General features: G+C 74.0%; 41 protein-coding genes (1 of these 41 running past the window's edge). 24 read left to right on the forward strand and 17 right to left on the reverse strand.

Annotation, left to right across the window (positions count from 1 at the left end):
* Positions 1–209 precede the first annotated feature (209 nt).
* Entirely contained in the window at positions 210–6,647 is a 6,438-nt protein-coding gene (locus tag ABT048_RS26445) for a non-ribosomal peptide synthetase (RefSeq protein ID WP_350523992.1), read from the reverse strand.
* A 214-nt stretch (positions 6,648–6,861) separates the two neighbouring features.
* Here ABT048_RS26445 and ABT048_RS26450 point away from each other — a divergent pair, with 214 nt between their 5' ends.
* The 4 genes from ABT048_RS26450 to panD are packed head-to-tail and all read left to right on the forward strand — an operon-like array spanning position 6,862 to position 15,937.
* Entirely contained in the window at positions 6,862–7,080 is a 219-nt protein-coding gene (locus tag ABT048_RS26450) for an MbtH family protein (protein WP_350523993.1), read from the forward strand.
* Positions 7,080–8,924, forward strand: coding sequence for an amino acid adenylation domain-containing protein (locus ABT048_RS26455; protein WP_350523994.1), 1,845 nt, complete (start codon positions 7,080–7,082; stop codon positions 8,922–8,924). Before ABT048_RS26450 ends, ABT048_RS26455 begins: the two co-directional genes overlap by 1 nt.
* Positions 8,921–15,478 (forward strand): non-ribosomal peptide synthetase, encoded by a 6,558-nt coding sequence (locus ABT048_RS26460; protein WP_350523995.1) that lies wholly within the window; start codon positions 8,921–8,923, stop codon positions 15,476–15,478. The genes ABT048_RS26455 and ABT048_RS26460 overlap by 4 nt, the downstream gene beginning before the upstream one ends.
* 39 nt (positions 15,479–15,517) lie before the next feature.
* Entirely contained in the window at positions 15,518–15,937 is a 420-nt protein-coding gene (gene panD, locus ABT048_RS26465; protein ID WP_350523996.1) for an aspartate 1-decarboxylase, read from the forward strand.
* Between the two features lie 96 nt (positions 15,938–16,033).
* On the opposite strand, the gene ABT048_RS26470 is transcribed toward panD, so the two are convergent.
* The 8 genes from ABT048_RS26470 to ABT048_RS26505 all read right to left on the reverse strand — a co-directional run bounded on the left by ABT048_RS26470 (position 16,034) and on the right by ABT048_RS26505 (position 24,372).
* A complete protein-coding gene (locus tag ABT048_RS26470; RefSeq protein WP_350523997.1) occupies positions 16,034–16,885 on the reverse strand; it encodes a LysR family transcriptional regulator in 852 nt (283 codons plus the stop codon).
* A 300-nt stretch (positions 16,886–17,185) separates the two neighbouring features.
* Positions 17,186–17,560, reverse strand: a complete 375-nt coding sequence (locus ABT048_RS26475) for a (R)-mandelonitrile lyase (protein ID WP_350523998.1) — start codon at positions 17,558–17,560, stop codon at positions 17,186–17,188.
* Positions 17,561–17,652: 92 nt separating this feature from the next.
* Positions 17,653–19,116 carry an MFS transporter gene (locus ABT048_RS26480; RefSeq protein ID WP_350523999.1) on the reverse strand — a complete coding sequence of 488 codons (1,464 nt, stop codon included), beginning with the start codon at positions 19,114–19,116 and terminating at the stop codon, positions 17,653–17,655.
* Positions 19,117–19,308: 192 nt separating this feature from the next.
* Complete coding sequence (locus ABT048_RS26485; RefSeq protein ID WP_350524000.1) at positions 19,309–19,710, reverse strand: VOC family protein; 402 nt, start codon at positions 19,708–19,710, stop codon at positions 19,309–19,311.
* 85 nt (positions 19,711–19,795) lie between these two features.
* A complete protein-coding gene (locus ABT048_RS26490; RefSeq protein ID WP_350524001.1) occupies positions 19,796–20,140 on the reverse strand; it encodes a cupin domain-containing protein in 345 nt (114 codons plus the stop codon).
* 76 nt (positions 20,141–20,216) lie between these two features.
* A complete protein-coding gene (locus ABT048_RS26495) occupies positions 20,217–22,085 on the reverse strand; it encodes an FAD/NAD(P)-binding protein (RefSeq protein WP_350524002.1) in 1,869 nt (622 codons plus the stop codon).
* Entirely contained in the window at positions 22,082–23,017 is a 936-nt protein-coding gene (locus ABT048_RS26500; RefSeq protein ID WP_350524003.1) for an N-acyl homoserine lactonase family protein, read from the reverse strand. The genes ABT048_RS26495 and ABT048_RS26500 overlap by 4 nt, the downstream gene beginning before the upstream one ends.
* 5 nt (positions 23,018–23,022) lie before the next feature.
* Positions 23,023–24,372: a KamA family radical SAM protein gene (locus ABT048_RS26505; protein WP_350524004.1), complete on the reverse strand. Its 1,350-nt coding sequence runs from the start codon at positions 24,370–24,372 to the stop codon at positions 23,023–23,025.
* Positions 24,373–24,792: 420 nt separating this feature from the next.
* Here ABT048_RS26505 and ABT048_RS26510 point away from each other — a divergent pair, with 420 nt between their 5' ends.
* Positions 24,793–26,910 (forward strand): FAD/NAD(P)-binding protein, encoded by a 2,118-nt coding sequence (locus ABT048_RS26510; protein ID WP_350524005.1) that lies wholly within the window; start codon positions 24,793–24,795, stop codon positions 26,908–26,910.
* A gap of 107 nt (positions 26,911–27,017) precedes the next feature.
* A complete protein-coding gene (locus tag ABT048_RS26515) occupies positions 27,018–28,169 on the forward strand; it encodes an MFS transporter (RefSeq protein WP_350524006.1) in 1,152 nt (383 codons plus the stop codon).
* 7 nt (positions 28,170–28,176) lie between these two features.
* Here the strand turns inward: ABT048_RS26515 and ABT048_RS26520 are convergent, their stop codons facing one another.
* Positions 28,177–28,755 carry a TetR family transcriptional regulator C-terminal domain-containing protein gene (locus tag ABT048_RS26520; RefSeq protein WP_350524007.1) on the reverse strand — a complete coding sequence of 193 codons (579 nt, stop codon included), beginning with the start codon at positions 28,753–28,755 and terminating at the stop codon, positions 28,177–28,179.
* A gap of 141 nt (positions 28,756–28,896) precedes the next feature.
* A complete protein-coding gene (cas3, locus tag ABT048_RS26525; RefSeq protein ID WP_350524008.1) occupies positions 28,897–31,971 on the reverse strand; it encodes a CRISPR-associated helicase Cas3' in 3,075 nt (1,024 codons plus the stop codon).
* A gap of 127 nt (positions 31,972–32,098) precedes the next feature.
* On the opposite strand from cas3, the gene ABT048_RS26530 reads away from it, so the two are divergent.
* Genes ABT048_RS26530 through ABT048_RS26550 form a run of 5 tightly spaced genes read left to right on the forward strand, consistent with a single transcriptional unit; the run spans position 32,099 to position 37,395 of the window.
* Positions 32,099–33,715, forward strand: coding sequence for a type I-E CRISPR-associated protein Cse1/CasA (locus ABT048_RS26530; protein WP_350524009.1), 1,617 nt, complete (start codon positions 32,099–32,101; stop codon positions 33,713–33,715).
* A complete protein-coding gene (gene casB / locus ABT048_RS26535) occupies positions 33,712–34,404 on the forward strand; it encodes a type I-E CRISPR-associated protein Cse2/CasB (protein ID WP_350524010.1) in 693 nt (230 codons plus the stop codon). The genes ABT048_RS26530 and casB overlap by 4 nt, the downstream gene beginning before the upstream one ends.
* Positions 34,405–34,442: 38 nt before the next feature.
* On the forward strand, positions 34,443–35,840 hold the full coding sequence (locus ABT048_RS26540; protein ID WP_350524011.1) for a type I-E CRISPR-associated protein Cas7/Cse4/CasC: 1,398 nt from the start codon (positions 34,443–34,445) through the stop codon (positions 35,838–35,840).
* Complete coding sequence (gene cas5e, locus ABT048_RS26545; protein ID WP_350524012.1) at positions 35,837–36,685, forward strand: type I-E CRISPR-associated protein Cas5/CasD; 849 nt, start codon at positions 35,837–35,839, stop codon at positions 36,683–36,685. Before ABT048_RS26540 ends, cas5e begins: the two co-directional genes overlap by 4 nt.
* Positions 36,682–37,395 (forward strand): type I-E CRISPR-associated protein Cas6/Cse3/CasE, encoded by a 714-nt coding sequence (locus tag ABT048_RS26550; protein WP_350524013.1) that lies wholly within the window; start codon positions 36,682–36,684, stop codon positions 37,393–37,395. Before cas5e ends, ABT048_RS26550 begins: the two co-directional genes overlap by 4 nt.
* A gap of 163 nt (positions 37,396–37,558) precedes the next feature.
* On the opposite strand, the gene ABT048_RS26555 is transcribed toward ABT048_RS26550, so the two are convergent.
* Together ABT048_RS26555 and ABT048_RS26560 are read right to left on the reverse strand one after the other, a co-directional pair.
* Positions 37,559–38,125: a hypothetical protein gene (locus tag ABT048_RS26555; protein ID WP_350524014.1), complete on the reverse strand. Its 567-nt coding sequence runs from the start codon at positions 38,123–38,125 to the stop codon at positions 37,559–37,561.
* The gene (locus ABT048_RS26560; RefSeq protein ID WP_350524015.1) at positions 38,122–39,882 is read right to left on the reverse strand and encodes an alpha/beta hydrolase; all 1,761 of its coding nucleotides are present in this window, start codon (positions 39,880–39,882) and stop codon (positions 38,122–38,124) included. Before ABT048_RS26560 ends, ABT048_RS26555 begins: the two co-directional genes overlap by 4 nt.
* A 492-nt stretch (positions 39,883–40,374) precedes the next feature.
* Here ABT048_RS26560 and ABT048_RS26565 point away from each other — a divergent pair, with 492 nt between their 5' ends.
* The 7 genes from ABT048_RS26565 to ABT048_RS26595 all read left to right on the forward strand — a co-directional run bounded on the left by ABT048_RS26565 (position 40,375) and on the right by ABT048_RS26595 (position 48,496).
* On the forward strand, positions 40,375–41,193 hold the full coding sequence (locus tag ABT048_RS26565) for a DUF6424 family protein (RefSeq protein ID WP_350524016.1): 819 nt from the start codon (positions 40,375–40,377) through the stop codon (positions 41,191–41,193).
* Positions 41,194–41,197: 4 nt separating this feature from the next.
* Positions 41,198–41,524: a hypothetical protein gene (locus ABT048_RS26570; RefSeq protein ID WP_350524017.1), complete on the forward strand. Its 327-nt coding sequence runs from the start codon at positions 41,198–41,200 to the stop codon at positions 41,522–41,524.
* 78 nt (positions 41,525–41,602) lie between these two features.
* The gene (locus ABT048_RS26575; protein ID WP_350524018.1) at positions 41,603–43,090 is read left to right on the forward strand and encodes a S8 family serine peptidase; all 1,488 of its coding nucleotides are present in this window, start codon (positions 41,603–41,605) and stop codon (positions 43,088–43,090) included.
* A 400-nt stretch (positions 43,091–43,490) separates the two neighbouring features.
* A complete protein-coding gene (locus ABT048_RS26580; protein ID WP_350524019.1) occupies positions 43,491–45,626 on the forward strand; it encodes a SpoIIE family protein phosphatase in 2,136 nt (711 codons plus the stop codon).
* Between the two features lie 270 nt (positions 45,627–45,896).
* A complete protein-coding gene (locus tag ABT048_RS26585) occupies positions 45,897–46,412 on the forward strand; it encodes a hypothetical protein (RefSeq protein WP_350524020.1) in 516 nt (171 codons plus the stop codon).
* A 13-nt stretch (positions 46,413–46,425) separates the two neighbouring features.
* Positions 46,426–47,445 (forward strand): peptidase, encoded by a 1,020-nt coding sequence (locus ABT048_RS26590; protein ID WP_350524021.1) that lies wholly within the window; start codon positions 46,426–46,428, stop codon positions 47,443–47,445.
* Between the two features lie 223 nt (positions 47,446–47,668).
* Positions 47,669–48,496 carry a hypothetical protein gene (locus ABT048_RS26595; RefSeq protein ID WP_350524022.1) on the forward strand — a complete coding sequence of 276 codons (828 nt, stop codon included), beginning with the start codon at positions 47,669–47,671 and terminating at the stop codon, positions 48,494–48,496.
* Between the two features lie 162 nt (positions 48,497–48,658).
* On the opposite strand, the gene ABT048_RS26600 is transcribed toward ABT048_RS26595, so the two are convergent.
* Positions 48,659–48,796, reverse strand: a complete 138-nt coding sequence (locus tag ABT048_RS26600; RefSeq protein WP_350524023.1) for a hypothetical protein — start codon at positions 48,794–48,796, stop codon at positions 48,659–48,661.
* Positions 48,797–48,832: 36 nt separating this feature from the next.
* Here ABT048_RS26600 and ABT048_RS26605 point away from each other — a divergent pair, with 36 nt between their 5' ends.
* Positions 48,833–50,407, forward strand: a complete 1,575-nt coding sequence (locus ABT048_RS26605) for an HD domain-containing phosphohydrolase (protein ID WP_350524024.1) — start codon at positions 48,833–48,835, stop codon at positions 50,405–50,407.
* 117 nt (positions 50,408–50,524) lie between these two features.
* Positions 50,525–51,211, forward strand: a complete 687-nt coding sequence (locus ABT048_RS26610) for a class I SAM-dependent methyltransferase (protein WP_350524025.1) — start codon at positions 50,525–50,527, stop codon at positions 51,209–51,211.
* Positions 51,212–51,407: 196 nt separating this feature from the next.
* On the opposite strand, the gene ABT048_RS26615 is transcribed toward ABT048_RS26610, so the two are convergent.
* Complete coding sequence (locus ABT048_RS26615) at positions 51,408–52,313, reverse strand: LysR family transcriptional regulator (protein ID WP_350524026.1); 906 nt, start codon at positions 52,311–52,313, stop codon at positions 51,408–51,410.
* Positions 52,314–52,434: 121 nt separating this feature from the next.
* On the opposite strand from ABT048_RS26615, the gene ABT048_RS26620 reads away from it, so the two are divergent.
* From ABT048_RS26620 to ABT048_RS26635, 4 genes are read left to right on the forward strand one after another with little or no spacing between them, the layout of a single operon-like run.
* Positions 52,435–53,637 carry a CaiB/BaiF CoA transferase family protein gene (locus ABT048_RS26620; protein ID WP_350524027.1) on the forward strand — a complete coding sequence of 401 codons (1,203 nt, stop codon included), beginning with the start codon at positions 52,435–52,437 and terminating at the stop codon, positions 53,635–53,637.
* Positions 53,634–54,425, forward strand: a complete 792-nt coding sequence (locus ABT048_RS26625) for an enoyl-CoA hydratase/isomerase family protein (protein ID WP_350524028.1) — start codon at positions 53,634–53,636, stop codon at positions 54,423–54,425. The genes ABT048_RS26620 and ABT048_RS26625 overlap by 4 nt, the downstream gene beginning before the upstream one ends.
* Positions 54,426–54,452: 27 nt before the next feature.
* A complete protein-coding gene (locus ABT048_RS26630) occupies positions 54,453–55,619 on the forward strand; it encodes an acyl-CoA dehydrogenase family protein (protein ID WP_350524029.1) in 1,167 nt (388 codons plus the stop codon).
* The gene (locus tag ABT048_RS26635) at positions 55,616–56,791 is read left to right on the forward strand and encodes an acyl-CoA dehydrogenase family protein (protein ID WP_350524030.1); all 1,176 of its coding nucleotides are present in this window, start codon (positions 55,616–55,618) and stop codon (positions 56,789–56,791) included. Before ABT048_RS26630 ends, ABT048_RS26635 begins: the two co-directional genes overlap by 4 nt.
* Before the next feature lie 110 nt (positions 56,792–56,901).
* On the opposite strand, the gene ABT048_RS26640 is transcribed toward ABT048_RS26635, so the two are convergent.
* Positions 56,902–57,453 (reverse strand): flavin reductase family protein, encoded by a 552-nt coding sequence (locus tag ABT048_RS26640; RefSeq protein WP_350524031.1) that lies wholly within the window; start codon positions 57,451–57,453, stop codon positions 56,902–56,904.
* Positions 57,450–57,671: the end of a tetratricopeptide repeat protein gene (locus ABT048_RS26645; protein ID WP_350524032.1), read on the reverse strand. Its footprint extends 1,947 nt past the window's final position; only the last 222 of its 2,169 coding nucleotides appear in the window; its start codon lies beyond the right edge, outside the window — the gene reads right to left on this strand; it ends in the stop codon at positions 57,450–57,452. Before ABT048_RS26645 ends, ABT048_RS26640 begins: the two co-directional genes overlap by 4 nt.

Genomic DNA, 57,671 nt, shown 5'->3' on the forward strand with positions numbered 1-57,671 from the left:
CGGGGGGCGCGGGGGCGCGGCGCGGGTGCCCGGCGCCCCCGGGCGCGCGGGCACCGCGCTCCCCCCCGCCCCCCCCCCGCCACGGCCGGGCCCCCGAGGATGCGGGCCCCCGAGGGCGCGGGAAGCCGCGGACGGGGAGGCCGGCGGGCCGGCCGGGCTCGGGGTCCGGCCGGCCCGCCGGCCGCGTCAGGGTGGTTCCGGGCGGTGCGCTACGCCTCCTCGGCGAGCAGTGCCTCGACCTCCTCGTCGGAGAGCCCCGCGATCTCGGCCTCGACCGCCCGTTCGACGGCCTCCGCCTGGAGGGCGACGGTCGGCGCCTCGAAGAGCAGGCGCAGCGGCAGCTCGACCGCGAACGCCCGGCGCAGCTGGGCCAGCACCCTGGTGGCGAGCAGCGAGTGCCCGCCGAGGTCGAAGAACCCGTCGTGCACGCCGATCCGGTCGAGGCCCAGGACCTCGCCCCAGATCCGCGCGACGACCTCCTCCGCGGCGGTGCCGGGGGCGAGGTAGCCGTGCTCCAGCTGCGGGCGGCCCGCCTCGGGGGCCGGGAGGGCCTTGCGGTCCACCTTCTTGCTGCTGGTGAGCGGCAGTTCGGGCAGTTCCACCCAGAGCGAGGGGATCATGTACTCGGGGAGCCGGTCGCCCAGGTAGGCGCGCAGGGCCGCGATGTCCGGGGCCGTGCCGTCACCGGTGACGAGGTAGGCCACCAGTCGGCGGTCGCCGGGCCGCACGTCCCGGGCCACCACGGCGACCGCGCGGACCAGGGGGTGCCGGGCGAGCGCCGCCTCGATCTCGCCGAGCTCGATCCGGAACCCGCGGATCTTGACCTGCTGGTCGATCCGGCCGAGGAACTCGATGACCCCGTCGGCCGCGTAGCGGACCAGGTCGCCGGTGCGGTACAGGCGGCCGGGCTCGGGCGAGAACGGGTCGGGCACGAAGCGCTCGGCGGTCAGCGCGGGCCTGCGGTGGTAGCCGCGGGCGACCCGGACCCCGCCGAGGTAGAGCTCGCCCGGCACCCCGACCGGCACCGGGTTGAGGTCGGGGTCGAGGACGTACGCCGTGGTGCCGGGCACCGGGCGGCCGATCGGCAGCGTGGACTCCCCGCGGGCGCCCGGGAGTGCGCCGGCGACGGGGTGCAGCACACAGGTCACGGTGGCCTCGGTGGGGCCGTAGTTGCACAGGAAACGGGCGGGCAGGCCGGTGGCGGCCCAGTGCCGGGCGTCGTCCACCGTGACCACGTCGCTGCCGACGTTCATCAGCCGCAGCCGCTCCAGCCGTCGGTCGCCCGGCACGAGGCCGGCGGCCAGCTCGCGGTAGTAGGCCGGGGTGATCTCCATGATCGTGACCCGGTACTCGGCCAGCCGGTCCGCCAGCTCGGCCGGGCTCCAGAACAGCGGATCGCTCACCACCACGGTCGCCCCGGCCAGCAGGGTGGCCGCCATCTGGTCCATCGCCACGTCGAAGGTGAGCGCCGACAGCAGCACCACGCGGTCGTCGGCGCCGATGTCGTACGCCTCGGCGATGACCTCGCAGTGGTGGGCGTAGGAGCCGTGCTGGATCAGCACGCCCTTGGGCTGCCCGGTGGATCCCGACGTGTAGATGACGTACGCGAGTCGGTCCGGGTCGACGGTCACCGCCGGGGCCGTGGTGGGCCGTCGGGCCAAAAGGTCGGCGTCGCCGTCCAGGCTGATCACCGTCGCCCGCCCGCCGGCCAGGCGGTCGGCGAAGCGGCTGTGCGTCAGCACCGTCGAGGCCCCGGCGTCCTCCAGCATGAAGGCGAGCCGCTCGGCGGGGTGCTCGGGGTCGAACGGCACGTAGCAGCCGCCGGCCTTCAGCACGCCGAGCAGGGCGACCACGACATCCGGCCCGCGCTCCAGGCAGACCCCGACCACGCTCTCCGGGCCGACCCCGGACGCCCGCAGGTGGTGCGCCAACTGGTTGGCCCGGGCGTCGAGTTCGCCGTAGGTGAGGCGACGCTCGGGCCGGCCGGCGTAGACCACCGCGAGCGCGTCGGGCTGCGCGGCGGCCCGCGCCGCGAAGAGCTCGGGCACGCAGGCCCGGGGCTGCCCGGCCGGGGTGCCGCGCCAGTCGGTGAGCAACTGCCGCCGCTCCGTCCCGGTCAGCATCTCCAGCTCGCCGATCCGGGCGTCCGGCGCGCCGACGGCGCTGCGCACCAGCTGCAGGTAGTGCTGGGCCATCCGTTCCACGGTGGACCGGTCGAACAGCGCGGTGGAGTACTCGAAGGCGCACGAGAGCGTGCCGTCGGGCTGCTCCTCGAAGGTGACGGTGAGGTCGAACTTGGCGACCCGCCAGTCGGCCGGCAGCTCCTCGACGTCGACGTCGTCGATCTCCAGCGGGCTCTGCCGGGTGTGCAGCAGCTCGAACATCACCTGGAAGAGCGGGTTGCGGGACAGGTCGCGGTCGGGGCGCAGCTCGTCGACCAGCCGCTCGAACGGCAGGTCCTGGTGGGCGTAGGCCTGGACGGCGTCGGCCCGGACCCGGTCGAGCAGTTCGGCGAAGGTCGGCGCCCCCGAGAGGTCGGCCCGCAGGACGACGGTGTTGACGAACAGGCCGGCCAGGTCCTCTGTCTCGGCGCGGGTGCGGCCGGCCACCGGGGTGCCGACCGCGAGGTCGCTCTGACCGCTGTAGCGGGCCAGCAGCACGTGGAACGCGGCCAGCAGGACCATGAAGGAGGTCGCCGAGCGGGCCCGGCCCACGGCGGCGACCGCCGCGCCGAGGTCGGCGGGCACCTCGACGTGGAGCAGTTCGCCGCGCGGGTCGCGCACCGCGGGGCGCGGCCGGTCGGTCGGCAGCTCCAGCGGCTGGAGGCCGGTCAGGTGCTCCTTCCAGTAGTCCAGTTGGGCGGCGACCACCGGCTCGGCCAGCCGGTCGCGCTGCCAGGCGGCGAAGTCGGCGTACTGCACGGCGGGCGCGGCTTCCGGCAGCGGGAGGCCGGCCGTGAAGCTGCGGTAGAACCGCCCGATCTCGCCGGTGACCACCTCCATCGACCAGGCGTCGGTGGCGATGTGGTGGAAGGTCAGGGCGAGGATCCACTCCTCGGCGGCGGTGCGCAGCAGCGCGGCCCGCACCGGCGGCTCGCGGTCGAGCTCGAACGGCCGGCCGGTCTCCCGGGCGAGCAGCTCGTGCACGTCCCGCTCGGCCTGGCCGCGCAGGTCCTGCGCGGCCAGGCCGAGCGGGCGCGGCGGGTCGACCACCTGCACGGGCACCCCGTCCACCTCGGTGTACCGGGTGCGCAGCACCTCGTGCCGGGCCACCACCTGGTCCAGGGCCCGGGCCAGCGCCTGCTCGTCCAGCCGGCCGGTGAGCCGCAGCACGGCCGGCACCAGGTACTCGGCGCTGCCGGGCTCCAGCCGGTCGAGGAACCAGAGGCGCTGCTGCGCCGAGGAGAGCGGCAGCGGGCCGGTCCTGGGGGCGGGGGTGATCGGCGGCAGCTCGACGCCCCGGTAGCCGGTCTCGATCAGCTCGGCCAGCCGGGCGGGTGTGCGCAGGGCGAAGACCTGGGCGAGCGGCAGCTCGACGCCCAGCGCGTCGCGCAGCCGGAAGGCGACCCGGGTGGCGAGCAGCGAGTGCCCGCCGAGGGCGAAGAAGTCGTCCCGGGCGCCGACCCGTTCCAGTCCCAGGACCTCGGCGAAGACCGCGGCCAGGGTCTGCTCGACGGGGGAGCGCGGGGCGACGTACGCGCCCGCGGCCTCGGAGCGTGCGGGGTCGGGCGCGGGCAGCGCCGCGCGGTCGACCTTGCCGCTGGCGGTCAGCGGGAGCGCGTCCAGCAGGACGAAGGCGGAGGGGACCATCGCCTCCGGGAGCCGGCCCGCCAGGTGCGAGCGCAGCCGCTGCGGGTCGAGCACCGCCGCCGCCTCGGGCACGACGTGCGCGATCAGCCGGTGGTCCCCGTCGTCGCGGCGTTGCACGCCCACCACGGCCGCGGCGACGCCCGGGTGGGTGCACAGGACGCCCTCGACCTCGCCCGGTTCGATCCGCACACCGCGGACCTTGAGCTGGCCGTCGATGCGGCCCAGGTACTCCAGCCGGCCGTCGGCGTGCCACCGCGCGCGGTCCCCGGTGCGGTAGAGCCGCTCGCCCGGCTGCTGCGGGAAGGGGCTGGGGGCGAACCGTTCGGCGGTCAGCCCGGGGCGGCCCAGGTAGCCGCGGGCGAGTCCGACGCCGACGACGCACAGTTCGCCGGGGACGCCGACCGGGCAGAGGTTGTCGTCCCGGTCGAGGACCAGGATCCGCAGGTTGTCCAGCGGTCGGCCGATGGAGACGGTCCGGGCGCGGTCATCGGCCCGGTAGCGCCAGGCGGTCACGTCGATCGAGCACTCGGTGGGCCCGTAGGTGTTGTACAGCTCGACCTTCACCCGGCTGAGCAGCTTCTCGCAGAGGCGGGCCGGCAGCGGTTCGCCGGCGCAGAACACCAGGCGCAGGCTGGTGCACTCGGCGAGGCCCGGCTGGTCCACCAGGGTGCTCAGGACCGACGGCACGAGCTGCAGCACGGTGACGCCGTGCTCGGCCACCGCCCGGAGCATCGCGGCCGGGTCGCGGTGGGCGCCGTCGGGGGCCAGCACGATGGTGGCGCCGCACACCAGCGGTGCCAGGAACTCCCACATCGCCGCGTCGAAGCCGATCGTGGTCTTCTGCAGGATCCGGTCGCCGGCCGAGAGGCCGTGCCGCTCGACGGTCCACAGCACGCGGTTGCGGATCCCCTCGTGGGGCACCAGCACGCCCTTGGGCAGGCCGGTCGAACCGGAGGTGTAGACGGCGTACGCGGCGCCGGCCGGGTCGACCCGCGGCAGGTCGACGGTGTCGGAGCCGTCGGGGAAGGCCGGCTCCCCGCCGTCGAGGACGACGTCGGCCGGGAACTGCGGCAGGTCGTGCGAGGCGTCGGCGATCAGCAGGGCGGCCGCGCTGTCCCGCAGCAGGTGCTCGCGGCGGGCCGCCGGGTGCTCGGGGTCGACCGGGACGTAGACCGAGCCGGCCTTGAGGACCGCGAGCAGCGCGGTGACCAGGTCCGGGCCGCGGCGCAGGGACACCGCCACCGGCACCTCGGGGCCGGCGCCCAGCTCGACCAGCCGGCGGGCCAGGCGGTCGGCCCGCCGGTCGAGCGCGCCGTACGTCACCTCCTCGGTGCCGAAGACCACCGCGGTCGCTTCGGGAGTGGCGGCGGCCTGCTCGGCGAAGAGCTCGTGCAGGCAGCGGTCGGGACGCGGGACCACCGGGCCGAGGCCGGCCTCGTCGAGGCGGTCGCGCTCGGCGGCGTCCAGCAGGTCGAAGCGGGCGAGCGGGCGCCCGGGGTCGGCGGCGAGGCCCGCCAGCAGCCGGCCGTAGTGGTCCGCCAGCCGCTGCACGCTCTCGCGTTCGAACAGGGCGGTGGCGTACTGCAGGGAGCCGGAGAGGGTGCCGTCCTCGTGTTCCAGCACGTGCAGGGTCAGGTCGAAGGCCGCGCCCGCCCCCGGCGTGGGGACGACCCGCACCTGGAGGCCGGGCAGCGTGAACGGCCGGGCGGCGGCGTTCTGCAGCGCGAAGGAGACCTGGAAGAGGGGGTTGCGGGAGAGGTCCCGGTCCGGCGCCAGTTCGTCCACCAGGCGCTCGAACGGGACCTCCTGGTGGGTGAAGGCGTCCAGCGCCGACTCCCGCACCTGGGCCAGCAGGTCGAGGAAGGACGGGTCGCCGGACAGGTCGGCCCGCATCACCAGGGTGTTGGTGAAGAAGCCGACCAGCTCCTCCACCTCCACCAGGGACCGGCCCGCCACCGGCGTGCCCACGGCGACGTCCGTCCGGCCGGTGTGCCGGGCCAGCAGGGCCTGGAAGGCCGCGAGCAGCACCATGAACGGCGTCGCGCGGTGGGCCCGCGCCAGCCGTTCGACCGCCGCGACCAGCTCGGGGGCGAGCGCGAAGTCCACGCTGTCGCCCGCCGCGTCCCAGACCGCCGGCCGCGGCCGGTCCGTCGGCAGGTCCAGCGGCGCCAGCCCGGCGAGCCGGTCGTGCCAGTACGCCAGGTCCTCGGCCAGCCGGTCGCCGGACAGGTACTCGCGCTGCCAGTCCGCGAAGTCCGCGTACTGCACCGGGAGCGGCTCCGGAACCGGTGCCCCGCCGCCGGTGAACGCGCCGTAGAAGGCGTCCAGCTCCCGGGCCAGGACGCCCCAGGACCAGCCGTCGAAGGCGATGTGGTGCACCACCAGCAGCAGCAGGTGCTCCTCGGCGGACAGCCGGAGCAGGGTCAGGCGCAGCGGCAGCTCGGTGGCCAGGTCGAACGGACGGCGGATCCCCCGCTCGACGACCGCGCGGGCCTCGGCCTCCCGCTCCTCCGGCCGGATGTACGTCAGATCGAGCCGCGACAAGGGCACTTCGGCGTGCTCGGCGATCTCCTGTACGGGTACGCCCTGGGCCGCCGGGTACCGGGTCCGCAGCACCTCGTGCCGGTCCAGCACCGCCTGCGCCGCCCGGGTCAGTGCCCCGGTGTCCAGCGGCCCGGTGATCCGCAGCACGAGCGGCAGCAGGTAGTCCGCCGCCCCCGGTCGCAACTGGTCGATGAACCAGAGCCGTTCCTGGGCGAAGGACGTCGGGCAGTGCACCGGCTGCCCCTGCGCAGCCCCGTCCGCCACGTCGGCCTCCGGGCCGAAACCACCGTTCACCTGCCACCTCCCACAGAGCGCCACGTCGGCGTGCGGTCAGCCTGCCGAGGATCCGGCGGTGCCCGGTAGAGAGGGACCGGCAGACCTGCGCGCCGCACGACTGCGCACTCCGCCGTCGGTTCTTCTCTGTGGCCGCCGAGCCGGCCTGCGGCACGCTGTGCTGCGACAGAGCCGGACACCGAGGGCCGGTCGAGCAGTGCGGGAGGACAGCGGGATGGCTGACGAGAACACCGACGAGCGCACCTACTGCGTGGTCCGCAACGACGAGGAGCAGTACTCGATCTGGCTCGCGGACCGGGAGCTTCCGCTCGGCTGGTACCGGGAGGGCTTCGAGGGCCCCCGGCAGGCCTGCCTGGACCACATCGACGAGGTGTGGACGGACATGCGCCCGCTGAGCCTGCGCCGCCGCATGGAGCAGGCGAGCCAGGCCTGATGGGCGAGCGAAGCGAGCACGTGCCGCTGCCCGACCTCTCGTTGCACCAGCGGGTCGCGCAGCACGCGGCCGCCGCGCCGCAGGCCGTCGCGGTGGAGTGCGCCGGCGAGCGGCTGACCTACGCCGAACTGGACGCCCGGGCGAACCAGGTGGCCCACCTGCTGGGCGAGCACGGCGTCGGCCGCGGTGACCCGGTGGCGGTCTGCGCGGGGCGTGACATCGAGGTGGTGGTCGCACTGCTCGGCGTGCTCAAGGCCGGCGGCTACTACGTGCCGCTGGACCCGGAGTACCCGGCGGAGCGGCTGGCGTTCATGGCCGCCGACTCCGGGGCCCGGATCCTGCTGGTCCAGCCGGAGTCGGCGCACCGCTTCGACGCCGTCCCGGGCCTGCACGCCGTCCCGATGGCGAAGGGCCCGGTGGCGCCCGGCCGCCCGACCACCCCGCCGCCGGTCGCCACCCACCCGGACGACCTCGCGTACCTGATGTACACCTCCGGTTCGACGGGCCGGCCCAAGGGGGTCGGCATCACGCACCGGAACGTGCTGCGGCTGGTGCACGGGGTCGACTACGTCGACCTCGACGCCGGGCAGGTGGTGCTGATGCTCGCTTCGCTCTCCTTCGACGCCTCGACCTTCGAGATCTGGGGCCCGTTGGCCAACGGCGCCAGGCTGGCCGTCCTGCCGCAGGGCATCCCCACCGGCGAGACGATCGAGCGGGCCGTCCGCGACCACGGCGTGACCCTGCTGATGCTCACCAGCGGGCTGTTCCAGCACGTGGTGCGCACCCGCCCCGACGCCCTGGCCCCGGTCCGCCACGTCCTCGTGGTCGGCGACGTGGCACCGCCCGCCGAGGTGCGGGCCCTGATCGAACTCGGCGTCGAGGTCAGCAACGGCTACGGGCCCACCGAGTGCACGACGTTCAGCTGCGTCCGGCGCGGCATCACCCCGGCCGAGACGGCCGGCAGCATCCCGATCGGCGCCGCCATCACCAACACCACCGCGTACGTCGTCGACGACCGGGGCCGGCGCACCCCGCCCGGCACCGAGGGCGAACTGCTGATCGGCGGCCCGGGCGTGGGCCTCGGCTACCTCGGGCGGCCCGCCCTCACCGCCGAGCGCTTCGTACCGGACCCGTTCGGCACCACGCGGGGCGGCCGGCTGTACCGGACCGGCGACCTGGTGGTCCGTCAGGACGACGGCCTGTTCAGGTTCCTGGGCCGACGCGACCAGCAGGTGAAGATCCTCGGGCACCGGGTGGAACCCGGCGAGATCGAGGCGGCGCTGAGCAACCACCCCGAACTCGCCGCGGCGGCGGTCGCCGTGCGGCCGACCGCCGCCGGGGGCAAGCAACTGGTCGGCTACGTCGTCCCCGCCGGCGACGCGGCGCCCACCGGCGCGCAGCTGCGGGCGTACCTGGGCGAGCGGCTGCCGGACTACCTGGTGCCGACCGCCTGGGTCACGCTCGCCGCCCTGCCGCTCACACCGAACGGCAAGGTGGACCGGGCGGCCCTGCCGGACCCGGCCGCGGGCGGGCGCGGACCGGTGACGGCGGCCAGGACGCCGCTGGAGGAGTCCGTGGCCGAGATCTGGACCGAGCTGCTCGGCGTGGACCCGATCGACGTGCACGACGACTTCTTCACCCTGGGCGGCCAGTCGCTGCTGGCCACCCAGGTCGTCGCCCGACTCCAGGAGCGGTTCCCGGTCGCGCTGCCCGTGCGCGCCGTGTTCGATGCGCCCACGGTCGAGCGGCTGGCCGCCCTGGTGCACCGGGCGATCACCGAGCATGTCGAGCAACTGACGGATTCCGAGGTGGAGTTGATGTTGTCGCAGGTGCGTGAGGGATGAGCACAGTGCCGAACCGGCGTGCGCCGGGGAGTTCCGGGGACCAGCGGCAGGCGCTGCTGGACAGCCTCCTGCGCGGCGCCGCCGGCCCCGCGCGCGCCTCCGCGGCGATCGGTCCCGCACCGCGCGACCGGCAGCTGCCCCTCTCCTTCGCCCAGCAGCGGCTCTGGACCCTGGAGCAGCTGCGCCCCGGCACCGCCGAGTACGTGGTGCCCCTCGGCTGGGAGCTGCACGGGCCGCTGGACGTCCCGGCGCTGCGCCGGGCCCTGCGCGAGCTGGTCGAGCGGCACGAGGTGCTGCGCACCCGCTACCGGGAGGACGACCACCGGCCGGTCCAGGTGGTGGACCCGGCCGCCGAGCCGGACTTCGAGGAGCTGGACCTCAGCGGCCTGAGCCCCGACGAACGCCCGGCGCGGACGGCGGAGGCGATCGAGCGCGAGGCCAGGACGCCGTTCGACCTGGCCGAGCGCTGGCCACTGCGGGCCCGGCTGGTGCGGGTCGCCCCGGACCACCACGTGCTGGCCCTGGCCCTGCACCACATCGCCGTCGACGGCTGGTCGGTCGGCGTGCTCGCCCGTGAACTCGGCGCGCTGTACTCGGCGTTCGCCACCGGCTCGGCGGCCCCGTTGGAGCCGCTGCCGGTGCAGTACGCCGACTTCGCGGCCTGGCAGCGCGGCGAACAGGCCGGCCCGGCGACCGGGCAGCTGCCGTACTGGCGGTCCCGGCTCGCGGGTGCGACCGCGACCGCCCTGACCACCGACCGGCGCCGCCCCCCGGTCTTCGACCCGGCCGGCGCCACCCTGCCGTTCACCGTACCGGCCCGCACGGCGCGGGCCCTGGCGGAGCTCGGGCGCTCGCGCGGCGCGACGCCGTTCATGGTGCTGCTGGCCGCGTTCCAGGTCCTGCTGGCCCGGCACACCGGCCGGACGGACATCGTGGTGGGCACGCCGGTGGCCGGGCGCACCAGGGCCGAGGTGCAGGGCCTGGTCGGCTTCTTCGTCAACACCCTGGTGATGCGCACCGACCTGTCCGGCGACCCGTCCTTCCTGGCCGCCGTGGACCGCGTGCGGGAGACCGCGCTGGACGCCCTCGCCCACCAGGAGGTCCCGTTCGAGCGGCTGGTGGACGAGCTGGCGCCGGAGCGGGACCCCTCCCGCAACCCGCTGTTCCAGATCATGTTCGCGCTGAACAACACCGACCCCGCGGAGTTCGACGGCACGGACCTGCGGGCCACCGAACTCGCCACGCCCTGGCACGGATCCCGGTTCGACCTGACGCTGCACCTGACCGAGCAGCCCGACGGCTCGCTGCGCGGGGTCGTCGAGTACGCGACGGCGCTGTTCGGCCCGGAGCGGATGGCGGCGCTCGCGCAGCACTTCGCCACCCTGCTCGAAGGGCTGGCCGGCGACCCGAGGACGACGCTGCACGAGGCGCCGCTGGCGTCGGCCGGCGAGCTGGAGCTGCTGGCCGGGTTCAACGACACGGCGGTGGAGTACCCGCAGGACGGGCTGCTGCACGGGCTGGTCGAGGAGCAGGCGGAGCGCTCCCCGGACGCGGTGGCGGTGCGCTTCGAGGGCCGTGAGCTGACGTACGCGCAGCTGGACGCGGCGGCCGCGCGGGTGGCCCGGCGGTTGCGGGCGACGGGTGTCGGCCCGGAGTCGGTCGTCGGGGTGTGCCTGCACCGCAGCCTGGAGCTGCCGGTGGCGCTGCTGGGCGTGCTCAAGGCCGGCGGGGCGTACCTGCCCCTGGACCCGGGGTACCCGGCGCAGCGGCTGGCCCACATGCTCGCGGACTCCGGCACCCCGGTCGTGATCACCACCGCCGAGCTGGCGGCCGGCCTGCCCGGGCACGATGCCCGGACCGTGCTCGTCGACGAGGCCCAGGGCGACGAACCCCAGGCCCAGGAGGTCGAGGCCGACGAGGGCGCGGACCGGCCGTCCCCGGCCGTGCCGGTGGACCCGGACAACCCGGCCTACGTGATCTACACCTCCGGCTCCACCGGCCTGCCCAAGGGCGTGGTCGTCACCCACCGCGGCATCGTCAACCGGCTGCGCTGGATGCAGGACGCCTACCGGCTCGACCGGGACGACCGGGTCCTGCAGAAGACGCCCTACAGCTTCGACGTCTCGGTGTGGGAGTTCTTCTGGCCGCTGGCCACCGGGGCGACGCTGGTGCTCGCCCGCCCGGACGGGCACCGCGACCCCGGCTACCTCGCCGAGACCATCACCGGCGAGCGGATCACCACCACCCACTTCGTCCCCGCCATGCTGCGGCTCCTCCTCGACACCCTGCCGACCGGCAGCGCGCTCACCCCGCTGCGCCGGGTCCTGTGCAGCGGCGAGGCCCTGCCCGACGACCTCGCCGACGCCTTCCACCACCACCCGGCGATCCGGCACGCCGAACTCCACAACCTCTACGGCCCCACCGAGGCGTCCGTCGACGTCACCGCCACCCCCTGCCCGCCGGGGCAGCCGGTGACCATCGGCCGTCCCATCGCCAACACCCGCACCCACGTCCTCGACCAGGACCTCACCCCCCAACCACTCCACCTCGCCGGCCAACTCGCCCTCGCCGGCGTGCAACTCGCCCGCGGCTACCTGGGCCGCCCCGCCCTCACCGCCGAACGCTTCGTCCCCGACCCCGACCCGCGCCACCCCGGCACCCGCCTCTACCTCACCGGCGACCAGGCCCACCACAACCCCGACGGCACCCTCACCTACCACGGCCGCACCGACCACCAGGTGAAACTCCACGGCCACCGCATCGAGCTCGGCGAGATCGAGACCGCCCTGCGCAGCCACCCCGCCGTCAGCCAGGCCGTCGTCACCGTCCACCAGGACCACCTCACCGCGTACACCGTCACCGCCCCCGAGAGCGCCCCGCCCGCCCCGGCCCGGCTGCGCGACCACCTCGCCGCCACCCTGCCCGCCCACATGCTCCCCACCCACTACCGCGCCCTCGACGCCCTCCCGCTCACCCCGAGCGGCAAGATCGACCGCAACGCCCTCCCGGCACCGGACCCGACACCGGTCGACGCGGCGAACCACACCCCGCCGAGCACCCCGCTCCAGCACCTGATCGTCCGCAGCTGGGCCGAGGCCCTCGGCATCGAGCCGCACCTGATCGGCGTCCACGCCGGCTTCTTCGCGCTCGGCGGCGACTCGATCCGGGCCATCGGCGCGGTCGGCCGCCTGCGCGGCGCCGGGCTCGACATCGCCGTCCAGGACGTCTTCCGGCACCAGACGGTCGCCCGGCTCGCCGAGGCCGTCGCCCCGCGCGGCGCCGGCGCGGAGCAGGCCGGGACGGCTCCCTTCGAGCTGCTCGCCGAGGCCGACCTCGACCGCCTCCCGGCCGGGATGGCAGACGCCTACCCGCTGTCGCTCGCCCAGGCCGGCATGGTCTACGAGATGCTCGCGGGCGCAGACCGGGGCGTCTACCGGACCAACCTGAGCCACCCGGTCCGCGACGACGGCGCGTTCTCGCCGGACGCCCTGCGCGCCGCCGCGGCCCTCCTGGTGGAACGCCACGAGATCCTGCGCACCTCCGTCGACCTGTCCTCGTTCTCCGAGCCGCTGCAGCTGGTGCACCCCACCGCGACGATCCCGGTCTCCCACGTCGACCTGCGACAGCTGGGCGCGGCGGAGCAGCGGGCCGAACTCGCCGCGGCCGTCGCCCGCGACCGGCTGGCGCCGTTCGACCTGGCCGTGCCGGGCCAACTGCGGTTGGTGGCCTACCAGCTGGACGAGCGGCACTGGCAGCTGTCGGTCAGCAACGGCCACGCCCTGCTGGACGGCTGGAGCCAGAGCTCGCTGGTCGGCGAACTGCTCGGCTACTACCGGGCCCTCCGGGACGGCCGGGATCCGGCGCCGGCCGCCCCGCCCGCGGCCCGGTTCGCCGACGCGATCGCCCTGGAGAAGCGGGCCCTGGCGTCCGCGGCGGACCAGGAGTTCTGGCGTGAGCGGGTCGCCCGGTACGCCCCGCTGGCGCTCCCGCAGGCCTGGGCGAGCCCGCCCGGCGCGGCGGACGACGGGGGTTCGAAGACGGGCCCCGGGACGGACGAGGTGGCCAGGGTCGACTTCCGCGACCTGCTGCCGCAGCTGCGCGCGGTGGCGCAGGACGCCGGGGTGCCGCTGAAGAGCGTCCTGCTGGCCGCGCACCTCACGGTGCTGGGCATGATCAGGGGCGGCACCGGGAGCCCGATCGCCTTCCGGACCGGCCTGGTCTGCAACGTGCGGCCGGAGACGGTCGACGGCGACCAGGCGCGCGGCATGTTCCTCAACACCGTGCCCTTCGGGCTGACGCTGGACGCCCCGAGCTGGACCGAGCTGGCCCGCGCGGTGTTCGCCGAGGAGACCGCCCTGTGGCCGCACCGGCACTACCCGCTGCCCGCCATGCAGCGGGCCTGGGGCCAGGGGACGCCGCTGGTGGACGTCTTCTTCAACCACACGGACCTGACGGTGGTCGACGGCGAGTCCATCGGACTGGACGAGGTCGGGGAGCGCACGGCGAACGAGTTCGGCCTCTCGGTCTCCACCGTCGCGGACGGCTTCGTGCTGGAGGCCGGCGCGGAGCGGGTCGGCCGGGCCGAACTCGACCTGCTGGCCCGGACGTACCGGCACGTCCTGGTCGGCCTGGCCGCCGACCCGCAGGCCGACCCGCGCCGCACCGCGCTGCCCGAGCCGGACCGCCGCACGCTGCTGGAGCGCTGGAACACCGAGCCGCCGGCCGCTGTCGGCCGCAGCCTCGTCGCGCTGTTCGAGGAGCAGGCGGCCCGCACCCCGGACGGCGTGGCCGTGATCTCCTCCGGCGACCGGCTGACCTACCGGCAGCTGGCCGAGCAGGTCGCCCGGCTGGCCGGACACCTGCGGGAGCGCGGGCTGGGCCCGGGCGCGACGGCGGCGGTCTTCCTGGAGCGCGGTCCGGAGCTGCTGGTCGCCCTGCTGGCCGTGCTCGCCTCGGGCGCCGCCTACGTGCCGCTGGACCCGGACCACCCGGCCGAGCGGAACGCCTTCGTGCTCGCCGACACCGCCGCCTCGGTGATCGTCACCCGGACCGGCCCGGCGGAGCGGCTCTCCGCCCTGCCGCCGGCCGCCGGCGGCCCGGTCACCGTGCTGCTCGACGCGGACCGGGAGGCGATCGCCCGGCAGAGCCCGGCGTTCGCCGGGCCGCAGCTCGACCGGGACGCCCTCGCGTACGTCATCTACACCTCCGGCTCCACCGGCCGGCCCAAGGGTGTGATGATCACGCACGGCGGCCTGGCCGACTTCCTGACCGCGATGCTCGACCTGCCCGGACTGCGCCCCGGCGCGCCGGTGGCCGCGCTGACCACGGTGTCCTTCGACCCCTCCGTCCTGGAGCTCTACCTGCCGCTGCTGGTCGGCGCCCCGGTGGTGCTCGCGACCGCGGAGGAGGTCAGGGACCCGCTGCGGATGGCCGCGCTGATCACCGCCACCGCCCCCGCGATCGTCCAGTCCACCCCGGTCACCCTGCGGATGCTGCTGGACAGCGGCTGGTCGGCCCCGGCCGGGCTGGTGGTGCTGTGCGGCGGCGAGCGGCTGCCCGTCGAGCTGGCCCGCCGGCTCGCCGCCGACGGCGCCCGGGTGCTGGACCTGTACGGCCCCACCGAGACCACCGTGTGGACCACCGTGACCCGGCTGCGCGCGGACGGCACCCCGGAGCAGTGGTCGCCGGTGCCCGGCACCGTCCTGTACGTCCTGGACGGCGGGCTGGAGCCGGTGCCGGTCGGGGTCCCGGGCGAGATCTGCCTCGGCGGCGCCGGCCTGGCCAGGGGCTACCTCAACCGACCCGGTGTCACGGCGCAGGCCTTCGTGCCCGACCCGCACGGCCGGGAGCCCGGGGCCAGGCTCTACCGCACCGGCGACCTCGGCCGCCGCCACCCCGACGGCCGGGTCGAGCTGCTCGGCCGGGCCGACCACCAGGTAAAGATCCGCGGCCACCGGATCGAGCCCGGTGAGATCGAGGCGGTGCTGCTGGGCTGCCCGGAGGTGCGGGCCGCGGTCGTGCACCCGGTCGCGTCGGGCACCGGGGAGGCGGAACTGGTCGCCTACCTGGAGCCGTTCCCCGGCGCCACGCCGCCGGACAGCGGCGAGCTGCGCGACCTGGTGGGCCGGCTGGTCCCGGACTACATGATCCCGGCGGCCTTCGTCGTGCTGGACGCGCTGCCGCTCACCCCGAGCGGAAAGGTCGACCGGGGCAGGCTTCCCGCCCCGGCCCCGGCCGCCCGCACCGGCGAGTACCTGGCACCGCGGACCGAGCAGGAACGGACCGTCGCCGGCGCATGGTGCGAGGTGCTCGGCGTCGAGCGCGTCGGAGTGCACGACAACTTCTTCGACCTGGGCGGCCACTCCCTGCTGGCCACCCGCATCGCGCTGCGGCTGCGCGACGCGACCGGGCTGGACGTACCGGTCCGCGCCCTGTTCGACCGCTCCACCGTCGCCGCGCTGGCCGCCGCGCTGCCCCAGTACGCCGAGCGCCCGACCCGGGAGACGCCCCGGCTGGTCGCCGGCCGCCGGTTCCGGCGACAGTCCGCCCCCTGACATCCGGTCACCCCACCACCACGAAGACGGAGCCAAGCCGTGAACCGCACCATGCTCAAGTCCAAGATCCACCGAGCCACCGTGACCCAGGCGGACCTGCACTACGTGGGATCGCTGACGATCGACCAGGACCTGATGGACGGCGCCGACCTGCTGCCCGGCGAACTCGTCCACATCGTCGACATCGACAACGGCGCCCGCCTGGAGACCTATGTGATCGCCGGCCCGCGCGGCAGCGGGATCATCGGCATCAACGGCGCGGCCGCCCGGCTGATCCACACCGGCGACCTGGTCATCATCATCAGCTACACCACGGTCGGCGACGCCGAGGCCAAGGCCCTCGTCCCCAAGGTCCTGATGGTCGACGCGGACAACCGCCCGCTCGCCTACACCGACGACCCGGCCGAGCCGGTGCCCGGCACCCGGACCAGCCGCGGCGACGCGGTCGCCGCCCGGTAGCGCGGGGGAGCAGTAGCGGGAGCAGCTGCGGGAGGAGCAGGGGGAGGGGCGGGCCGGACCACGTTGTCCGCCCGCTCCTCCCGTTCTCCACGGGATTCAGGACGGAGCGCCGACGGCGGCCTGCGCCATGGCGATGAAGCGCGGGATGAGCGGATGGGCACCGCGCTGGGGATGGACCAGGTTCAGCGGCACCTGCGGGGCGTCCGGGATGGCGATGAACGACACGAACGAGTGCACGTGCTGGCGGCCGACGAATTCGGGGACCACGCCCACACCCCGGTTCGCGGCGACCGCTTCCAGCCATTCGTCGAAATTGCTGCAGATCGCGGAGACGCTCGGTTGGCGGTCGGCCGGCCAGTCGGTCAGGTCCGTCGTTCCGCTCACCTCGTTCAGCACGAGGCCCAGTTCGGCGATTTCGGCCCAGCTCATCTCCTCCTTTCCGGCCAGTTCGGATCGTGTGGAGACGGCGGCGATCCTCCGTTCGTGCAGCAGGGTCGTGACCTTCACGTCCGGGGCCTTGATCCGACCGCGCAGGATCGCCAGGTCGCTTTTCCCGCGGTCGACCCCGGCGAGCTTGGCGTCGTGCCGCTGCACCTGGACGGTGACGCCGGTCTCGGCCTCGAACTCGGCGATCACCTCCTGCGGCCACCCGGAAGGGAAACCCCAGGCGAATCCGAGCCTGAGCACGTCCTTCGGTTCAAAACGCAATGCGTCTTCCAACCGAGTTATGAGAAAGGAAAGTTGATCGTAAAGGCGCTCACCTTCCGGGGTGAGCGTCACCTGACGGGTGGTTCGTTCCAGTAGCTTCCGGCCGAGCAGTTCCTCCAGGCGCTTGATGTTTCTGCTGAGCGTCGGCTGGGAAACGTTCATCCGCTTGGCGGCGCGGGTGAAGTGTCTCTCTTCCGACAGGGCCAGGAACCCGCGCAGGTGGTGCAGCTCGATACTCATGGACAGCAGCATATGCAGGGAGGCATATGCGTCATCAGATGTCCCGGGCCGTCGGGAGCTGTGAGATGTCGGACGCAATGGGCCCTTCCCCGGTGCCTCGGCAGGCTTTCCGGCGGCCGGCCCCACTCCCGGGCCCGGGCTGTTTCCGCCCGTTCCACCGCACAGTTGACCGGCATTCACCTGAGTCTCCGTCACAGCGGTCGCGAACACTCCCGGACCGGAGGCCTTGTGCCGCCGGCCGCTCCCGGGCTCGTGGGTGGCGTCGAGCAGGCCGACCGGTCCGGCCCGGGAGCGGAGGGTTCAGCCCGAGTACTCCTCGTCGGTCACGTGCTCGTGCCAGTCGGTGGGCCCGTCGGTGACGGCGATGTGGGTCATGAACGTGCCCTCGCCGGCGCCGTGCCAGTGCTCCTCGCCGGGGTGGCAGACCACCGTGTCGCCGGCCCTGATCTCCTGCCGCTCGCCGCCGCGGGCCTGGACCACGCCCACGCCCTCGGTCACGTGCAGGACCTGTCCGGCCGGGTGGGTGTGCCAGTGGCTGCGGGAGCCGGGCGTGAACAGGACGTTGCGCACCTCGGCGTTGGCGGTCGCGCCGATCCGCGGCCACAGCCAGACGTCGCCGGTGAAGCGGTCCTCGGGGCCCTTGGTCGAGTCTCCGGGGTGGTGGATGACATCCATCGTGTGAACTCCTTCGTGGTCATCGGTCATTGGTCATTGGTCGTCGGCCACTGGTCGTCGGACGTCGCCGGTTGGCGACCAGTGGCGGGTGGCTATTGCTCGCTCAGCACCGGGCCGGTCGACGTGGACCGCCCGGCGAGCAGGATCAGGGCGGAGGCGGCGAGCGACATCACCGCCAGGACGGCGGTGGTGGTGGCGAACGCGTGCTGCGGCGTCCCGCTGCCGCCGACGAGATCCAGGTAGAGGGTGCCGAACACGGCCACGCCCAGGGTGCCGCCGACCTGGAGCGTGGTGTTGAACAGGCCGCTGACGTCCGGCGCGTACCGGGCCTCGACGGTCTCGGTCATGTGCGCCAGGGTGCCGCTGAACGCCGCGCCGTAGCCGACGCCGCCGATCCCCAGCAGGACGACCAGGGCGGCGGTGCCCTGGGCGCCGAGCGCGATGAGCGCGAAGCTGACGGCCATCAGCCCGCCCCCGACCGGGGCGGCCAGCCGGCGGGCGCGCGTTCCCAGCCGCCCGAGGATCGGCCCGATCAGGGCGAAGGTCGCCACCCAGGCGACCGGGACCAGGCCGGAGTAGACCGCACTCTTGCCGAGCCCCTGTTGCAGGTAGAGCGCCAGGACGAACAGCACGGCGAAGTAGCCGGCCCGGGTGGCGGCCTGCGAGGCGAGGGCGAGGGCGACATGACGGTGGGTCAGCAGCTCGACGTTCATCAGGGGGGCGCCCGAGCGTCGCACCACCCTCCGCTCGGTCCAGCCGAAGAGGGCGAACACCGGCAGCGAGGAGCCCAGGCAGAGCCAGGTCCACGGCGGCCAGCCCGCGTCGCGCCCCAGGACCAGCGGTGTCACCAGCAGGAACAGCCCGAGCGAGAGCAGCGCCACGCCGGGCAGGTCCAACGCGCCCTGCTGCGAGGGGCGGTCGTCCGGCAGGAAGGCCAGCGAGGTGAACAGCAGGACGACGCCGATCGGCACGTTGATCAGGAAGACCGGCCGCCAGCCGGTGCCCAGGATGTCAGCCGACACCAGGATGCCGCCCAGTGCCTGGCCGACGACCGAACTGACGCCGAGGATGCCGGTGTACGCGCCCAGCGCCCGGCGCCTGGCCCGGCCCTCGAACTCCACCTGGATGGTGGTCAGCACCTGGGAGATCATCAGGGCGGCGCCGAATCCCTGCACCACCCGGGCGCACACCAGGACGACGGCGTCGGGCGCGAGGCCGCATCCGAGCGAGGACAGGGTGAAGACGGTCAGCCCGGCGAGGTAGACGCGCCGCCGACCGTGGATCTCGCCCAGTCGGGCGCCGGTGATCAGCAGCATCGCGAAGGCGAGCGTGTACCCGGAGACGATGAGCTCCAGGGCGCCGCTGGAGGCGTGCAGCCGATCGCGGATCGAGGGGATCGCGACGTTGACCACCGCGATGTCGACGTTGCCCAGGAACATGCCGCCGAGCAGGGACGCCAGCATCCAGAACGGCCGTCCGCCGCGTCGGTCCCCGGGGGTGTGCGGTGCCTCGACCGGCACCGCCTCGGTTGCCGCAGAGATCTTCAAGGAATCCACATCCCGGAGTGTAACTACTAGTATGTACAGTCGCAATCCGGCGCCGGCGAAGGCCAGTCCGGGCTCGAACGGCGGACGGAAGGCAGCCGACGGGCGGCGGGACGGCGCCGGACGGACGGCGGCCGACGGGCGGCCGGGGGCGGGTGGGGCACCGACTGGACGGTCCCGCCCCCGGCCGTCACGGGCGCGGCCTCAGACCACGTCCCGCTGGACCAGCTGGAACTGGATCCCGTCGGAAGTCCCGGGCTGCGTCCAGGCATTGAGGTTCGGCCCCACCAACACAGGCTCGCTCGTGGTGAGTTCGATGCCCAGCTGCTGCACCGCCTTCATGATCTGCGGCACGTCGTCGACCTCCACGCCGATGTGCTCGATCCGGGCCTGCGCCCCGTCGCCGAGCCTGCGGCTGCGCGCCTCCGCACCGGTCGGCTCGATGAGCTCGATCCGGCCGTCCCCGCACCGGTAGAACGCGATCCGGACGTTGCGCTCGGGGATGTCCTGAGCCCGTTCCAGCTGCATGCCCAGACTCTCCAGCAGGGCTCGGGCCTCGGTGATGTCGTCCACCACCACGCCGATGTGGTCGATCCGCTTGAACATGGTCTGCCTCTCGTGACTGCTCGTGCTGCTCGTTGACTCTCGTACTGCTCGGGGTTCTCGTACGTCTCGGCGCGTGCCCTGCCGGCTACTTGGAGAAGTTGTTGTGCAGGGCGGCCAGTTGGGGAAGGTTCGACATGTTGAGGAGCAGCAGGTCGGCGTCCCCCGCCCCGTTCTCGAAGTGGTGCACGGTCCATGCCGGGATGAGCAGGATGTCGCCCTCGCTCAACCCGGTGGTGTCGCCGCTCTCGTGGAAGACCACCGTGCCCGTCCCGGAGCGCACGAAGTAGAGGTGCCACCAGGTGTGCGAGTGCGGGGTGGTGCGCTCTCCGGGCCGGACGGCCTGGAAGGTCATCGAGGTGCCGGGGACGACCTCGTGGCCGCCGTCCGGCCGGGCCAGGGTGATCGTGCCGTACTCGGTGTGCTCGGTCACCCGGAGCTCCTCGGCGAGGGCTTCCCACTGCCACAGGACCGGCTCCGGCTGCGGCCGCGCATGGCGTCGGCGGAACTCAGGGTACGGAAACTGCTGTCCGGGCTGTATCGCCACGTTCTGCCTCCGGGGTGACGTCGGTGCGCTGGTGGATGTGCGTGATCAGGTCCCGGACGGCGGTGTCCGCGTCGGCCGAGAACTGCGAGGCCATCGCGTGCCGGGGCAGCGCGTGGGTGTAGAACCGCGGCCCCTCGACCGGGTAGCCGATCGCCCAGGCGGTGGCGAGCGTCTCGCCGGTCGCGGTGACGGGCCGGCCGCACGCGTCGATCTCGATGCCGCCGGGCCGGAACGGGCCGTTGGCGTACGGGCGGACCAGCCCGCGCCCGAGCAGGTTGCCGGTCAGCGGCGAGCCGTCGAGTTCCGGGTGGAAGGCGTCGAGCCGGGCGATCACCAGGGCGTCGGCGGCCACCGACTCCGCCCCCTGCGGGTACGGGGTGCGCACCACGAACCGTCCGGCCTCCCGGTCGTGGACCACGGTGCAGCCCGGCCCGCCGGCCAGGTCCACCACTCCCGCCCGGAACAGCGCGAGCAGCTGCCGGTTGCGGACCAGCGGCGGACCGAACGAGACCCGGTTCATGATCGGGCCGTAGGTCCGGTTGAACACCCGGTGCGACCGCGGGGTGAGCCCGGAGAACTCCACCGCCTCCCGCAGGCTCGCCCGGGTGTCCCGGATGACGTCGGTGGCGGCCTTGACCGGGCTCGTCGTGTTCCCCAGTTCCGCCTGCGCCAGGTCCTCGGCGACGTGGTCGAGGAAGAACCCGGTGAAGGCCTTCTGGCTGTCGAACTCCCGCTCGTGCAACGGGTCGAGGATCGCCTCGACGGCCGCCAGCTCGGCCGGGCTCGGCTCGAACCCCTCCGGGGGGACCGGGCCGCCCTGCTGCGCGGCACGGTGGGCGTAGGCCATCTCCTGCTTCAGGAGCGGCAGCACCTCCTCCTCGAAGTCGAGCCGCGGGTCGTTGCGCCGCTCCAGCGCGCGTTCCTTGAGGAGGCGCACCGCCTCCGGGGTGAAGAACCGCGCCCGGTGCTGCCCGGTGGTGCCCTTCTGGTTCACCCCGCGGGCGGCGAACGGCAGGCACTGGCGGGAGAACAGCCGGATCGCGGGCTCCCGCCCGGAGGGCCGGTAGACGAGCTCCGCGCCGGAGTCGTCGAACCGTCCGCCGCGGCCGACCGTGAGCTCGGAGATCACGTCGTGCGCGGTCAGCCCGAAGCCCTGGACGGCGACGGTGGAACCGGGGGCGATCCCGCCGAGCCGCTGCACCGGGTACGGCGAGGCGCAGTACGCCAGCCAGGGGTTGCGGTCGGCGTGCTCCCGGGCGAACTCCGTGTGGGCCCGGTCCTCGTCGGTGGGGATCCGCTCGCAGTGCCCGGTGGTGAGGAAGACGTAGTCGCTCGGCAGGCGGTGGCCGTTCGCCAGGTGGACGGTGTAGCCGCCGCCCGGGTGCGCCTCGACGTCGCACGCCCGGTCGCGGTGGTGCACCACCCTGATCCGCTCCGGCAGCGCGCGCACCGTCCGGTCGAACACCCAGGTGAGGTACTCGCCGAGCAGCTTGCGCGGCAGGTAGGCGTGTTCACCGACCGGGCGGCCGCCCTCGCCGCCGGTGGGGTGGAACCCGGTGTCGAACTCGCGGTACCCGACGGCCGCCGCCCACTCGGTGAACGAGGGGCCCCGGCCGTCGGCGAACATCGTCACCTGGCTGGCCACGGTGTTGGTCAGCAGGTGGGCGGGCTGGCCGGCGGGGTGCGCGCCCTGGCCGGGCTCGCCGGGGTCGATCAGGTGCACCTCCAGCCGGCGGTCGGCGGGCAGCCGGTCGGCCAGTTCGCCGATCCGCTGCAGGACGCTCAGGCCACGCGGCCCGACGCCGATGATCGAGACCTGGTGGAGCGTCATCGGGCGGCCCCGATCCGCTCCGCGCGGGCCGCGGCGCCGTCGGTCCCGCTCATGGCGCTCTGGGCGCCCTGGGTGCCCTGGCTGTGCTCCGTGCCCGGGGTGCCCGGGGTGCCCGGGGTGTCGGCCAGTGGGGCCTCGTGCAGGCGCACCCAGTCGGGCGCCGCCGCCAGCGGGGGGAACCGCCGGGCCACCCGGGGGTCGTGGCCGGGGATGACGTGGTCCGGGCCGTCCGCGAGGGACTCGATCACGTCGTAGCCTTCGAGCATCGGCGTGAGCTGGTCGAGGATCGGGAACGGGCTGCGCAGCCGGATGTTGGCCCACAGGTGGGTCGCGTCGCTGGCCAGCACGACCCAGCCGCGCGCGGTGTGGACCCGGACCACCTGGGTGCCCGGCGTGTGGCCCGGCACCGGGTGCACCGTGACCCCCGGCAGGATCTCCGCCTCCCCGCGGTGCAGCACCAGCCGCTCCTCGAACAGCCCCTGCACGGCGGTCTGCACGTTGACCGGCTCGAACGGCCGGCGTACGGCCCGGTGGCGCATGGCCGGCCCGGCGCAGAACCGCAGCTCCTCCTCCTGCAGGTGGATGCGGGCCGTGGGGAAGCGGTCCAGGTTGCCCGCGTGGTCGTAGTGCATGTGGGTGATCACGACGTCCGACACCTGCTCGGCCGTGACCCCGAGGTCGGTCAGCGCGTCGACCGGGCAGCGGAACAGGGTGCGACCGCGGCGGAGGGCCATCTCCTCGGGGAAGCCGGTGTCCACCAGCAGGAAGTGCCGGTCGTCGCGGATCGCCCAGAGGTAGAAGTCCATCGGGCCGGCGCTGCCCGGGGCGAACTGGCCTTCGTCGTGCAGGAAGTTGTCCCGCGCGGGGCGGTCGGCGTGGGTGCCGAACCGGAGCGCGAGGACCTCGTAGGTCGGCAGCGGTCGACCGGCCATCCGGGTCACACCCCCACCAGGTCGAGCGGTCGGCCGATCCCGGGGCGGTCCCCGGCGGGCTCCTCCTCGAAGAAGAACGAGCGCTCCCCGAAGGCCGGGACGAGCTGGTCGAACCAGGTCGCGGCGGGGTCGAACTTCGCGTAGAAGGGGCGGCGGACGACGCCGTCCTGACGCGCCTGCAGGAACTGCAGCGCGAACACCTTCTCGCCGCGGATCGTCGGCGTGCCGTCGATGAGCACCTTGCCGGGGAAGGCGCTCATCGACGGGCCGCGCACGGTGCGGGACAGCCCGGAGACCGAGCTGTAGGCGGTCCGGAAGATGTCGTACGCCTCGGCCAGCGGCAGTTCGAAGTAGGACCGGGCACCCGTGTCGCGCTCGACGAACATGTAGTACGGCACGGCGCCGAGCTTGACCCCCAGGGTCCACAGCTCCTGCCAGGCCGCCGGGTCGTCGTTGATGTGCCGCAGCACGGGGGACTGCATCCGGACGACCGCGCCGGTGCCGGTGATGCGTCGCAGCGCCTGCTGGGCGATGGCGGGGCGCAGCTCGGCCGGGTGGTTGTAGTGGGCCATCAGGGCGAGGTGCTTGCCGGCGCCGACGATGCGCTCGAACAGGCGCAGCAGGTCGTCCGCGTCCACGTCGCTGACGAAGCGCTGCGGCCAGTAGCCGACGGCCTTGGTGCCGATCCGGATGTTCTGGATGTGCGCCAGATCGGGCGCCAGCAGCGGTTCGAGGTACCGCTCCAGCGCTCCGGTCCGCATGATCATGGGGTCGCCGCCGGTGATCAGCACGTCCGTGACCTCGGGGTGCCGCCTGAGGTAGGCGGCCAGGCCCTCGGCGTCGCGGGCCGCGAAGTGCAGGTCCTCCTCGCCGACGAACTGGGGCCAGCGGAAGCAGAACGTGCAGTAGGCGTGGCAGGTCTGGCCGGCGCTCGGGAAGAACAGCACGGTCTGGTCGTACTTGTGCTGGATCCCGGGGACGACCTGGCCGTCCAGCTCCGGCACGTTGTGGCTCAGCTGGCCGGCCGGGTGCGGGTTCATCCGGGTGCGGACCTCGAAGATCTGCTTGGCCAGCTGCTGCTTGTCACCCGAGCGGATCAGGTCGCGCAGTGCGGTGTAGTCGTCGGGTTCCAGCATCGTGCGGTGCGGGAAGTTGAGCCGGAATATCGGGTCGTCGGGAATTTTGTCCCAGTTGATGAGTTCGTCGAGTACGTACTGGTTCGTCCGGAACGGCAGGACGTGGGCCACCACCTCGACGGCTTCGCGGAGGTCCTGCGGAATCCGCTCCCATTGCGGCGACCGCGTTATCGACGACCGGTTGTACGGCTTGTACTTGGCAGGGCTGAGGTCGGCCATGTGTATTTCTCCGCTCGAATGACGGAAACGGGAGGCTGTGCGTGTCGCGCGGCGGCGGAATCGGGCGGTGTGCCGGTTTCCGGGGCCCGCGGTCCGGCCATCGGATCGGGCCGGCCGGGAACGCCCGGTGTGCGGGAAGTCCGCTGGTCGTGCCCGTCACACCGGTCGGACGGGGTCGGCCCCGGACGGCCGCCGCACGCCGTGCCGAAAAGCTAACCGGGGGGCCGGGGGGATGGGAAATAGATCGCCCCGACCATCCATTCGCCGGGTGCATGAATGGCGTTCCATGGCGCCGGTGCATGAATGATGCGCGGGCCGCATGAATGGCGGGGCGTGCTGACTAGGATCGGCGTGAGCGAACGATCGGGCGGCGCCAGACACCGGGGACGGGCTTTGAGGAATCGATTCAGTGTCGGAATCGTGGGGGTGGGCCCCCGCGGACTCATTCTGCTGGAGCGCCTGTGCGCCAATGCGGCGGCCGACCCCGACTGCGGCCCGGTGACGGTGCACGCGATCGACCCGACCCCGCCCGGGGCGGGCCGGGTCTGGCGGACGGACCAGTCCCCGCAGCTGCTGATGAACACGGTCGCGGAGCAGATCACCGTGTTCACCGATGCGAGCGTGGTCTGCGCGGGACCGGTGGTGCCCGGCCCCAACCTGTACGAGTGGGCGCGGGCGCTCGCCGGGGCGAGACCGGACGCCCCCAGACCGGACGACCTCGGTGGGGCCGACGGGCACGCCGACTGCGGCGGGGACGACTTCGGCCCGGCCGACTTCGGCCCGGCCGACTTCGGCCCGGCCGACTTCGGCCCGGACGACGCGTACCCGGACGACATCCTCCGCGAGGCGGGCGCGTTGGGCCCGAACTCGTACCCCACCCGGCCCTTCTACGGCCACTACCTGCGCTGGGCCTTCCGCCGCGCGGTGCGGACCGCGCCGCCGCACGTGACGGTGCGCGTCCACCGGGACAGCGCCGTCGCACTGGAGGACTTCGGCGAGCAGCAGCTGTTGCGCCTCGCCGGCGGCGACCGGATCCTGCTCGACGCCGTCGTCCTCGCCCAGGGCCATCTGCCCACCGCCCCCGGCCGCACCCCCGCAGCCTCCGCAGCGACGGGCCGCGCCCCCGCAGCGACCGGCCGCGGTCCTGCAGCCCCCGCAGCGACCGGCCCGGCAACGACCCACGCCACCCCGGCCCCGGCTCCGACCCCGGCCGGCGGCCGGCACCTGCCGCCGGGCAACCCGGCGGAGGTCGACACCGAGGCGATGGCCCCGGGCGAACCGGTGGCCGTGCGCGGCCTCGGGCTCGCCTTCTTCGACTACCTGACCCTGCTCACCCAGGGGCGCGGCGGCGTGTTCGAGCAGCGCGCCGACGGGCGCCTCGACTACCGCCCGTCCGGCCGGGAACCGCGGCTCTACGCGGGCTCCCGCCGCGGCCTCCCGTACCGGGCGCGCGGTGAGAACCAGAAGGAGCTGGGCGAACGGCACCGGCCGCTGCTGCTCACCGGGCCGACCATCCGCGCGCTGCGCGAGCGCGCCGCCGCCCGCGGCGACGTGCGGTTCCGCCGGGACGTCTGGCCGCTGATCGCGCGTGAGGTCGAGATCGTCTACTACCGGACGCTGCTGAGCGGGCGCGCCGCCCCGGCCGAGGCGGTGAACGGCTTCCTGCGGGCCTGCCTGTACTCGCCGGCGCACCTGCCGCTGCCGGAGCCGCTGCTGCGGCGGCACGGCATCACCGCCGACACGCAGTGGAACTGGCGGCTGGTCGAGACCCCGTACGACGAACAGGCGCTGCGCGGGCGGCGGGAGTTCGGCCGGTGGCTGGCCGAGCACCTGGACCGCGACGCCGCCGCGGCCCGGGGCGGCAACGTCGACGACCCGGTCAAGGCGGCCCTCGACGCGCTGCGCGACCTGCGCAACGAGATCCGCCAGGTCGTCGACCACGCCGGGATCACCGGCCGCTCCTACCGGGAGGAACTGACCGGCTGGTTCTCGCCGTTCAACGCCGGCCTGTCGATCGGCCCGCCCGGGCGCCGGATCGCGGAGCTGGCCGCGCTGGTCCGCGCCGGCGTGGTGACCCCGCTGGGCCCCGGGATGCGGGTGGCGCCGGCACCGCGGCACGACGGGTTCCTGGTCTCCTCGGCCACGGTGCCGGGGCCGGCGATCGCGGTCACCACCCTCATCGAGGCGCGCATCCAGGACCCGGACGTGCGCACCACCGCGGACCGGCTGCTGCGGGGGCTCCTGGAGACCGGCCAGGCGGCGCCGTACCGGATCCCCGACCCGGACGGCGGCCACCACGAGACCGGGGCGCTCGCGGTGACCGAGCGGCCGAGCCGCCTCGTGGACGCGCGCGGCCGCGTGCACCCGCGGCGGTACGCCCTCGGCGTCCCCACCGAGGGGGTGCACTGGGCCACCGCCGCGGGGGTCCGGCCCGGCGTCGACTCCGTGACGCTCGGGGACGCGGACGCGGTCGCCCGGGCCCTGCTGGACAGCGCCGCACGCCACCGCGCCGACCGGATGGAGGCGTTGGCCCGGTGAGCACCCTCGCCCGGACCGTACGGGCTGCACGGACAACACGGCCCGCACGGCCCGCACGGCCCGACCCGGCGGGCCCCGGCGCGTCGGGACTGTCCACGGCCCTGGGGGTGGCGGCGGTCACCGTCCTCACCTCGCTGCCGGTCTTCCTCCCCGGCGCCGCGAACGGCCTGATCTGCGCGGAGCTGGGCTGGAGCACGACGCGGACCGGCGCCGTCCTCGCCGTCTACTGGCTGGCCTCCCTGACGGGTGCCTTCGTCAGCAGGCGCTCCGAACTCCCCGCCGGAGTGGAACGGACCCTGGCGGTCGCCCTCGGCGCCACCTGCGTCGGGCTGCTCTGCGCGGCCGGCGCACCGGTCGCCGGCCTCTGGATCAGCTCGGCGCTCGGCGGCTTCGCCTACGGGTACACCCAGCCGCACACCAACGCCCTCCTGATGCGCCGGTGCGCCCCCCGGCTGCGGGCCTTCGCGTTCGGCCTCAAGCAGGCCGCGGTGCCGGCGGCGACCCTGCTCGCCAGCGCGGCGATGCCGCTGCTCGCCGACCCGGTCGGCTGGCGCGGCGTCCTCGCCGCCACCGCGGTCCCGTGCGGCCTCGGCGCCGCTCTGGTGGTACGGCGCAGTGCCGCGGACGGGCGGCGACCGGCGGCCGCGGGCGGCGGTGCGCCGCTGCCGGCCGACGTCCACCTGATCGCCCTCAGCTGCGCCGGATTCTTCGGCGCGATGGTCGGCAACGGGCTGGGCGGCTTCCTGGTGCTGGCACTGACCACCCGGGGCGCCTCGCTGTCGGTCGCCGGAGCGGTGGCGACCGCCGGCGCCGCACTGAACATCGCCGTCCGGCTCGCCGCGGGCTGGCTGGTCGGCCGTCTGCCCCGGCTCGCCTGGCCGGCCCTCGTCGGCCTGTTCGCGACCGGTGCGGTGGGGGCCGTGCTGCTGGCCCACCGGGGGACGGCGCCGACCGTCCTCGGCGCCCTGCTCGCGTACGGCGGCGGCTGGGGCTGGGCGGGCCTGCTGCACTACGTCATCGGTCTGCCGTACCCCGGACGGGAGCAACGGGCCACGGCCTGCAGCCAGATGGGAGTCTCGCTCGGGGCCGCGGCCGGGCCGCTGCTGTGCGGTGTGCTGTTCGGCCTGCGCCCGGACGCCCTCTGGTGGGCCCTGGCGGCGGCGGCCGCCGCCGGCGCGGTCTGTGTCCTCGCCGCCGCGGTGGCCGGTCGGGCACCGCGGCAGCCGCACGCCGTCCCGCCGCCGCCCGGGCAGATCTGACTCGGGGTCAGTCCTGGCCGGGGTGGACCCGGAGGTCGGCCAGGACCCGTCGGACCCCCTCGACCGCCCGCTGGAACGCCTCGGGCTGCTGCCAGGCCCGTGCCAGGACGTACCCGCCCTGCACCGTCGCCATGATCAGTGCGGCGATCGCCACGGGATCGGTGCCGGGCCGCAGTTCCCCCGTGCGCACCCCCTCGGCGAGGACCGCCGTCAGCCGCTCGTCGAGCCAGTCGAAGAACTCGGCCAGCGGTGCGCGCAGCCGATCGTCCGTCACGACGTCGTAGTCCTGCGTCAGACGCCCCATCCGGCAGCCCGCCAGCGGGTCACGCTCCAGATCGAGGAACGCGTCGATGCGGGCGACGGCCCCGCCTTCGCCGCCCAGCGCCCCCTCGGCCCGGGCCCGGAGCTCCTCGCTCATCTGCGTCATGGCCTCCACCGCCAGCTCCGCCTTGCCGGAGAAGTGGTGGTACATGCTGCCCTGCCCCGCGTGCGCCCGCTCCAGGACCTTGGCCGGGCTGGTGCCGGTGTACCCGCGCTCCCACAACAGCTCCGCCGCAGCCCGGGTCAGCGCCTCTTTCTTGCTCATGCGCCGAGTGTACCTACCACTCGTTACAGCCATCCGCCGACGAGGGACGGCACGCCGGTCCTGCGGCATCGCCCGTCCCGCCCGTCGCCGTTCCCGCCCCGACCTGCCGCCGACCCGCCCCGTCCCGGTGCCCGTCCCCGGCTACCGGCGGAGGCCCTCCTCCGGGGTGTAGGTGATGCCGTGCGGCCCGCTGGTGCACCGTCCGGTCGCGGGGTCGAGGAGGGCGGTGAAGCGGTGGCGCAGGGCGGGGCGGTCGGGTGGTGTGGGCCAGGTGCTGGGGCGCGGGACGCCGTGGCGCTCCGACACCCAGGTCACCGGGATGGACAGGGTGTTGAGGAGGAAGTCCTGCTGCTGCCTCCGGCGCTCGCCGCTGTCGCCCGGGTGGTAGCGGGTGTCCGCGAACAGTGTGCCGGCCTGGTCGTAGGTGAGCGCCCCGTCGGGCTGTCGGTAGAGGGCGAGGAAGTCGATCGACGGTGTGCCGAGACGGGAGAGGGCGGCGATGCCCGGGGCGCCGATGTCCCGGCCGCCGCCGTGGGCCCTGCCCGACGCGAGGTCGGGGGCGGTGGCGGGGATCCGGCCCCGCCGGCCGTACGGGCGGAGCGGGCGGGCGGTCGTCTCGCCGTACTCGTCGTCGAGCGCGGCCCGCCAGCGCTCCCCGGTGCGGGTGAGGAGCCGCCCGAGCGCGCCGGGTCGAGGGTCGGCGGGGCCGTGGTCGGCGGGGCCGTAGACCTCCTGGACGAGGTCGCCGTGCTCGCGGGCGTCCAGGGCGAACCGGCCCGCCCCGCCGCCCCGCCGGTCGAGCGCGTGCCAGGTCGCGGCCAGCGTGTACGGCGCGTAGACGGTGCCGTCGGGGTTTCCGTACGGCCTCCCGCCGGCCGGGTCCGGCGGGTCGACGACGGGCAGCCCGGCATCGTCGGGCTGCCACAGCACGGTGAGGGCGGGCTCGCGGAACCAGGGGGGCCGGGCGGTGTCGCGGTGCCGGTGGAGGCGTCCGGCGCGCTGGATGAGCAGGTCGACCGGGGCGAGGTCGGTGAGGAGCCGGTCGAAGTCGACGTCGAGGGACTGTTCGATGATCTGGGTGGCGATGACGAGGAGTCGACGGGGGCGTTTCGGGTTGGGCCCGCCGCCGTCCGGGCCGGGGCCGAGGGCGTCGACCAGCCGGGTTTCGAGGGGGAGGCGGTCGCGGCCCATCAGCCGGCCGTGCAACAGGACGATCTCGTCCGCCTGCCACCCGTTCCGCCGTCCCAGATCGCTTGCGGTGCGGTGCAGTTCGACCGCGGAGGCGACCCGGTTGCGGACCACCGCGGTGACGCCTCCGTCCGCGGTCTCGCGCAGCAGCCGGGTGGCGAGGCCGGTCGGTCCGGGCAGCGGCCGGAGGCGGACGTCCGGAGCGACGCGACGGGACGGTCCGGCGGTCACGGTGTGGTCCTCACCGGCGTGGCGTACGGTGCCGCGCTGGTCGACGACGGTGACGGGGCCGGCGCCCCCGGGATCGCGGAGGACGGTGCGGTGCCCGGTGCACCAGGCGCGGACGAGCGCCTCCCGCACCGCGGTGGGGAGCGTCGCGGAGAGGACCACCACCGACGCCCCGGCGTCCGCGAGCCATTCGACCGCCGCGCCCAGCATGCCCTGCTGGAAGAGCTGGTACGCGTGGGCCTCGTCGATGACGACCGTCTTTCCGGCGAGCCCGAGCAGGCGCAGCATCCAGTAGCGGTTGCGCTGCGGGGTGAGGACGACCTGGTCCACGGTGCCGACCCCGAACGTCGAGACCAGGCCGAGGCAACTGCGCAGGTACCAGGGGTTGAGGACGACCTGGTCGGGCTCGCCGCCGCCGGGCGTGCCGCCACCCGATCTGCCGCCGCCGGGCCTGCCGGGCTCACCGGAACCGCCCCCGCCGGAACCGCCCCCGCCGGAACCGCCCCCGCCGGGCTCGCCGCTGTCGTCCGAGGCCGCGGCGACCGCGTCGGACAGCGAGCGCAGGGCGTTCTGCTGCCGGGTGGCCGAGGCGTCGATCAGCCGGTGGACCAGCTCGGTGGCCCCGGCGGCGGCGTGGACGACGGCGAGGTTGCCGGTGGTGGCGCCGTCGGTCGAGCGCCCGATGAACTTCTCAAGCTCGCCCGCCGCCTGGTTGGTGGCGGCCCGGGTCGGCAGGGCCATGAACAGGCCCTGGTGGCCGCAGGTCCGGGCGAGGTGGTGGGCGACGGCGAACGCCAGCCGGGTCTTGCCGGAGCCGGTGCCGGACTCGATGACGACCAGGGCCGGGCCGTCGGCGGGCAGGGCGGCGAGGGCGGCGCGCTGGAACGGCCGGGGTGCGGTGCCGGGGAACAGTTCGGCCCAGGTCCGGGGTTGCGGACGCCACCGGTCGAGCGCCACGGCGGAGACCGCGTCCCGGGCCTGGCGCAGGGACGCCGCCCACCAGTCGGCCGCCGGGGTGTCGAGCCGTCGGTAGGTGAAGTGGTCCTCGTCGGAGGCGATCCAGTCGGCCAGGATGACGAGGCCGGTGAACAGCGGTAGCACGGAGGGGCGTTCGGGCCTGACGAGGGCCGGCAGCGCCGTGAGGTCGACGCCGACGAGTCCGGCCGCCTCCGTGACGAGGCCGCGGTGGACGGGCTCCCACGCCTGCATCGGGGCGGCACCGGCGGCCCGCTCGACGGTGTCCGCGTCGGGGATGTGGCCGTGGTGGCCGCCCAGCAGCAGGGCGACGGCGTGCAGGCCGGGGAACTCCTCCCCGCCCCCTCCGCAGCGCTCGCAGCCGCAGCCGAGGATCCGCGGCAGGTGCGCCGCCGTGATGTGCTCGTGCCGGGCGTCGACCTGTCCGTCGGGGTGGGCGTCGTACGGGAGTCGGGCTGCGGCCGCCCGGGCCCGCCAGGCGTCCGCCTCGCGGCCCCTGAGCAGCGGATCGTCGTATCGGCCCGTGCCGAAGGAGCGCAGGAAACAGCCGGAGGCCTTGCCCAGGTCGTGCAGGCCGGCCAGCAGCATCACCGTGCGACGCGCGGTCTCCTCCTCGCCGGCCCCGAACGCCTCCGCGAGCCGCAGCCGCACCCCGGGCGTGAGGTAGCGGTCCCACAGCTGCCCTGCGCACGCGGCCGTGTCGAGGACGTGTGCCGTCAGCGGGTTCCAGGCCGGACCGCCGGTGCCGCGGGATCGGCGCCGCCGGTCGGTCTTGCCCCAAATCGTTTGGTGCGCAGGCGTGTTGAAGAACTGACGGTCTGTCAAGCCCCACCTCCAGGTCCTGCTAGTGTCGTGCCGCGACGACGGGCCCAACGGAGTATGTGGGGCCGGTGACGTCGCCCGTGCGCCGCTTCGCCGGTGCGGTGCGACCTCGCGGAGGGGAGGAGCGGACATGCCATGGGATCCACGCCACCAAGCATGCATCCCGGTACTGACAATCCACGGCGGCCCGGTCCGGCCGGGCCCCGCGGGCGGGGGAGAGCCGCCGCCGGCCACCCCGGCGGACGAGGGCGAACAGGGCAGGCCCGGGCTCGCCAAGGTCTCCGTCGTCCGGGCGCTGCGGGACGCCGACCGGATCGCCACCGTGTACGGGAGCACACCGGGAGAGACCGTCGCACTGCTCGAATGGCTGCTCGGCGTGCTGTACGCCGCCGGGTGCCACCCGGAGTCGCACGGCGAGTGGTCGGCCTGGGTGGAGGAGCGCCGACCGCTCACCGATGCCGCGGACTGGCTTGCCGACCACCCGGGCGTGTGGGACCTGTTCGACGCCGAGCGCCCGCTGGGCCAGAACGCCGCCCTACTGCGGCACGTGGACGAGTTCGGCGTCGGGCCGGCCCAACTGGTGATCGAACACGCCGGTGACTACAACCAGCACTTCGACCACCGCCACCTCCACCACCCCGAGCCGCTCCCGGCCGATGCCGCCTGGCGCGCCATGCTGACCCAGCACGCCTTCGGCCAGGGCCGCCGGGCACGGATCCCCGCGAAGGAGATGGGCCTGCCCGCTCCGTTCACCAACCTCTCCACCTGCCGCCTGGGTTCGCGCATCCGGGTCCTCGCGCTCGGCCCCACCCTCGGCGACACGCTGCGGCTCAACCTCGCCCCCTGGGACGGTGACGATCCGGGTACCTTCAACCTGACCTGGGGCGACCGTTCCTGCCGCCGGTCGTTCCACCGCACCGGCGCCCACGAGGTCCGCCGTCCCGACGGCCCCGCCGACCTCCACACCGTCCTCGGCCGCTCGGTCGCCCTGCGCGCCGCGGCCCTGCCGAACGGCGAGCCGGGAGTCGACCGGGTCCTCGTGGGCCCGGGGGAGACGCTCGTCGAACTCCCCGACGTCTACCGCCAGGACGAGGTCGTGGTCCTGCGGGCGGGCAAGCCGGTGACGCTCAAGCCGCAGGCCTCCCGGGAGCTGTGGCGCGAGTCGCACGCGCTGTACGCCGCCGTCGCCGAACGCGTCAAGGGCAACGACCTGTACGGGCGCCTCGCCATGCTGCGCAGCGCCCGCCCGGAGCTGTGGGCGGTCGGCCTGCTGGCCGACAAGGGCAACCCGATCGCCTGGGTGGACGACCGCTTCCCGTTCGTCCCCGGCCGCGAGGCCGGCCTCCGACAGGCCTCCGAGCAGGGCTCGGCGGTCGCCGAGTACGCGGCGGCCGCACTCCGCGCCGCCGCCGCGACCGCCTGCGAGCACGTCTACCCGAACGCCAAACCCACCGACCGCTCCGCCCAGTCGGCCCGCTTCGACGGCGAGCCCGAGTTGTGGGCGGGGGCCGGCACGGAGTTCCACGCCATGCTCGACGCCGTCGCCGACGGCCACCCGGTCGGGCCCGCGCTGGACCGCTTCGGGGCCGCGATCAGGGCGCTCGCCACGGACGCCCTGAAGGCCAGGCTCGACAGCCTCCGCCTGGCCGGCCGCGAGCTGAAGGCGCACACGATGGCCCTGAAGCGCCTCCAGGACGTCCTGGACCACCCCGACGCGCCGAACCCGCTGAAGGAGACCGCCGCGTGACCGACTCCGTGACCGACTCCGTGACCGACCTCGTGACCGGCTCCGCGCCACCGCCCGAAGGCCCACCCGCAGGCCCGCCCGCCGGGACGGAGGGTCCCGCCGAGCCGTCCGTCCGGCAGCCGGCCCCTGCGGACCCGGCCCCGGGGAAACAGCTCACTTCCTGGCTCTGCGGCCTCGTCCGCGCCCGGCAGACCGGGCAGTTGGCCGACCTCCGCCGCCCGGCCGCCGTGACGCGGGCCCGCCTTGACGCCGCGGAGTTCGCGCCCTCCGAGGAGACCAGGCCGGTCTTCGAGCACGTCGCCTTCCTGTTCGCCCGCTACCACGCCGGGCGGCTGGATCCGTCCCCGGGCGCGGGCGACATCGGGGCCGCGCTCCGGCGGATCGGCTCGGGAGAGGGCCGGGGCCCGGCCAACCCGGGCGCGGTACGGCTGCTGGACCGCGTCGTGGCCTCCCGCAGGGTCCCGTGGCGCCACCTCCAGCACGTGATCGAGCGCGCCCGGTCCTGCGACACCGTCCCTCCCTCCTGGGCGGTCCTCGCCGAGGACCTCGCCGGATGGTCCGGCCGGGGGCGGCCGGTCCAGTACCGGTGGGCTCGCTCCTTCTACACCCCGACCTTCACACCGGACACCCGGACCCTCGTACCCGGGTCGCGCGGGACCGAAGCCGACCCGATCGGAGACAGCAAGTGACCAGCCCTGCAAGGCCGATGCCCACGGAGGCCGCTTCCGTGGACGGCGCGGCCCCCGACTCCACCGCGGCCCCCTCCAGCGCCCCGCAGTACCTCTCCCTGCACCTCCTGGAGACCATGGTCGCTGTGCTGCCGGTGCGCGACGAGAACGGCATGCCCAAGGCGATCAGCCTCGGCGGCGACCTCCGTACGATGATCACCTCGCAGGCCCGTCGACGCGCGGAGCGCACCTACTCCCGCAACCGTGCCAACACCGGGGACGGGCCCCTCGCCGGTCACACGATGGGCCTGCGGACCCGCGAGTGGGCGAAGATCACCGCCGCCGCGCTGGAGGCCGGAGGGTGGGAGCCGGGGACGGCACTCGCCACCGCCAAGGCCGTCCTGAGCGGCATCGGGCTGAAGTTCGGGGACAAGCCCAACACCGCCGACCTCACCAAGGTGCTGCTGTTCGCCCCCGAGAACGCCGGGAAGGTCCTCGCCGACCGGCTCCTCGAACACCGCGCGGACGTCGCCGCATGGGCCGACGCCTACCTGGCGGCGCAGGACGCCGCGGCGGAACGGAAGGCGAAGGCCGCCGCCAAGCGCCGCGCCCAGGCCAAGGACCGCAAGGAGGGGCGGGCGCCCGCCGACGAACCCAGGGAGGCCGGCGGCGAGACCGCCGACGAGAAGCTGCCCGGCCTGCCGAAGGAACTGCGGTCCGCCGTCCTCACCGCCCTGGCCCCCGGTGACGCGATCGACATCGCCCTCTACGGACGCTTCCTCGCCGAGATCGCCGACTCGCCCAACGTCGACGGCGCCGTCCAGACCGCGCACGCGTTCACCGTCCAACCCGCCGAGCACATCGACGACTTCTACTCGGCCGCCGACGACGCCAAGCTCGACCGCAGGAACCGCTCGCGCGCCAACGCCCTGGACCACCTGGACGCCGCCGAGGACTCCGGCGCCGGCATGACCGGGTACCAGTCGCTGATCTCCGGCACCTTCTACCGCCACGCCGTCCTGGACCGCCACAAGCTGCGCGCCAACCTGAAGGCGGCGGGCATGACGGCCGAGCGGATCGAGGCCGCGGCAGCCGCGGCCGAGCTGGAGGTGGTCGACGCCTTCGTCAACTCCCAGCCCCGCGCCAAGACCAACACCACCGCCTCGACCGGCTCCCTGCCGAAGCTCGTGATGGCTTTCGACGGCAAGCGCCCGTTCAACTACGGCCTGGCGTTCGAGAACGCCGTCTTCGAGGAGACGGACGGCCCGGCCTCCCTGGCGGCCACCCGCCGCCTCCTCGCCCAGCACGCCCTCGTCCTGCGCAAGCGCGACGACATCAGCCCGGCCCGTCTCCTCACCTACGACCTCGCGGTCGAGCGGCTGCTCGGCGAGGAGACGGCGAACGACCGGCTGCCCGGCGTCGAGGTCGACACCGTCGAGGAGCTGACCCGCCGGTGACGGAGTCCGTCCTCCTCGTGCGGCTCGCGGCGCCCCTCCAGTCCTGGGGGAGCGGCTCGCACTTCGACCGGCGCGACACCCGGCTGCACCCCACCAAGTCGGGGTGCGTCGGGATGGCCGCCGCCGCCCTCGGCCTCGACCGCACCGACGACATCGGCCGGCTCGCCGCCCTGCGGTTCGGCGTCCGCGCGGACCGGCCCGGCACACCCGTCCACGACTACCAGGTCGTCGGCGGCGGACCGATGCCGCTCCGGCCGCGCGACCTGATCACGGACCACCGGCGCGCCGAGGCCGCCGCCGCACGCCTCGACGACGAGCGCGGTCCGAGCTTCGGCCGGGCCGCCGGCACCGCGCTCGCCGCCTGGTACGGCGCGCCGAAGGAGATCGCGCCGGACGAGCGGACCGGTGCCCTCACCGCCGGGAACCTCCGCCGCGACCCGATGCAGACCCACCGCTGGTACCTGGCGGACGCCGCCTTCGTCGTGGCCTTCGAGAGCCCGGACCGCGGCCTGCTGGAGCGGATCGCCGACGCGCTGGAGCAGCCGAGGAGGCTGCTCTGGCTCGGGCGGAAGTCCTGCCCGCCGTCCGGCACCATCGCCGGCGGGGTGCACCCGGGCACGCTGGAGACGGTCCTGCCGTCCACCGCCCTGCTGCCCAACGCCACCACGCGGACGCCGTGGCTCTGGCGCGAGGTCCCGCCGGGCACCCGCGGCGCGAGCCGGACCACCGACCAGCCCGTCACCTTCGCCCCCGAACACCGCATGCACGCGGCCCGCTGGGAGACCCGCACCCGCCTCACGCCCGACCCGGAACCCACCATCCGCTGGGAGGACCTGATCCCGTGACGGCCCGACTGATCACCTGCCACAGCATCATCGCCCTGGACACCCGGCACCCCGTCGCCGCCCGCAGCCTCCTCGACGCCCAGGACATGCACCGCCTGGTGATGAGCGGCTTCCGCGGCTGGGTGGAGGACGGCGACCCGGACCCCCGGGCGCAGATGGGCATCCTGTCGACGTGGACCGTCGACCTCAGGACCGACACCCTGCTCCTGGTCGTGCAGTCCAAGGTCGCCCCGGACTGGTCGCTCGTCCCCCGGGAAGCGCTCACCCGCAGGATCGAGACCATCAGCGTCGACCAACCCCTGCGCAAGGGCGACCGGTTCACCTTCCGCACCGTCCTGAGCGCCCTGACCGCCCGCCCGGACCGCCCGACCGCGACGGGGCGCTCCCGCAAGCTCCCGGCGACCAACCCGGACCAGGTCCGCTCCTGGCTGATGAAGCGGTCGCAGCCGACCGTGGAGGACCAGGGCACGCCGCCGGACAGCGGTGTGCGGTTCATCGGAGCCGAGATCGACCGGCGCTCGCTCGCGATCCGCATGCTCCCGCCGGTGACGAGCCGCCACCACGCCGGCCTGAAGATCACCCGCGCCGAGGTGCGGGGACACCTCACGGTGCGCGACCCCGAGGCCCTCCACCGCACCCTGACCGACGGCCTCGGCTCCGGCCGGGCGTACGGCTGCGGACTGGTTCTGGTGCGCGACGGGCAGGGGTAGCATCACCCTGCCCCGCCCCGCGCGAGGATGACCCCGGAGTATGCGACACCGATGCTCCCTGCCCGGCCACCGCCGGGACCGCGCCGTGCGGCTGATGCCGTGTCGGGGCAGAGACGCCGGACCGCCCGGCCCGACGTCCTCGGGCCGGGCGGTTCCGGCGGCGTCAGTGTGACCAGTAGGGGTCGTCGACCGTGGCGCAGGGGGCGGCGTAGTCCAGCGGTCCCTGGCCGAACCCGCCGTGCCACTGGTCATCGCTCATGTCGGTGACATTGGTCAGGGTGGCCCGGACCTCGGCGCAACCGTTCACACCCACGACGAACCAGAGGGTGAAGTCCGAGCCCTTCACCTCCACGGAATACCCTTCACGGCGGGCCGGGTACCCCTTTGCCGTCCAGAGTGCCTGGACGATGTCGAGCGGCTCGTGATCCCGCTCGGAGGCGATCCGCACCCGGGCCGCCTGCCGGGCGATCATCTCCGCCCGACCCGTCTTCTTGCACCCGGACGTACCGCAGAATCCAGTCAGGTCTGGGTCGCTCTCGTACCTCGCCGTGGCCCACTGGAGCCCCGGGTGGAAGGCCCCCGCGACATCGGTGAGCTCGGCCTCGATCCGGTGCTGCGCCTGCTCGACCGGCACGGTGGGCTCCTCGGGCTCCGGCCAGGCGTACCAGCCGACCAGGAGCGCCAGCAGCGCCGCCGGCACGATCCTGCGCGCCCATACCGCGGCCCTCACCTGGGGTCCTCCCGCGTGATCGTGTTCCCGTGGCCGCTCACGATCTTCCCGATGTTGGGAAGCGAGTCGCCGCCCTTGTCGTGCTTCCCGAAGTAGTTGTCGTGGGAGTCGGTCACCGACCCGTCCGCCACCGAGAAGCGCTGCCCGCCGAAGCTCTGGCTCGCCGGGTCCGTGCCGTGCCACGACCCGTCGGGGTTCGTGAACGCCTCGACCGCAGCCCACCCGCCGAGGAGCATCCCGGGGGAGGGTGCGGCTGCGACGGGGTCGTACTTGGCCGTGCCGACGTACACGTGATCCGCACCGATCCCGAGCTGCGTCGCCTTGTCCACCCCGACACCAGGGCTGCCGACCAGGACGATGTCGTCGACGGGCAGGCCTCCGGGCTGCTGGGTCGCTTTCCCGACCACCAGGGAGCCGTAGCTGTGCCCCTGCGCGGTCATGTGTGCCGGCGCCCCCTCGTGGGTGGCCCGGAGCCCGGTGAGGAACTTGTTGTACGCGGCCCCGCCCTCCTCCGCCCGGTCCTGAAAGAGGACCGAGGAGCCGGTGCCCTCTAGCTGCGGGGCGTCGTACCCCAGCCAGAACACGGACGCGATGCTCGGCGTCTCGTGGTTGACCCCCGCGCTAGTCGCTGCGGAGTCGTAGATTCGCTTCGCCGTCAGGGCATCGCCGTTTCCGGCACCGGCCAGGTTGCTGTTCAGCCCGGGTACCAGCGACGAGACGTTCCGGGCCTTGTCCGGGTCGCCCCACGAGAGGATCGCGCGGCCCTGCCCCTGATCACCGATCCCCAGCAACAGCAGCGGAGGGTCGTAGCCCGGCCCGCCCACGCCGTTGTCCAGGTTGCCGTCGAGCCGGTCCCGAATGGCCTTGAAGCCGTCGAGCTGTGTTCGCAGCTCGTCGCGCTTGCGCTTCCACGCCGTGTAGTCGGGGTTCTCGACCGGCCCGCCGTTGGTCTCGGCGACGCTCAGCATCTTCGGCGGCTCGGGGCCGAGGTTGGCGAGTTGGGTGTTGTGGTCCTGGATCAGGTTCGCCAGGTTGGTCCGGTTGGCTTGGTGGCGGACGGCGGCGGGGATGCCGTCGAGGTTGCCGACCTGGTCCGGGTGGTTGAGGACCATCCGCTGCTGCTGAGCGTCGGTCAGGCCGTTCCACCAGGCCTTGACGCTGTTCGGGTCGGTGCCGGCGGCGGGGACCTGCTGGAGTGCGTTGGCGGCGTCTGTGTCGGCCTTCACGGTGGTGGAGTCCAGACCGGTGCCGTTGCTGGCGTTGGTGGCCAGGTGGCCGAGCCGTGCGCTGATGGTCTGGTCGGCGTGGTCGGCCTCGTTGAGTGCGGCGGTGATCCGCGCTTGGATCTGCTCGGCCTGGGTCTCGGCGTCGGTGCCGGCGAAGTTCGCGGAGTTCGGGTCGTTGTCCCAGGTGATCCCGCCGTCGGCGGCGACGGTGAGCTTGTGGGCCTTGGCGTCGTCGAGGGCGCTGATCAGGTGGGCCTGGGCCGCCGCGAAGCCCTCGGCAGCGTCGGCGAGGGCCTTGCTGATGAGGTCCAACTCGGTGTGTGCGGACTGCAGTTCGGTGCCCAGGAAGCGGATCCGGGCCTGCGCGTGGTCGGACGCGGTGCCGGTCCAGTGCGAGTTGGCCAGCCGGTCGGCGACCTCGTGCTGCCAGGACTCGATGTGCCGGCCGAAGGCCGAGTAGAGCGCGTCGAACGCGTTCTTCGCGATGGTGATGTTGATGACGTCGGCGTCGTACAGCGTCTTGATGTCCACCGGGCTACTCCGTCGCCGGCGCAGCCGGATCGATCTTGAACTGCAAGCCGGCGTCAGGATCTGTCATGCATGCCCCCCATGCGTTCGGGTCGGCCCACCCGCCGGCCCGTGTGTTCGAAAACAACGTCGAATACTAACGGATTCGATACGAAGGACGATCGACCGACGCGCGGGGGAGCGTCGCGACTCGGGGCGATGTGCAGGGCGCCTGCTCGACCCTGTCCGCCTGGTGGGTCGGTCGTCTCCGAAATCGGACTCGGTGGTCACGAGGTAGGCAGGGGAAGCTGACAACGTACACAGGAATCCGTCGGGGTCGCGTGGCTGATCCCCTCGTGATCGTGGCCGGCGCCCGCCGCAGTGCCCGGCCATTGCCGGTACGTGCCCGTACGGTCTTGACCCGTCACGGCGCAGCGCGCAGTCTGGAGATACAACGTAAATGTGGCATGTAAATCTTGCCCCGACGTGTACAGGCTCAGCTCATGGGAGGTTTCCATGACTGCCGCAGCGAACAGCGATCCGACCACGCCCCACACCGAGTCCGAGGACCTCGGCTGGACGATCAACATCCCCGGGCACCCGCCGCGTGCCGACTCTGCGGAGTACCGGGTCGCGCGGGCCGCGATGCACCGGCTGACCGACACGCTCGACAGGCCCTTCTACGGCGCCGAGCCGGTGGAGGACCACCACGGCGGCGGCCTGTGGCTCAAGGACTCCGACGGCTGGTACCTGGTCCGCAACCTGGTCGGGATCGAGTGGTCCGCGCAGTTCTGTGCCGACCCCGCCAAGGTCGACCTGCTGCGGCGGAACGCGAAGCGGCTGTACGCGCTCTGTCCGGAGGCGGTCGAGGAGCTCGGCATCAGGGAGCTGCTCGACACCCCGATCACGGATGCCGCCGGGGTGCAGCGGTGGACCGACTCGATCTGCAACGCCAGCGTGCCGCTCCCCCACGAGGTGCACTCCGCGGCGCTGCCGCAGGGCGGCGGCGTGCACCACTACCCGAGCCCGGTGACCGAGATCGTCTTCTTCAAACGGGACGACTTCGAGTTGTGGGTCGTCGACGCGGTCGGCCAGGCCGTCGCGGTGGCCCCGGTGGCGAAGCGCGGTTCCGGTGACGGGCGGGTGCAAGTGCTCTTCGCGGCGCAGGAGTCCGCGCTGCACCCCGAGCTGGAGCGGGCGCGCGCCAACGGGGACGTGCTGCTGCTGGGAGCGGACCATCCGATGGCCCTGACGGCCTTCGCGCAGCAGTACGGCCGGCCGGCCCCGAGTGCGGCGGCGCCGGGTGCGGCGGCGCCGCCCCGGGCGGCCGCGTAGAGCCATGGACACGGCACACGGCCGCGGACCGGGCGCCGGACCGGGCGCCGTCGAGGCCGTGGTCGAACTGCGGGCCGGCGGCGGGGCGCGGCTCGACGCCCTGCGGGACTGGTGCGCCGGGCGCGGGATCTCGGTCCTGCCGATGGCGGCCGGCGCGCTGGTCACCGGCCCGGCGGCGCGGTTCCGGGAGGCGTTCGGGCACGGTCCGGTCGACTCCTCGGGTGCGGAGGCGCTGCCCGTCCCGGACGAACTCCGGGAGGCCGTGCGGTCCGTCACCGTGCTGCCGGTGCCCGAACCCCATTCCCCCATTCCCCCGACGACTGACGACTGACGACTGACGACCGACGACCGACGACCGACGACGGTTCTCCCGGGTGCCGAGGCCCGGTTCATCCACTGAGGAGACATGATGCTTCCCAAGACAACGCAGAACGGGCAACTTCCTCCCGACCTGGTGTTCGGCTACGTGTCGGCGCGGTCGGAGGGCGGGACGCCGATGACCGAGGCGGTCGACCTGACCTCGGCCGCACCCTTCCGGGCCAGTGAGTCCATCCGCGCCCGGGCCAAGGAACGGGCGGAGGAAGCCGGGCTCACGGTCACCGCCGAGAGCCGGCTGGGCTTCACGGTCTACGGATCGCCGGCGGCCTACGAGCAGTTGACCGGCGGCCGGGTCACCTCGTACGAGGCCCTCCAGCACGTGTCGATCGGGCGTCGCCGCTACGTGACGCACCTCGACCTGGAGGGTCCGGGCCAGCCGGAGGCCCGGGGAGTGGGGGCCGCGCCGGACGCCGACGACATCGAGGCCGTCGTGCTCGAACAGCCGCGTTCCTGCTACCGGTTGTCGCCGAGCCCGCAGCCACCGAACGTGACCAAGTTCCACCTGCGGCTCCCCGGCGACGTGGCCATGCTGCTCGGCGCCACCGCTGCGCACGGACAGGGCGCGGTGGGCGCGGGCGTGGACGTCGCCATGGTCGACACCGGGCACTACCGGCACCCCTTCTTCACCCTCCAGGGCTACGACGTCGATCCCGTCGTCACCGTGGTGCCGGGGACCAGCCCCGCCAAGGACCCGATCGGACACGGGACGGGGGAGTCGGCCAACATCTTCGCCGTGGCCCCCGGTGCCAAGTTGAAGTTCTTCCGGGCCAGCGACGCCAGTGGCAACCTGACCAGCGCCGTGGCCGGCTTCCTCAAGGCGAAGGCCGCCCACCCGAAGGTGCTCACCAACTCCTGGGGCGGCGACCTCGACTTCCCGCCGTTGTCCGCGCAGCCGCCCGCGGCGTCCCGGGTCTGGATCCTGGAGATCAAGGACGCGGTGGAGAAGGGCATCGTGGTGGTGTTCTCGGCCGGCAACGGCCACTTCTCGGTCGAGCCGCAGGTCCCCGGGGTCATCGCGGCCGGCGGCGTGTTCGTCGACCGCGGTCTCGGCATCCAGGCGTCCGACTACGCGAGCGGGTACGCCAGCCCCTGGTTCCCCGGTGAGATCGTCCCCACGGTCTGCGGGCTGGTGGGGATGCTGCCGCGGGCCCAGTACCTGATGCTCCCCGTGCAGCCGGGCTGCGAGCTCGACGTCGAGCAGAGCCAGGCGAGCGACGGGCAGATGCCGGACACCCCCGACGGCACGGCCGTCGACGACGCCTGGGCGCTCTTCTCGGGCACCTCGGCGGCCGCCCCGCAGATCGCCGGCGCCGCCGCCGTCCTGCTCGGCCAGAACGGCCGGCCGAACATGACGGTCGAGCAGGTGACGGAGGCGCTCGTGAAGACCGCCACCGACGTGACCGCCGGCCACAACCACCCCCGGTTCAACAATCCGGCCGGGCCGGGCCCGGACAAGGCCACCGGGCCGGGACTCGCCAACGTGAGTGCGGCCCTGGCGTTCGCGAAGGCCAACTTCTGAGAAGGGTCGCTTCTGAGAAGGCCAACTTCTGAGAAGGGCGGCTTCCGGGAAGGACGGCTTCCGCCCTGACGTGCACGAGTGGTTCCGGAGCACGGAGAGGCCCGCGCAGCTCCCGGCGCGGGCCTCGGCCCTTCGGACCCGCCCCGCCCCCGCCCCGTCCCGTGCCCCGCGTCGGCTACGGTCGCGTGGGCCGGTCCCGCCGCTCACCTGCGTCGATGCCGAGCCGTCGCCCCCTGGATAGACTGACCAGGCGTTCCAGGAACGGACCCGGCGCCGGCGACGGAGCACCCGATGTGCCCCGTGGTCGCGCGTGCGCCACCCTCCGTGACCGCAGTGGCAGGGGGCGAGCCGGTCGCGGACGATCCGGCAGCGGGGCCATCGATCGGACGGGAGCCCTGCCATGGCGAACACGTCCAGGTCTCCGGGCGGCGACCACCCCGAGGCCGTCCGCCCCGTGTCCGCCCGCGCCCCGTCGTCGCCCTCGGCCCCCCGGGACGACACCGAGCCGACCGCGGCCAACGACCGGCTGGCGCTCAACGGCATGGGCAGCTTCGACTGGGACCTCGACAAGGGCACCTACCACCTCGACGACGTCGGCCTGGACGTGTTCGACCTGCGGGCCGACGAGTTCGACGGGGAGCCCGCGTCACTCTCCGCGAGGGTCCTGCCCACGGACAGCGAGCGGCTCGACGAGGCCGTGTCGCTCGCGCTGCGGGAGGGCCACCTGACCTTCGCGTCCTACTTCCGCCTGGTCTGCCGCGACGGGACGCTGCGCTGGGCCCACACCCAGGGGCGCATCCTGCGCGACGCGCAGGCGCGCCCGTACCGCATCGTCGGCATCGTCCGCAATGCCGAGGAGGAGCTGGCCCACGCCGAGGGGATGCGGACGCTCGCCGCCGACCGGCGCCGCCAGACCGACTCCGTACGCGCCACCACCGACGCCCTCGCCCGTGCCGTCACCGTCCACGACGTGACCAGCGTGCTGACCGACAGCGAAGGCCTGCGGCGCTTCGGGGCGGACGGGCTGGCCCTCGGGCTGGTGGACGGGGACGTCATGCGCGTCGTCGCCGCGACCGAGCAGCCGTCGGCGGAGCTCAGGGCCCGGGACGACCTGTCGCTGACCCACCTGGGGGACGGCCTGCCCCTGTCCGAGGCCGTGCTCACCCGACGCGCGCGGTTCCTCGGCACCAGGGACGAACTCACCACCCGCTACCCCCGCCTGCTGCCCTACGCCGAGGAGATGGGGATCGAGGCGGCGGCCTTCCTGCCCCTGGCCGCCCAGGCCCGCTCCATCGGCGCGCTGGGCCTCTTCTACCGGGACAGGCACCAGTTCAGCACCGAGGACCGCAACATCTGCATCGCGCTCAGCAGCGCGGTCGCGCAGTCCCTGCAACGCGCCATGCTCTTCGACCAGGAGCGCGAGTTCGCGACCACGCTCCAGACCACCATGCTGCCGCGCCGCATCCCCGAGATCAACGGCGGTGAGGTGGCCGTCCGCTACCGGGCCGGCCGCAGCGGACGCGAGGTGGGCGGGGACTGGTACGACGTCATCCCCCTGCCGGGCCGGCGGGTGGGCCTGGTGGTCGGCGACGTGGAGGGGCACGACAGTCACGCGGCCGCCATCATGGGTCAGTTGAGGATCGCCCTGCGGGCCTACGCCACGGAGGGGCACACCCCCGCCACGGTCATGGCCCGCGCGTCCAGGTTCCTCGCCGATCTCGACACCGAGCGGTCCGCGACCTGCATCTACGTCGACGCCGACCTGGAGACCGGAACGCTGCGCCTGGTGCGGGCCGGCCACCTCGAACCACTCGTGCGGCACAGCGCCGGCCCGACCGGCCGGCCCGCCGTCCGCGGCGGCCTGCCGCTGGGCGTGGCCACGGTGTTCGGCCAGGACGGCTACCCGGAGACCCGCCTCGACCTCAACCCCGCGGACACCCTGCTGCTGTGCACCGACGGACTGGTCGAACACCCCGGCCGGGACATCACGGACGGCATCGAAGCCCTCGCCGACGCCCTGCGCGACGGCCCGCGGGACACCGAGGCGCTCGCCGACCACCTCTGCGGCGGCCATCCGAGCCGCCTCGGCAGCAGCGACGACGTGGCACTTCTGCTGCTGCACCGCGCAGCCGTACCCGGCGCCCACGCCACCCGGCAGATGACCCAGCACGTCCACCAGGCCGACCCGGAGGGGCTGGCGGAGACCCGGGCCATGCTCCGCCAGGCCCTGGCCGCGTGGGGTGCGACCGACCTGCTGTCCGACGTCGAACTCACCGCGGACGAACTGATCACCAACGCCCTGGTCCACACCGACGGCGGCGCACTGCTGACCATAGAGCTGCGGGCCGGGACCGCCCCCTGCATCCGGCTGGAGATCCGGGACCGCTCCAGCGTCCTGCCGCGCCGCCGCGCCCCCGGCGAGACCGCCACCTCCGGCCGCGGCCTGCTGCTGGTGGACGCCCTCACCGGGAGCTGGGGCGTGGAGCCGCTCGGCAGCGGCAAGAACGTCTGGTGCGAGTTCCCGCTGGCGGCTTGACCCTCCGACAGCAGCAGCCGCCGGTGCGGCCGATCAGGGGGATCCTCTCGTGGCCCGCGTGCGGGTTCACCGTCGGACGTGCCGTCAGACGGCTTGAGGGCGCCGGGGAGGCGAGCCGGGCTTCTCTCCGGCTGAGATATCGCCATTCGTGTGGCGCAACGCGGCGCGCGTCGGCTTGTGTGAACAGGTCGCGCCGGATTGTCTGGGGCGCGTCAATCGGCATGTCCGCCGTCAGCCAGAACGTCCTCTGGCGGGATTCCAGGAGCCATCATGCGTACACGAAGCCTGTCCGTCGCGGTCGCAGCCGCCGTTCTCGCCCTGGTCCAGCCGGGCATCGCCACCGCGGACAGCGACCCCAGCACCACGGTCACGTTCACCGTCACGACCGGCGCACTGACGATGTCGGTACCGGCCAGCGCCACCCTCGGCTCGGGAGCGCCCGGCACCACGATCAGCGCACCGATCGGCCCCTGTACCGTCACCGACGACCGCGCGCTCCTCTCGGCCTCCTGGACGGTGACCGCGGCGGAGACGGACTTCGTGAACGGATCGTCGACCATTCCCGCCGCCGATGCCACCTACACGGTCGGGACGGTGACGACGACCGGAACCATCACCGCCACCCCGGTGAACGTGACGCTGAGCAACTCCGCGCAGACGGTGCTCATCGGGAGCGCCGGTGTCGGAGACAACACCGCGAGCTGGAACCCGACAATCGCCGTGAACGTGCCCGCCAGCGCGGTCGGCGGAACCTACACCGGAACGCTGACCCAGTCCGTTGCCTGACGGAACGAAGGGTGTGCGCCGGTTCTGGGTTCTCCTGCTGATGCTGGCCTTCGTACAGGCCACCGGGGTGATGCCGGCGGCGGGGCAGGCACCCGGGGCACCCTCCCCCCGGGACCCGGCCGCGGGCAGGAGCATCGCCATCAAGCTGCTCGACGCTCCGGAGAACCGCCGTGCCGATCCCAGAGCGCACGCCTACATCGTCGACCACCTCGCACCCGGCTCGACCATCGAACGGCGGGTGGAGATCACCAACGAGTCGTCCACACCGATGCACGTCGACGTCTACGCCGCGGCAGCCACCATCGCGAAGGGTGAGTTCACCTTCGCGCCGGAGCGCACCCCCGACGAGCTGACCGGCTGGACGTCGTTCGATGCGACGGACCTTGAGCTGGCACCCTCCGAAACGGCGCGGGTGCGCACCACCATCCGCGTGCCCGGGGACGCCGTCGCCGGGGAGCGATACGGCGTCATCTGGGCGCAGACGAGCGCCCCCGCGGATCGCTCGCACCCTCTGACGGTGCTGGGTCGGGTGGGCGTCCGCATGTACGTCGACGTCGGTCGCGGTGACGAGCCACCCTCGGACTTCACGATCGAACGGCTCTACCCGGCCCGAGCCGGCGACGGGCGTGGAGAGGTTCGCGCCCGGATCCACAACACGGGGGGTCGCGCCCTGGACATCGGCGGGACACTGTCCCTCCTCTCCGGGCCGGCCGGACAGCACGCCGGACCGTTCTCGACCGCCAGGACGGGCGCCACACTGGCTCCGGGCGACCGCGGGGAGGTGGTCGTCCCAGTGGACGCAACACTGCCGAACGGCCCGTGGACCGGGGAGCTCACGCTCGGAAGCGGCCTGGTCCAGCACAACGCCCGCGCCACCCTCACCTTCCCGTCGACTCCCGGCAGCGTCGGAGCGGACGCCGCGTCGGTCGCCCTGCAGGGGGACTTCCCCACCTCGGTGGTCGCCTGGCTTTCAGCCCTCGCCCTCGCCGCTCTCTGCCTGCTGCTCTCCAGGTTCCTCCGGCGCCGTCGATGACGACTCCGACCATGACCCGCCCCTGCAGCCGGCTGATCTGCTCCGTGAGCGACGTATGACGGTCCTCGTCGAGCGCGTCACCGCTCCTTCTGCGCCGGCGCCGTCCTCGCCGGCGTGCCGACGCCGGCACACCTCTCGTCCGCCCCCGGCGGTGCGGATGCTTCGAGTAATGGTCAAGTCACTATGAGTATCCACAGCTTGTTCCCGACGGTTGGAAGCGGAGATGTCGGTGTTCGGACACGGGAGAGGGCGGGCCGGAGGAAGCCGCGGCACGGGAGGTGCGGGCGGCATGTTCCGATCCTGGCTGAGGGCGCGGGCCCGGAGGGCGGGTGCGGTCACGCTGACCGGGCTGGCCGTCCTGGCGATCGTCCTGGCCACAGCCTGGACGGCGACGGTTCAACCCACCTACGTCGCCCAGGTCGGCGACGCGACGCCGCCGGTGGTCGAGCCTTTCACCGCCATCGGCCTCACCAAGCCCGGTGGCACCACCACGGGCCCCGGCGGCACTGTCAGAGCCGGCAGTGTCGGCACTACCGGCCTCACGTTCACGGTCGTCCCGGTCAGCCTGACCATCGCCAAGAGTCACACGGACCCCTTCATCCAGGGCGAGGACGGCGTCTACACCATCACGGTGGGTAACCTCGCGACGGCCAGCCCCACCAATGGCACCACGGTCACCGTCCACGACCGCCTCCCCGAAGGTCTTCGGGCCGAGAGGATCACCGGCGCGGGATGGACCTGCAGTCCGGCCACCCTCACCTGTACGCGCAGCGACATCCTGCCTGCCGGTCAGAGCTACCCACCCATCACCCTGACCGTCGACGTCTCCTGCCACGCCCGTGAGCGGGTCACCAACATCGCTACCGTCACCGGAGGAGGTGACGGCACCACCCACACCGCCACCGACCCCACCACGATCAAGCGCCACGGGCATGACGGCGACGGGCATGGCGGCCACGACGGGCACGGCGACCAGGACGGGCATGACGGCGACGGGCATGACGGCCACGACGGGCATCATGACCACTGCGACGACCACGACCACTGGTAGCACTCGGCCCGCGTGGACGTAGCGGGAGGTGGTGGAGGTCCGCCGTCTCGCGGGGGACCTCCACCACCTGCCGACCTGACGATCAGTCAAGTCAACTGCGATCGTGTGCCCGTGTCGTCTCGACGGCCGATGAACGGTGCCGGGCCGCAGCCGAGTCCACCGTCACAGGTTCGGCTCGCCGTGCAGGCCGCCGATCCGGGTGACGCAGCAGTTCGAGCTCCGGCCGGTGGCGGCGAGGGCCGGCTGGGCGGAGGTGCCGTCGTGGTGGACGTGGAAGCCGTGGCTGGACCCGGACGCCACGCCGCGGCCCGCTCGACGGCGGCGTAGGGTCGTGGTGTGAGCGGTAGCGACGCCGGTCCGCGGTTGCGGCTGGCCGAGCTGGTCGCCGCGCTGTCGTTGGGCGTCGACCTCGGCTTCGGCCAGCCGATGGAGCACGTGCTGCGCCAGTGCCTGATCGCCCTGCGCCTGGCCGAGCGGATCGGCCTGGACGACGAGGAGCGGGTCGCCGTCTACTACACGGCACTCTTGGTGAACGTGGGTTGCCACTCGGATGCCCACGAGCAGGCGAAGTGGTTCGGTGACGACATCGCGTTGAAGGCCGGCAAGTACCGCTACGAGCAGCGCAGCCTGGCCGGTGCCGTCGCGGCGGTGCGGCTGGTCGGGTCGGGCAACCCGCCGCTGCACCGGTTGCGGGTCGGGCTGGAGTTCGCCCTGGGCGGTTTCCACGAGGTGGACCGGATGATCAGCGGCCATGCCGCCCTGGCCACCTCGCTGGCCGGGCGACTCGGACTGCCGGACTCCGTCCGGCGCGCGGTGGCCGCCTCCTACGAGCAGTGGGACGGACGCGGATGGCCCGGGGAGGTCAAGGGCGAAGCCGTACCGATCGCGTCGCGCCTGGCGCAGCTGGCCGAGTTCACCGAGGTCGCGCACCGCGTGGGCGGCACTGCGGCCGCTACGGCGCTGGCCGAACGGCGCGCCGGGTCCCAGTTCGACCCCCGTCTCGCTGCCGTGCTGTGCCGGGACGCCGAGACGGTGCTCGGCGAGCTGGACGCCGTGCACACCTGGGAGGCGGTGATCGCCGCCGAACCGGCGCTGGGGGTGTGGCTGGGCGGAGAGCAGTTCGAGCAGGCGCTGCTGGCCGTCGCGGACTTCGTCGACCTGAAGTCGCCCTACACCCTGGGACATGCGCGGGCCGTGGCCGAGCTGGTGGACGCGGCCGCCGCCGGTCTGGGCCTGACCGTCGAGCAGCGGGCCCGACTCCACCAGGCCGCCCTGCTCCACGGCCTGGGACGCCTGGGCGTGTCGAACGCGATCTGGGACAAGCCCGGGCCGCTCGGCACGGGCGAGTGGGAACGGGTACGCCTGCAGCCCTACCTGACGGAGCGCATGCTCTGCCAGTCGCCGACGCTGGCACCGCTCGGGGCGATCGCCGTGCAACACCGGGAGCGGCTCGACGGCTCCGGCTATCCGCGCGGACTCACGGCGCCCGCCATCTCCCGGCAGGCGCGGATCCTCGGCACGGCGGACGCCTACCGCTCCATGATCGAGCCACGGCCGCACCGGGACGCGCTGACCGCACCGCAGGCCGCCGCCGAGCTGCGCGCCGAGGCCGCGGCCGGCCGACTCGACGCGGAGGCCGTCGCGGCGGTGCTCGCCGCGGCGGGGCACCGCGTTCCCCGTCGAACCGCTGGACCCGCCGGTCTGACCGGCCGCGAGGTCGACGTGCTGCGGCTGCTGGCGCGCGGCCTGTCCAACAAGGAGATCGCGAGCCGCCTGGTCATCTCCCCGAAGACCGCCCGCAACCACGTCGAGCACATCTACGCCAAGATCGACACCTCCAGTCGCGCCGGCGCCTGCCTCTTCGCCCTGGAGCACGGCCTGCTGCCGCAGGCCGAGCCGGCCACCGCGTGAGGACGCCGCGAAAGACGCGAAAGATGGGGCAACCGCCCCACGCGATACCCGCCCCCGGTCCGTAGCGTCGAAGGTGTACCGGGCGGGTGGGCCCGGTGGTGAGGAATCGAGGCAGCCATGAGCATCCACACGGCGTTCTTCGCACTGGTCTACGACCGCGCCATGGCCCGGGCCGAGGAGGCGGGGCTGCGCGAGCGGCGGCGCCGGCTGATCGCCCGAGCAACCGGTGAAGTCCTGGAGATCGGTGCCGGGACCGGCGCCAACCTCGAACTGTACGGCCCCGACGTAGTCTCCCTGACCGCTACCGAGCCCGAAGCCGCGATGCTCCGCCGGCTCGAACGGCACGTCCGGGAAGCGGCACCGCACACCACCGTGCTCCGTGCCCCGGCCGAGGACCTCCCCTTCGAGGACGACAGCTTCGACACCGTCGTCTCCACCCTGGTCCTGTGCGGCGTCGCCGACCAGCCGCGCGCCCTGCGCCAGATCGGCCGAGTACTGCGCCCTGGCGGACAGCTGCTCTTCCTCGAACACGTACGCTCCCGAGACCCGCAGCTCGCCCGTACCCAGGACCGCTTCAACTGGTTCAACCGCCTGCTGGTCTGCTGTGAATGCAACCGCCCGACCCTCGATTCGATCGAGGCTGCCGGCTTCGAAGTCGGGTCCGTCGAGCACGGCGAACTGCCCAAGGCGCCTCCGTTCGCCCGTCCGCTCATCCTCGGCACCGCGCGGCGGCCGCAGAAGGTCGACGCCCCGAGCCCGCACCCGCACGGAACCACCAGGACCCGAACCCGTGAGGCGCCCTGACTTCCGGAGACAGACCGCGCAGTGGATGACCCGGTTCGCGAGCGGCGGCCGACTCGGGCGCACCGTCTTCAAGGGTGCCCCGGCACCGTCTTCAAGGGCGCCCCGGGCACCGTCGACGCGGTGCCGGCCGTGCGGGACCGGGTGTTCGCCCGGGGCCGCGAGGACTGGTCACCCGTCGGGGAGGGGCCCGCCCGCCTCAGTCCGCCGCCGGCTCCAGGGCGGCGAGGATCTCCAGCAGCCGGTGCACGGCGGCGTCCGGGCCGTCCGGGCGGTGGACGGCCGCGATCGTGCTCTCCAGGTAGGGCGAGCCGCCGAGCAGCGGGCGGTGGACCACCCCGGGGACGCCCAGCGAGCGCACCTGCTCGGGGACGAGCGCCAGGCAGAGGCCGGCGGCGACGAAGCCGAGCAGCCCCGGCAGGTCGTCCGCCTGGCCCAGCGGGCGCGGGGTGAATCCGGCCCGGGCGCAGGCGAGCGCCACCTGCTCGGCGAGCCCGGGCAGGGCGCCCGGCCTGGGGAGCGCGAACGCCTCCGCGGCGAGGTCGCGCAGGTCCAGCGACGGCGCGGCGGCGCGCGGGTGCTGCTCGGGCAGCGCGGCGACCAGCCGTTCCGTGCCGAGCCGCCGCACGGACAGGCCCTCGGTGCCGGCGACCGGGAGACGGACCAGCGCCAGGTCGAGCGCCCCGGCCTGCAGCATCCCGACCAGCTCGGTGGACGGGTGCGCGCTCAGGTGCAGCCGCAGGCCCGGCAGTTCGGTGTGGCTGCGGCGCAGCAGGCGCGGCACCAGCTGGTAGCCCAGGCTGCCGATGAACCCCAGCCGCAGCTCGCCCTCCTGACCGGCCGCGATCCGCCGGACCCGCTCGACGGCGGCCGCCTGGGTGTCCAGCAGCCGCCGGGCGTCCTCGGCGAACGCGCGGCCGGCCGGGGTGAGCCGGACACCGCGCGACCCCCGGTCGAACAGGACCACCTTGAGGCCGCGCTCCAGCCGCTGGATGGCCTGGCTGAGCGGCGGCTGGCTCATCGAGAGCCGCTCGGCGGCCCGGCCGAAGTGCTGCTCCTCGGCCAGCACCACGAACTGCTGGAGGACGCGCTGGGTCAGTTCCATATCGTCCAGCATATGAAAGACGGCTGTAAGAAGTATTGGACGGTATGGGACGCCCGGGATTTGACTGATGGTCACCGGATCGGCGAGCCACGTCGATCCCGATGGCGATCGGAGACGTGTCATGTCGGCAGAACCGCAACAGGCCGGTGCGACCGGGCCGTTGGACGGCGTGCGGGTGGTCGAGCTGGCCAGTGTGATCATGGCGCCGTACGCGGCGCGGCAGCTCGGGGACCTCGGCGCGGACGTGATCAAGGTCGAGCCGCCCGGCGGTGACATGACCCGCCACTACCCGCCGACCCGCAACCCGGGCATGGGCGTGCTGGCGCTCAACCTCAACCGCAACAAGCGCAGCGTCGCGATCGACCTCAAGGCCCCGGGCGGCCGCGACGCGCTGCTCGCGCTGATCGCGACCGCGGACGTGTTCATCACCAACATCCGCCCGCAGGCGCTGCACCGCCTCGGCCTGGGCTACGCCGAGCTGGCCGCCGTCAACCCCGGCCTGGTCTACCTGAACGCCCAGGGGTTCCGCAGCGACTCCGAGCTCGGCACCCGGCCGGCCTACGACGACATCGTGCAGGCCGCCTCCGGCCTGGTCTGGCTGAACGAACAGGTCAGCGGCGTACCGTACTTCGTCCCCACGGTGCTCGCCGACAAGATCTGCGGCCTGGTGATCACGCAGTCGGTGCTGGCCGCGCTCCACCACCGCGACCGCACCGGCCGGGGCCAGCACGTCGAGGTGCCGATGGCCGACACGATGCTGGCCTTCAACCTGGTCGAGCACCTGGCGGCGGCCACGCTCGACCCGCCCGAGGGCCCGATCGGCTACGCGCGGGCGCTCAGCCCCGTCCGCCGGGCGGCCCGCACGGCGGACGGCTGGATGTGCATCCTGCCCTACAGCGACCGCAACTGGCGCGACTTCTTCACCTTCGTCGGCCGCCCCGACCTGGCCGACGACCCGCGCTTCGGCACGCTGCCCGACCGCGCCCGCAGCGCCGACGAACTCCACGCGCTGATGGACGAGTTCGCCGGCCGGCACACCACCGCCGAGTGGCGCGCCTTCTGTGACGCGGCGAGCATCCCGGCCGCCCCGGTGCTGAGCCTGGACGAGGCCGCGGCGAGCGCCTACGCCACCGAGGGCGGCCTGCTCAGGACGGTCGAGCACCCCACCGAGGGCCGCTACCGCCTGATCGGCGAACCGGTCCGGTTCGGCGCCACCCCGGCCGGCCTGCGGCGGCACTGCCCGCGGATCGGCGAGCACACCGAGCAGGTCCTCGCCGAGATCGGCCACCACCCCACCACCCGAACCCCGTTGGAGACCCGATGAGCGAGCAGGAACCCCTGCGCGTCGAACACCGGCCGAACGGTGTCGCCGTGCTCACCTTCGAGCACCCCGACAAGCGCAATCCGATGACCGCCCGGCTCACCGAGCAGTGGCAGCATGCGATGCGGTCACTGCACGCCGACCCCGGGCTCCGGGCCGTCGTGGTCACCGGCGCCGGCCCCGCGTTCTGCTCCGGAGCCGACCTCGGTGACCTCGCCGACGGGCACGGCCAGGACCTGACCACCGCCCGGGCACGGCTGACCGCCTTCTACCGGAGCTGGCTGGCCGTCCGCGAGCTGCCAGTCCCCACCATCGCGGCCGTCAACGGCCATGCGGTGGGCGCCGGACTGGCCCTGGCACTGGCCTGCGACCTGTGCTACGCCGCCACGGAGGCGAAGCTCGGCGCACCGTTCGTCCGGCTCGGCCTGCACCCCGGCATGGCCACCACGGCGCTGCTCGCCGAAGCCGTCGGCCTGCCGCGGGCTCGCGAACTGCTGCTGACCGGACGGCTGTTGAGCGGAGCCGAGGCCGCCGCGATCGGTCTGGTGCAGCAGGCGCTGCCGGCCCGCCAGGTGCTGCGCACCGCGCTGGAGACCGCCGACGAGATCGCCGCCGCCGCACCGCTGGCCGTCCGGCTGACCAGGAGCGGCCTGGCCCAGGGCCCGCTCACCGTCGAGCAGGCGCTGGCCTGGGAGGCGCTCGCCCAGCCGGTGACGCTCACCACCGACGACTTCCGCGAGGGCGTCCAGGCCCGCCGGGACCACCGCCCCCCGCACTTCACCGGCGCCTGACCCGCCCCGCCACAAGGAGCAGCCGATATGACCAGTCATCACTCGTCCGTTCAACTCCCCGACAAAGCAGCCGAATTGCGCACGGAGGTGCGCGACTTCCTGAACACCGAACGGGCCGCCGGCACCATCATGGGCCGACCCGACTCCTGGCTGACCGGCTGGGACCCGGCCTTCAGCCGCCGACTGGCCGAGCGCGGCTGGGTCGGCATGGCACTGCCGCGCGACTACGGCGGCCGCGGCCGCGGCAACCTCGAACGCTACGTCGTCATCGAGGAGTTGCTGGCGGCCGGCGCCCCGGTCTCGGCCCACTGGGTCGCCGACCGGCAGGCCGGGCCGTCCATCCTGCGCCACGGCACCGAGGAGCAGCGGCGCCGCTTCCTGCCCCGGATCGCCGCCGGACAGTGCTTCTTCTCCATCGGAATGAGCGAGCAGGACAGCGGCTCGGACCTCGCCTCGGTGCGTACCCGGGCCGAACGGACCGGTGACGGCTGGCGGTTGACCGGCACCAAGATGTGGACCGGCGGCGCGCACGTCAACGACTACGCGATCGTGCTCGCCCGCACCGGGGAGGCCGCCGGCGAATCCGGCGACCGGCACGCCGGGCTGAGCCAGTTCATCGTCGACCTTCGCGACCCGCGCATCCGGGTCGAGCCGATCCGGCTGCTCAGCGGAGAGCACACCTTCAACCACGTCCGACTGGACGGCGTCGAGCTCGCCGACGACGCGCTGCTCGGCAGGCCCGGTGACGGCTGGCGGCAGGTCACCGGAGAGCTGGCCCTGGAGCGCAGCGGGCCCGAGCGGTTCCTGTCCACGCTGCCGCTGCTGCTCGCCCTGGTCGGCGAGCTGCGGCAGACCGCGTGCACGCCGGAGCAGCACGCCCGGGTCGGCCGGCTCACCGCGCGGCTGGCCTCGATCCGGCAGCTGTCGCTGGGCGTGGCCGCCGCGCTGGAGGCGGGCCACCCGGCCGACGTGCAGGCCGCGCTGGTCAAGGACCTCGGCACCCGGTTCGAGGGCGAACTCGTCAACGAGGCCCGCGAGATCCTGCCGGTCGCCGCCCGGTTCGACGCCACCCGCGGCAGCTACCCCGAACTGCTCGCCACCGCGATCCTGCACTCACCGGGCTACACCCTGCGCGGCGGCACCAACGAGATCCTGCGCGGAATCATCACCCGAGGCCTGGAGGCGTCGCGATGACCAACAAAAAGCCGATGAGCAGCGAGAACCCGATGACCAGCGAGAACCCGATGAGTAGCGGGAACCCGATGAGCGGTGACTGCCCGGCGGGCACCCGGACCCCGGCGCGCACGGATCCCGTCACCGAGCAGTCGGTCGAACGCGCCCGCGCCGTACTGGCCGGCACCGGCGAGTGGCCCGCCGAGTCCGCCCGGGCGGTCTGGTACGGGCTGCGCGCCGCCGGCGCCCTGCCGCCGCCCGACGCGGACCCGGCCGTCCTGGTGGCGCTGGCCCGCGAGGCCGGCTACCGCAGCACCCCGGGGCCGCTCGCCGAGACCCTGCTGGTCGCCCGCCCGCTGCTGGCCGCGGCCGGGCTCACCGCACCGGACGGGCCGCTCGCGGTCACCGCCGGCCCGCTGGACGTGCGGTTCGCGAACGTGGACACCGCCGGCCGGGTCGGCCCCCTGGGCGCGGGCGGGACCGACGACGCCCTGCGGGTCAGCGGCACGCTGCGCCGGGTGGCGTGGGCCGGCGCGGCCGACGCCGTGGTGGTACTGACCGTGGGGCCGTCCACCGGGCCCGTCCTGCTGCTCCTCGACGCCGTCGACCTGCTGCGGGTCGAGGGCACCAACCTGGCGGGCGAGCCGCGGGACGACCTGGTGCTGATCGACGTGGCCGTTCCCGCCGAGCGGGTGCGCCGGATCCCGGCCACGCTGGCCCGTCAGGCGCAGTGGCGCTCCGGGCTGGCCCGGGCCGCCCTGATCGCCGGCGCGGCCCGCCGCTGCGTCGACCTGACCATCGCCCACACCGGCTCCCGCGTGCAGTTCGGCCGCCCGCTGAGTCACTTCCAGGCGGTCAAGCAGGAGGAGGCCAGGCTGATCGAGGAGGCGGCCCTGGTCGGCGCGGCCGTCGAGGCGGCGGCCGCCGCCCTGGCCGATCCGGACTCCGCCGAGTTCGCCGCCTGGGTCGCCGCCGCGCAGGCCTGCGCCTCGGTCGCCGAGATCACCCGGATCGCCCACCAGTTGCACGGCGCGATCGGCTTCACCGAACTCAGCCGGCTCCACCTGTCCACCACCCGGCTGTGGTCGTGGCGCGACGAGGACGGCACCGAGCAGGCCTGGGCCCGCCGGATCGGCCGCCGGGTGGTCGAGGACGGCAGCGATCGGCTCTGGCCGCTGGTGACCGGCGCCTGAGCGGCGAGCAGCGCCGCGGGGGCGAGCCGGGCCGCAGCGGTGAGCTGACGGGAGGTCAGCCCGTCGGCCGCCGGATCCGCCTCGCTCCGTCCTCGGGCGAGCAACCCGGATCACGCTGGTTCTGATCCGACGGCCAGACACTGGTAGTGGCTTCCGAAGTGCACCAGGGGGTCGGCGGCGCCGTTCCGGTCGCACCACAGGGGCTGCCCCAGTACGAGCAGGTGGTCGGCGGCGGCGACGGTGCGCTCGACCCGGCACACCAGGGCCGCCATCGCCTCGTCGATCACCGGGACGTCCCGGACCAGCCGGTGGCCGATCCCGGCGAACCGCTGTTCGGCCGGTGCGGTGGCGAACCGGTCGGCCAGGTCCTGGTGATGGCGGCCGAGCAGGTTGATGCCGAAGGCGCCCTGGCCGGTGATCGCGGCCAGGGTGCGGCTGCTCCGGCGCAGCGACACCAGTACGAGCGGCGGGCTGAGCGAGACCGAGGTGAAGGAGCTGGCCGTGCAACCGGTCGGCCGGCCCTGGGTCGTGGCGGTGACCAGGGCGACCCCCGTGGCCCAGCGGCGCATGACGCTCCGCAGGGCCGGTCCGGTGACGGCCGGGGTCTCCGGCCGGGGCGGCACCGGACCGGTCACGGTGCCGGGGTCCGGCCCGGCCGTCACGACACCCTCACCGGATCCGCGACCGCGTTCGCCGAGCTCGCGGCCGACTCGGCCGCCGCCAGGTCGGCCTGATGTGCCGTCGGATCGCCCAGTGCGAGCTGGCATTCGGCGCGCTGTCGCAGCAGGTCGGCTCGGTCGGCGCCGGGCAGCAGCAGTGCGGCGGTGTAGTCCTGGCGGGCCGACTCCCAGTCACCGGCGCTCTGGTGGACGTAACCACG

The organism is Kitasatospora sp. NPDC096140, from assembly GCF_040303045.1.
GTDB lineage: Bacteria > Actinomycetota > Actinomycetes > Streptomycetales > Streptomycetaceae > Kitasatospora.

Coding starts and splice junctions, on each gene's coding strand:
- ABT048_RS26450 (WP_350523993.1), top strand. CDS start 6,862: ATGGCTGACGAGAACACCGACGAGCGCACCTACTGCGTGGTCCGCAAC.
- ABT048_RS26455 (WP_350523994.1), top strand. CDS start 7,080: ATGGGCGAGCGAAGCGAGCACGTGCCGCTGCCCGACCTCTCGTTGCAC.
- ABT048_RS26460 (WP_350523995.1), top strand. CDS start 8,921: ATGAGCACAGTGCCGAACCGGCGTGCGCCGGGGAGTTCCGGGGACCAG.
- ABT048_RS26470 (WP_350523997.1), bottom strand. CDS start 16,885: ATGAGTATCGAGCTGCACCACCTGCGCGGGTTCCTGGCCCTGTCGGAA.
- ABT048_RS26475 (WP_350523998.1), bottom strand. CDS start 17,560: ATGGATGTCATCCACCACCCCGGAGACTCGACCAAGGGCCCCGAGGAC.
- ABT048_RS26485 (WP_350524000.1), bottom strand. CDS start 19,710: ATGTTCAAGCGGATCGACCACATCGGCGTGGTGGTGGACGACATCACC.
- ABT048_RS26495 (WP_350524002.1), bottom strand. CDS start 22,085: ATGACGCTCCACCAGGTCTCGATCATCGGCGTCGGGCCGCGTGGCCTG.
- ABT048_RS26500 (WP_350524003.1), bottom strand. CDS start 23,017: ATGGCCGGTCGACCGCTGCCGACCTACGAGGTCCTCGCGCTCCGGTTC.
- ABT048_RS26505 (WP_350524004.1), bottom strand. CDS start 24,372: ATGGCCGACCTCAGCCCTGCCAAGTACAAGCCGTACAACCGGTCGTCG.
- ABT048_RS26520 (WP_350524007.1), bottom strand. CDS start 28,755: ATGAGCAAGAAAGAGGCGCTGACCCGGGCTGCGGCGGAGCTGTTGTGG.
- ABT048_RS26530 (WP_350524009.1), top strand. CDS start 32,099: ATGCCATGGGATCCACGCCACCAAGCATGCATCCCGGTACTGACAATC.
- ABT048_RS26565 (WP_350524016.1), top strand. CDS start 40,375: ATGACTGCCGCAGCGAACAGCGATCCGACCACGCCCCACACCGAGTCC.
- ABT048_RS26570 (WP_350524017.1), top strand. CDS start 41,198: ATGGACACGGCACACGGCCGCGGACCGGGCGCCGGACCGGGCGCCGTC.
- ABT048_RS26575 (WP_350524018.1), top strand. CDS start 41,603: ATGCTTCCCAAGACAACGCAGAACGGGCAACTTCCTCCCGACCTGGTG.
- ABT048_RS26580 (WP_350524019.1), top strand. CDS start 43,491: ATGGCGAACACGTCCAGGTCTCCGGGCGGCGACCACCCCGAGGCCGTC.
- ABT048_RS26585 (WP_350524020.1), top strand. CDS start 45,897: ATGCGTACACGAAGCCTGTCCGTCGCGGTCGCAGCCGCCGTTCTCGCC.
- ABT048_RS26595 (WP_350524022.1), top strand. CDS start 47,669: ATGTCGGTGTTCGGACACGGGAGAGGGCGGGCCGGAGGAAGCCGCGGC.
- ABT048_RS26610 (WP_350524025.1), top strand. CDS start 50,525: ATGAGCATCCACACGGCGTTCTTCGCACTGGTCTACGACCGCGCCATG.
- ABT048_RS26615 (WP_350524026.1), bottom strand. CDS start 52,313: ATGGAACTGACCCAGCGCGTCCTCCAGCAGTTCGTGGTGCTGGCCGAG.
- ABT048_RS26620 (WP_350524027.1), top strand. CDS start 52,435: ATGTCGGCAGAACCGCAACAGGCCGGTGCGACCGGGCCGTTGGACGGC.
- ABT048_RS26625 (WP_350524028.1), top strand. CDS start 53,634: ATGAGCGAGCAGGAACCCCTGCGCGTCGAACACCGGCCGAACGGTGTC.
- ABT048_RS26630 (WP_350524029.1), top strand. CDS start 54,453: ATGACCAGTCATCACTCGTCCGTTCAACTCCCCGACAAAGCAGCCGAA.
- ABT048_RS26635 (WP_350524030.1), top strand. CDS start 55,616: ATGACCAACAAAAAGCCGATGAGCAGCGAGAACCCGATGACCAGCGAG.